Below are 57,671 nucleotides of genomic sequence, written 5' to 3' on the forward strand. Positions count from 1 at the left end.
GATGCCGCGGCCCTGCTGTTGCCCATTGATTGGCCCGAACCCTTCGGCCTGGTGGTGATCGAGGCGTTCGCCTGCGGCACCCCCGTCATCGCCTGGGACAATGGCGCCATGCCGGAGATCATCGACCAGGGCGTCACCGGCTTTGTCGTCACCTCAATTGAGGAGGCGGTGGACGCGGTCGCGCGGGCCCGGACGCTGGATCGCGCCCGTATCCGACAGGTGTTCGAACGACGCTTTTCCGCCACGGCCATGGCCCGCACCTATGTGGCCGCCTACGAGGTCCTGATGAGGGACGGCAGCGCGACCGGCGCCCGCGCCGTGGCCCACACATCGCTTTGACCCCGTCCGGCACCTCGCGAGAATCCCATGGCAGTCCTTGATGAACGACAGCTGGACCCGGCGATCGGTCTGGCCGGCCCTGACGGCAGTGGTCCGCGGGAAACCTTTCGCCTGTTCGCGCTGAAGCATGGCGACTGCTTCGTCGTGGCCGACGCCCATGGCGACATCCAGGGACAGGGCGACGGCCTGTTCGTGGATGACACCCGTATCCTGTCCCGCTACCAGTTGCGCATCGCGGACAAGGAACCCTCGCTGCTGGGCGCCTCGCTCAGCGAGGACAACATCCTGTTCACCGCCAACAGCACCAATGTGCCCATGCCCGCCGCCGGTGGCGGCATGACCCTGTGGGGCGTCATCCATATCGAGCGCACGCGCATTCTCTGGCAGAACCGGATGTATGAGCGGGTGACCCTGTCCAATTTCGGCGGCAGCGACATCGTGGTACCGCTGGCCTTCATCTTCGCCGCGGATTTCCGCGACATGTTCGAGGTTCGGGGATCCACCCGCCCGCTACGCGGCCGTACGCATGAGGCCCAGCTCTCGGGCGATGGCGTGACGCTCAGCTATGAGGGGCTGGACCATGTGACGCGCCAGTCCAACCTGTCCTTTTCCCAGGCGCCCGACCGCTTGCAGGGCGATCGCGCCGTTTTCAACGTCACCTTGCCCACCCGAGGGCGGCATGTCCTGTACATCGAGGTGGGGACGGAGCGCACCGCCACGCCCAGCCGGGTGCGGTTCCGTGCCGCCGCCGTGCGGGCCCGGCTGGAGATGCGCACCAAGCGTCGGCGTGGCGCCAGCGTCTACAGCTCCGGCCGGGTGTTCAACGACTGGCTGGCGCGGGCCCAGGCCGATACCGCCCTGTTGACGACGGAACTGGCGACGGGGCCCTATCCCTATGCCGGCATTCCCTGGTTCTCCACCGCCTTCGGCCGCGACGGCATCATCTCGGCCTTGCAGATGATGTGGCTGAACCCCCGGTTGGCCAGGGGGGTCCTGGCCTTTCTCGCCACCCACCAGGCGACGGAGACGGCCCCCTTCAGTGATGCCCAGCCGGGCAAAATCCTGCACGAGACGCGCAAGGGGGAAATGGCGGTGCTGCGCGAGCTGCCCTTCGGCCGCTACTACGGCAGTGTCGATACCACCCCACTCTACATCTACTTGGCGTCGGTCTATGCCGACCGTACCGGCGACATGGCCTTCATCGACCAGTTGTGGCCGTCCCTTTGCGCCGCGGCGGCGTGGATGGAGGGGGCGGGGGACCAGAACGGCGACGGATTCGTCGACTATCAGCGCGCGGAGGAATCGGGCTTGGCCAACCAGGGTTGGAAGGACAGCTTCGACAGCATCCAGCATGCCGACGGTAGCCTGCCCGAGGGGCCCATCGCGCTTGTCGAGGTCCAGGGCTATGTCTATGCCGCCTATTGCGGCCTGGCGCGCCTGGCCACCCGCCGGGGAGAGGACGCGCAGGCCACCTATTGGCAGCAGCGGGCCGAGGCCCTGCGCCAGGCGGTGGAAACCCATTTCTGGATGGAGGACATGGGCTTCTACGCCCTGGCGCTGGATGGCAGGGGCCGGCCCTGCCGCGTGCGCGCCTCCAACGTCGGGCATCTGCTGTTCGTGGGCCTGCCCTCGCCGGAACGGGCGCAGCGGGTGGCCGACCAGTTGCTGGCCGGATCCTTCCACACCGGTTGGGGCATCCGCACGCTGGCGGATACCGAGGCCTGCTTCAATCCCATGTCCTACCACAACGGGTCTGTCTGGCCGCACGACACCGCGATTTGCGCCGCCGGTCTGGCCCGCTACGGCGTGCGCGCCGGCGTGGTGAGGCTGATGAGCGACACGTTCGAGGCGGCGGTGCGTTTCGGCATGCGCCTGCCAGAGCTGTTCTGTGGATTCCCGCGGGAACAGGGGGAAACGCCCATCGCCTATCCAGTGGCCTGTGTGCCCCAGGCCTGGGCGGCCGGCGCCGTTTTCATGCTGCTGCAAGCCTGCCTGGGCATCGAGGTGGATGGCTGGCGGGGCGAAATCCATGTCAACCGGCCCAAGTTGCCCATCGGTATCGATCAGCTGACGGTCCGCCGGGTGACGGTGGGGGAACACACCGTGGACCTTTCCTTCCAACGCGTCGGCGGGCAGGTCATCGCCTCCATCGCCGACCATGAGGAGGGGCTGGTGCCCCTGATCGTTCGCTCGTGACCGGCGGGGGCTGCTTGCGCGGGCCTAAGCGTTTTTGCTGTTCTGGCTTTATCCCCGGCGCCTTTTTTGGAACACAATCTCGACTCTAGAATTAATATAAGAATATTGAAGCGTTAACCAGTAGAAATGGCCGATACGCCTATATCCGTTCGGCCCGCGCGATATATGACCGGATATTCGTGATCATAATACCAGGTCATAACCTTCTTAACCGCTAGGTATGGGTGCATCACCATGATGGACATCGATTTGGGTGCGTTGCTGACGCAGGAGCCCGCCGCCGTCTACCTGGTGGGGGCCAGCCTACTCTTATCCGTTGCCGCACTTATCCTTTCCACCGCCCTGCTGCTGCGCTGGAGCCGCAGCCGGCCCCCGGCGATGGACGAGGCCACCATTCCCACGTATGAGGAAACCCGCCGTCAGGTGAGGGCGGCCCAGGCCCCGGCGGCTGAGCCCCCCGTGGCCGGCGCGCGCGCGGCCCATGTCGCCCGGCGCGCGTTGCGCTCCTCCTCTCCGGGCGAGGGCATCGCCACGGACCGTTTGGGGACCTGGACGCCGGACATGTTGCGCCACCTGCTGAAGACGGAACTGCCAGGCGCGCAGGTCATCGTTGTGTCCAACCGGGAACCCTTCATCCACGACCTGGAGGAAGGGGGCGGGGTCAAGCTGCGCGCGCCGGCCGGGGGGCTGGTGGCGGCCCTGGATCCCGTGATGCGCGCCTGTTCCGGCACCTGGATCGCCCATGGCAGCGGGTCTGCCGACCGCCTGACGGTGGATGGGGACGACCGCATCGCCGTGCCACCCGACAATCCGTCCTACACCCTGCGCCGCGTTTGGCTCAGCGAGGCGGAGGAGAAGCACTATTATTACGGCTTTTCCAATGATGGCCTTTGGCCACTGTGCCATGTCGCCTTCACCCGGCCCAGCTTCAACGCCGACGACTGGGCGGCTTATGAGGCCGTGAACCGCCGCTTCGCCGACGTGGTGGTGGAGGAGGCGCGGGACGAGCGGCCGGTGGTCCTGATCCAGGATTATCACTTCGCCCTGCTGCCCCGGATGATCCGGGAGCGGCTGCCGGACGCCGGCATCATCACCTTCTGGCACATTCCCTGGCCCAACGCCGAGATCTTCGGCATCTGCCCCTGGCGGGAACGGATCCTGGACGGCCTGTTGGGCAGTTCGGTGGTGGGATTCCACACCCAGTACTACTGCAACAACTTCATCGAGACGGTGGACCGCTTCCTGGAAAGCCGGATCGAGCGCGATGCCGCCGCCGTCACCTTTGGTGGCCACACCACCCACGTCCACGCCCATCCCATCTCCATCGAATGGCCGCCGGCGTCGCTTTCCCGCCAGCCGCCCGTGGCTGCCTGCCGCCGTGCCATCTTCGAGCGCTTCAACCTGCCCACGCATGTGAAGCTGTGCGTCGGGGTGGAGCGGTTCGACTACACCAAGGGCATCATCGACCGCTTCCGTGCCGTGGAGGAACTGTTCAAGCGTCAGCCAGAATGGATCGGCCGCCTGGTGATGCTGCAGGTGGCGGCCCCCAGCCGCACGGCGCTGCCGGCGTACCAGCAATGCCAGCGGGAATGCCTGGACTATGTGGATGAATTGAACGCCCGCTATGGTCGCGACGGCTATCAGCCCATCCACATGCTCAATGAGTCCTATGGCAAGGATGAGGTCTACGGCCTGCTGCGCGCCGCCGACCTGTGCATGGTCACCAGCCTGCACGACGGCATGAACCTGGTGGCCAAGGAATTCGTCGCGGCGCGGGAGGATGAGCAGGGCGTGCTGGTGCTCAGCAGCTTCGCCGGGGCTTCCAAGGAACTTCCCGAAAGCATCATCATCAACCCCTACGACACCTCCGGGATGGCCGACGCGCTGCTGCGCGGCCTGACCATGTCGCCTGAGGAACAGCGCGAGCGGATGCGCCGCATGCGCGAGACGGTGCGCGAAAACAACATCTACCGCTGGGCGGGCAACATGCTGCTGGACGGCGCCCGCCTCCGCAAACGCCACCATACCGCCCATGTCACGGCCAAGCTGGCCAAGCAGCAGTCCGGGCGCCACGGCCTGGGCCGCAACGTGGTGCGCCTGGTCGGCATGGGGAAGGGAAAGAACGTTGAGCCCAGCCATTACTGACAGCCCGCCCCCAACCGCCCCGGCGCCGGCCGCCGGCGACGGTTGGGCCCTGTTCCTGGATATCGACGGCACGCTGCTGGAACACCACAGGGACCCGACCGGGGTGGTGGTGGACCAGGACCTGCGGGACCTGCTGACCCGCCTGGATCGCCGCTTGGGTGGGGCGGTGGCGGTGATCAGCGGTCGCTCGCTGGCGTCCATCGACACTTTGTTCCAGCCCATGCGGTTGCGCGCCGGCGGCCTGTTCGGCATCGAGATGCGCCTGTCGCCGGCGGATCCGGCGGTCGCCGCACCGGAACCGCCGGCCCTGGCCGCCCTCGCGGCGCGCGCGCACGCGGAATTCGGCCATGTCCGGAGCATCGTCATCGAGCGCAAGGGGCCGGTGCTGGCCATCCATACCGGGCCGGCGCCCGGCACGCTGGACGAGGTCACCCGGTTGGCCAAGGCGGCGCTACCCGGCCTGCCCCCGGGCTATCGCATCGTGGAGGGCAATGTCGGGGTGGAACTGATGCCGGCCCAGGCACTGAAGGGCGACGCCGTGGGCCGCTTCATGGCGACGGAGCCTTTCAAGGGGCGCCGGCCCATCTTCATTGGCGACGACGTGCCCGACGAACACGCGTTTGAGAGCGTCCATAGGCTGGGTGGGGTCGCCGTCAAGGTGGGCCGGCCAGAGCAGGCGACGGCCGCCCCATACGCCCTGGCCGATGTCGCCGCCGTCCGCGCCTGGCTGGGCGACCCCCAGTTTCCGCTGCTGGACAGATTGGCGCGACAGGAGGGAAGGCCGCTGCCGGCGACGGAGACGCCGCCTCGTCTTTCGCGTATGGCGGGGCTTATGTGATCCAATGCACGACTTGACGGTCGCCAGGTGCCGCGCCACCGTCTGATGCTCGCCCAGGTTTAGCGGCCGTCCGGCGCGCATACCTCGGCGGTCCCTGCGGCGGAGGGCGGCTTCATGACCATTTCGGATTGGCTGCTGGACCCGTCCGGCCTGACGCCGCACGGCTTTTGCCTCAGTTGGCTGCCGGGTCTCATCTGGCTGCATGCCGGGTCGGATGCCATCATCGGCTTGTCCTATTTCTCCATCCCCCTGACCCTGGCCTGGTTCGTGCGCCGACGCGACGATCTGGCCTACCGCTGGGTGGGGCATCTGTTCGTGGCCTTCATCCTGGCCTGCGGTCTGACCCACATCCTTTCCATCATGACGCTCTGGGTGCCGGCCTATGGGGCGGAGGGCGTGGTAAAGGGGATGACGGCGCTGCTGTCCGTGGCCACCGCCGCCATGCTGTGGCCCCTGGTGCCGCGGGTTCTCGCCCTGCCCACTCCAGCGCAGCTGAGCCGCCTGAATGCCCAACTGAGCCGCACGATTGAAGAGCAGGAACGGACCGCCGCCTTGTTGCGCGACAGCGAGGCCAAGGTGCTGGCCGCCAATTCCGACCTGGAGCGCAGGGTGGCCGAGCGCACGGCGGAACTGAGCGCCGCCAATACCCGGCTGACGGCCGCGCTCGCCGAACGGGCGGCGGCGCTGGACGCGCTGGCCAGCAGCGAGGCGGAGTACCGCGCCAGCTTTGAGGCGGCCGCCGTGGGCAAGGTGCAGGTCAATCCGCAAACGGGACGGCTGCTGCGGGTGAACACCGCCTTTGCCGGCATGCTGGGCTATGACCCGGCCGAACTGGCCACGCGGGTGGATTGGTCGTCCCTGCTGTGGGCGGAGGATCGCACGGCCGAGGGCCTGGAATTCGCGCGCCTGCTGTCGGGCGAGATCAGCGTCTATGTGCGCGAACTACGGTTCCGGCGCCGGAACGGGTCGCCTGTCTGGGGCCGCGTGTCCGCCACCCTGGTGCGCAAGGCCGGCGCCCGTCTGCCGCCCCTGATGCTGGCGGTGGTCGAAGATATCGACACCATGCACAAAACCGCCCTGGCCCTGAGGGAAAGCGAGACCCGCCTGCGTCTGGCGGCGGAGGGCGCCAAGCTGGGCATCTGGGAAATGGACTTGGCCCGGGGCCTGTGTTGGGTGGACCGGCGCACGGCGGAGGTGACGGGCGGCACCCTGCCGGCGGAAACCTGGTTCCCCATGGCCGGCCCCGAATACGCCGCCTGGGCCGATTGGATCCACCCCGACGACCGGGAGGAGCGGGCGGGGGGCTTGCGCCTCTTGCAGACGGGGGCGGCGGAACTGGTCCAGGTGCAGTACCGCGTACGCCGGGCCGACGGGGATCCGGGTGGGGAGCTGGACACGGGCGGGGGATCGGATCAGTGGATCTGGTTTTCCCACCGCAGTGCCATCGTGGCGCGCGACCCCGTCACCTGGACGCCCACCCGCGCCACCAGCGTGCTGATCGACGTGACCGAGAGGGCAACGGCGGAGGCGGCGCTGCGCGAGGCCAAGGCGGATCTGGAAGTCGTGGTGGCAGAACGCACCGCGGCGTTGAAGCAGCGCGACCTGCTTCTGCGCGAGGTCTATCATCGGGTGAAGAACAATCTGCAAGTGATTGATGGATTGGTCATGATGCAGGCCGCGCAGTTGACGGACCCGAACGCGCGTCAGGCTCTGATGGGGTTGCGCAGCCGTGTGTATGCCCTGGGGCTGGTGCATCAGCAGTTGATGGCCTCCCCCGACCTACAGACCTTCGATATCGCACCTTTCCTGGATGAACTCGCCACCAACATCCTGCAGGCGGGGGCGGACGAGGGGGTGACGCTGGATATCGACGTCTGCCCGCTGACGGTCAATTTGGATTTCGCCATTCCGCTGGGCTTGCTGGTGACCGAACTGATTACCAATTCGCTGAAACATGCCTTCCCCAACGGGACCGGGACCATTACGCTGCGTATGCGGCCGCAGGGGGAGGGCGGCGTCCTTGTGGTGGTGGCGGACGACGGCGTCCCCTCACTGTCGAACGGACACGGGCCGGCGATGGCGGAGGAACCGGGCGGCTATAGACGCGGCCTGGGCGGCACCCTGGTCAAGGGACTGGTGGCACAGCTGGATGGAACAATAGCGATGCGGTTTGATAAAGGGACCCGGGCCGACATCCTGCTGCCCACACCGATGGTGGCGTCATGAATGCCCTGGAAGATTGCGTCCTGGTGGTGGATGACGAATTTCTGATCGCCGAAACCCTCAGCATCCAGATCCGTGATATGGGCCTCAAAGTGTGCGGCACCGCCGCCACCGCTGCCGAGGCCATCGCCCTGGCCCAGGCCAACCGGCCCCGCCTGGTGCTGATGGACATGCGGCTGAAGGGGGCCGGCGACGGCGTGGATGCCGCGCTGGCCATCCACGAACTCGTTGGTTCCAAGGTCATTTTCATCACCGCATCCCGCGAGCCGGCGACGCTGGAGCGGATCAGGACCGATCACCCCGCCGCCATCCTGTACAAGCCGCTGTTTGGCCGCCAGTTGCATACCGTGGTGCGGGAGGTGCTGGCCGCCGCCGATCAGGACTGCGCCTGATCATCGACCCGGCCCACCAGCCCGGCCGACAGGGGCACCAGCAGCATCAACCCGCTCAACAGGGTGAAGGCGGCCGGTAGGCCCAATCCCCGGGCGATGAAACCGATCAGCGCCGGCCCGCCCAGCATGCCGGCATAGCCGGTCGCCGTCATCCCGGCCACGGCCAGCGCCGGCGGCATCACCCGCTGGCGTCCGGCGGCGCTGAACAACACCGGCACCAGATTGGCCGCCCCGGCGCCGATCAGCAGGAAGCTGGAGAAGGCCAGGGGCGTCCAGGGGGACAGCAGCAGCACGGCCAGCCCGGCGATCGTCGCGACGCCCCCCCACAGCAGGACCCGCCGACCGCCCAGCATCGCCACCACGCGATCGCCGGTCAGGCGCCCGGTGGTCATGGCCAAGGAAAACAGGGTGTAGCCCAGGCCCGCCTGGGTGGGGGCGACGCCGCGCTGGTCGGTCATCAGCAGGGCGCCCCAGTCGAGCAGGGCACCCTCGGTCATGAAGGTGACCAGGGCCAGGATCCCCAGCATGATGACGATGCCGCGCGGTCGCACGAACAGGGGGGCCCGTTCCCCCTCCGCCGCGCGGGTGCGGAGCAGGCGGGGGGAGGCCAGCGCCAGCAGGACCAGGACCAGGGCCGCGCCCAACCAGGCGGCGGCCCAGGGCGCCAGGCCTGAGGCCAGCAGCAGTGTCATGCCGCCGGACCCGGCGAAGCCGCCGACGCTGAACAGCCCGTGGAAGCCGGACATCAGCGGCCGGTCGGCATCCCTTTCCACTTCCGTCGCATGCACGTTCATGGCGACGTCGAGGGTGCCCAGCGACGCCCCGAAGACCAGCAGCGCCGCCGCCATGCCCATCAGGGTGTCGACCGTCGCCAGCGCCGGCAAGGCCAATGCCATGCCCAGGCCGCCCACCAGGATGACGGGCCGCGTGCCGTAGCGGTTGCTTAAGGGCGCCGTCGCGGGCATGGCCACCACCGACCCGATGCCCAGGCAGAGCAGCAGCAGGCCCAAGGCCGCATCGTCCACGCCCAGGCGCGCCTTGGCGTAGGGCACCAGCGGGGCCCAGCAGGACAGGCTGAAGCCGGCGGCCAGGAAAGCCAGCCGGGTGGCCAGCCGCGAGGCCGGGCTGTTGGTGGAAAGGGAGAGGACGGTCATGTCTCTACGGGCTGGAAAGAAGCGTCTGGCCGCTGTCGACACGGCCCCATGCCATCGCCAGGGCCTCCCGGGCCGTCGACAAGTTCAGTTCCATACCCTTGCAACGCCTGCCCTCTTGGCCCCGAGACCGTCTGTTGCGCCAGCGATCCATTTGCCGGACAGGTTACAAGATATCTTCCAAATCAATTTTAACAATAGCTGAGGGGCTTCTAGGATCGGCGGTGACGTACCCCAGAGTGCGCACTAGGGAAGAAAACGGAGAAGTAGGCGATGCCTCAGTCCTCAGCGCGCGATGATCGCGCCCCTCAAAACCGGGCTGGGCGGCCCATCCTCGTCCTCGGCGGCGGCATCGGTGGCATGTCCTTCGCCATCAGCGCGCGCCGGGCCGGCTGGCCCGTGCATGTGGTGGAGGCCGACCCCAACTGGCGTGTCTATGGCGCCGGCATCACCGTGACGGGCCCCACCTATCGCGCCTTCCGCACCCTCGGGATCCTGGGGGATCTGAAGGCCCAGGGCTATCATGTCACCCAGGGCGGACGTCTCTGCACCCCCGATGGCACGCCCGTGGCCGACCTGCAGGACAAGCCCATCCAGCCCGACCTGCCGGTTTCCGGGGGCATCATGCGCCCCGATCTGCACACGGTGCTGGCCCGCCTGACGCGGGAAGCCGGGGTCACCGTCAGCCTGGGCCTGACCGCCACCGAATGGACCGATCATGGCGACCGGGTGGAGGCGCGGTTCAGCGACGGCAGCAGCGGCACCTATGACTTCGTGGTGGCGGCCGACGGCGCCTTTTCCAAGGCGCGGCAATTCCTGTTCCCCGCCGCGCCCAAGCCCGCCTATACCGGCCAGTATTGCTGGCGCGTGGTGGCCAAGCGCCCGCCCGAGATCGACCGCTCCCACTTCTTCGTGGGCGCGCCCGTGACCTGTGGCCTGGTGCCGGTGTCGCAGGACCTCATGTATATGTGGCTGCTGGAAAACGTCCCGGCCATGCATTGGGTGGATGAGGCCACGGCCTACAAGCGCTTGGCCGAACTGCTGGCGCCGTTCGGCGGCCCGGTGGCGGCGGTGCGCGAGAGCCTGGGCCCCGACAGCCTGGTCAATGTCCGCCCCCTGGAGGCCGTACTGCTGCCCAAGGAAAGCTGGTTCAAGGGCCGCAGCATCCTGATCGGCGACGCGTCCCACGCCACCACGCCGCACCTGGCGTCCGGCGCCGGCATCGCCGTGGAGGACGCCCTGGTCCTGGCGGAGGAATTGCAGCGCCATGACGACGTGCCCGCCGCGTTCCAGGCCTTCACCGACCGGCGTTTCGAACGCTGCCGGCTGGTGGTGGAAAGCAGCGTCGCCATCGGCAAGGCGCAGCAGGACCATGTATCGCCCGAGACCATGGGCGGCATGATGGCCAGGGCGCAGGCGGCCCTGCTGGCCGACATTTGATCCGCCCCATCCCTAGGAAATCAGAACCATGACCAGTGACTCTGGCTTGCCCCCCGTCCGCCGTGTGGTGACGGGGCACGACGCCGACGCCCGCGCCATCTTCAAGTCGGACGATGAGTTTCCGACCAAGCGCATCCCTTCCGGTGATGCCGCGTTCACGCTGATCTGGACCACGCCCACGGTTCCCGCCGACAACAACGATGAGACCGACGGCCGCCTGCGCGACGCCGGCCTCACCCTGAACCACGGGTCCGTCATCCGGGTGGTGGATATGCTGCCGGGCGGCACCTCCCCCATGCATCGCACCAACAGCATCGACTACGGCATCGTCCTGTCGGGCGAGGTGGAACTGGAGCTGGACGACGGCGCGAAGAAGACCGTGGGCGCCGGTGGCATCATCATCCAGCGTGGCACCATCCATCTGTGGCGCAACCCCAGCGCCGACACGCCCTGCCGTATCGTCTTCATCCTGATCGAGGCGCCGCCCTATCTGCACGACGGCCAGCCCCTGGCCGAAGACAAGCCGGAGCATAAGTGACGGGGCGCCACGGGCCATGGCCCGTGGCGCTTTCTCTAGGACGCGGGTGGACTGGAAACCGGGCAAGCCAAACCACCGGCTGGTGGCGCCCGGCCTTTGAGGATGAACAAGAATGTATGAGCCGTTTCCCGGAAACTACGTCTGGAACCTGTCCACCAACCTGGCGCTGATGTGCGGCGGCAATATCGGTGAGATCGACGCCGCCTGCCGCCCCATCCGGGAGGCGGCGGCGCGGGGGGAGGACGCCGGCACCGCCCGCTTTTTCGACAGCTGGCTGGCCGTGGCCCAGCAGGTGGAAAAAAACGCCGAGGCGGACGAGGCCGCCGGCCGCCTGCTGTCGGCGGCGGAGAAGTACGGCCGCGCCTCCACCTACTACCTGACGGCGGAGCGTATGCAGGCCCGCGACCACGCCCCGCGCAAGCAGGCGTACCGCAAGGGCCTGGACCTGTTCGCCAAGCGCGTCCGGCTGGGCCGCGAGAATTGCGAATTCGTGGAAATCCCCTACGAGGGCGCCAGCTACACGGGCCTCTTCATCAAGGCCCCCCCGGGGCCTGACGGCCGCCCGGCGCCCTGCCTGGTCAGCTGCAACGGCCTGGACAGCATGAAGGAGCAGATCTACTACGCCGGCAACGCCCAGGCCTTCCTGAAGCGCGGCGTGTCCACCCTGCTGATCGATCAGCCCGGCACGGGCGAGGCGCTGCGCCTGCGGGGCTTGCCTGGTGTCCACGACAGTGAGCGGTGGGCCTCGGCGGCGCTGGAGTATCTGCTGACCCGGGATGACGTCGACCCGCGGCGCATCGGCATGTTCGGCCTGTCGCTGGGCGGCTACTACGCCCCGCGGGCGGCGGCGATGGAACCGCGCTTCGCGCTGTGCGCCGTCATGGGGGCCAACCACAACTGGGGCGAAATGCAGAAGCGCCGCCGCCAGCGGGAGGGGGAGAACCCCGTGCCCCACTACTGGGACCATGTCATGTGGGTGTTCGGCAAGCCGGACATCGACAGCTTCATGGCGTGGGCGCCCGCCATGTGCCTGGACGGCGTGGTGGAGAAGATCCGGGTGCCCTTCCTGGTCACCCATGGCGAGGGGGATCGCCAGATCCCGCTGGAATACGCCCACCAGTCCTACGACCAGGCGGTGAACAGCCCCAACCGCCACCTGCATGTGTTCCGCGCCACGGATTTCGAGGTGGAGCATTGCGGCGCCGACAACGGCACCATCTCGCGCGACTATATCGCCGACTGGGTGGCGGAGACCTTCGGCTGCTCCGTCGGCTGATGCGGGGACGGGAAAGGGCGCCGGCTCCCGTCGGGCCGGCGCCCTTTCGCCTACTTGCCCATGTGGGGCCGGAACAGGCGAAATCGTTCCGTTATCAGAACGATGACCAGGGCGCCAATACCGCAACCCAGGAAGCCACCGATCAGGGGCAGGGTGGTGCCGTCGAAATGCTGGCTGATGACAAAGCCGACGAGGGCGCCCACCACGGTGCTGATGAAGCCCTGGACGGAGGCCGCGGTGCCGGCGATGGCGCCCAGCGGTTCCATGGCCATGGCGCCGAAGTTGCTTGCCGCCAGGCCGAAGCAGAACATGGTCAGCGCCTGCAGCGTGGTGAAGGTCACCAACTCCTCGCCGTGCCGGGCCACCGCCGTGTGGATGCCGGCGAACACGATGAAGCCCAGCAAGGCGGTGTGCGACATCCGCCGCGTTCCCACCCGGATGACCAGGCGCGCGTTCAGCAGGGCGGATACAGCCAGCGCCATGCCGGTCAGGGCGAAGATCAGCGGGAACAGGGCCGGCGCCTTGAACACGGTGTCAAAGATGGGCGGCAGGCTGTTGATGTAGGCGAACACGGCGCTCATCATCAGGGTCTGCGCCAGCATGTAGCCCACCGCCTGCCGCTCCGTCACCGTCTGGCGGGCGGCGGCCAGGATGCTCTTCACGTTAATCGGCCGGCGGTATTCCGGGTGCAGCGTTTCCGGCAGGCGGCGCCATAGCCAGACCAGCACCAGCAGGGCATAGACCGCCAGGCAGGCGAAGATGGCGTGCCAGGGGGCCACCAGCATGATCAGCTGTCCCAGGCTGGGCGCCAGGATGGGCACGGCCAGCAGGATGATGAAGGCCAGCGACATGACCCGCGCCATCTGCCGCCCGCCGTAGCAATCCCGAACCACCGAGACGACGACGATGCGGGTGGAGGCCACGGCCACGCCTTGGGCCACGCGGGCCGCCAGCAGCAGCCCGAAACTGGGGGCCAGCGCCGCCGCCAGGTTGCCCAGGGCATAGAAGGCGATACCCCACAGCAGTACGGGCCGCCGGCCGAAACGGTCGGAGATGGGGCCGTAGATGATCTGCGCCCCGCCGAATCCCAGCAGAAAGGCGGTGACGATCCATTGCCAGCGCGTCTCCTCCGTCACGCCCAGCGAGCGGCCGATTTCGCCCAGGGCGGGCAGCATGGAATCGGTGCCAAGCGCGTTCATCGCCATCATGGAAGAGACCATGAGGACGAATTCGGTGAAGCCGATGCCGTGATGGGGGGCGTTCCTGGGAACGTCCGGGGCGACGGCGTTGGGGGCCAACTGCATGGATCACTCCAGTGGGGCGCCGGCCGCGACCCTCGTCCCCCTGCCGGGGAGTTGGGTGATCGGGCTGGTCTTGTCGTTGAAACAGGCCGCCGGGCCAAGGGGATGGGTGAGGGAAAGCAAAACGGGAAAGCGGCCCCGGGGGTTCCCTTTATACCCAAGGGCATGGCATGCCGCCCATTGATTTCCCGAATGTGTCCATTCCTGAAGCCGTGATCGCTCAAACGCTTCCGGCATGGCGCCAGCCTTTGCCCGGGGGGAGACCTGGCGCCGGGGACTTACGCCGTCGTTGACGCGTTGGCGGCACCCGCGTTAAAGCCCAGGGCATGACCGACCAGACACCCCCTCCGGCCAGCGCCCCCCAGATCGAGACCCTGTTCGCCACCCGGCTGTACCGGGCGGAACTGGACGACATGCTGCCCCTTAACGAGGAGATGGCGGCCTGCTGCCTGACGGCGGCGGAGGATGACGGGGCGGGACAGCGTTGGTCGGACAAGCACGGTTACACCGGTTATACCAGCTACGCTTCGCTGGACGATCTGATTTGGCGTTTCCCCATCCTGAAGAAGCTGAAGGCCCAGCTGGACCGTCACGCCAAGGCCTTCGCCAAGGTGCAGGAATGGGACCTGGGCGCCCGCAAGCTGGAATTGGATTCGCTGTGGATCAATGTCCTGGATCCGGGCGGCTTCCACGGCTCCCACATCCATCCCAACAGTGTGATCAGTGGCACGTATTATGTTCGGGTGCCACCGGGCGCCTCGGTCCTCAAGTTCGAGGATCCGCGTCTGCCCTTCATGATGGCCGCCCCACCGCGCAAGGCGAAGGCTGACCGTGCCGTGCAACCGACCATCAGCCTGACGCCGCGGGCCGGCACCTTGCTGATGTGGGAAAGCTGGCTGCGGCATGAGGTGGCGCTGAACCGCGCGGATGAGGAACGCCTTTCCCTCAGCTTCAACTACGCCTGGCGATGACGCCGCGCTGGATCGCCGACCTGAACACGGCGCCACGGGCCAGCGTCCGGCTGTTCTTCTTCCCCTTCGCCGGTGGCGGCTCGGCCGCCTACCGGCCCTGGGCGACGGCGTTGCCGCCGAGGGTGCAGGCCAGCGCCGTCCTGCTGCCGGGGCGGGAAAGCCGGCTGCGCGAAGTCGCTCACAGCCGGCTGGAGGATCTGCTTGATCCCCTGCTGGCGGGATTGGCGCCGGCGTTGGACCGGCCGTACGCCTTTTTCGGTCATTCCATGGGGGCGACCATCGCCTATGAGGCCGCCCGACGGCTGGAAGCTGGGGGCGGGGGACCCGGTCACCTGTTCGTCTCCGGCCGCCAGGCGCCGGGGCGGCCCCGGTTGGCGCCGCCCATCCATGACTTGCCGCCGCCACTGTTCATCGCCGCCCTGCGCCGCTTGAACGGCACGCCGGCCGCCATCCTGGAGGATGCCGACCTGATGGCCATGCTGCTGCCCCTGCTGCGCGCGGACTTCGCCTTGTCGGAGACGTACCGGCCTCAGCCTGGCACCCGGCTGCGGGCGCCCGTCACCGCGTTCGGCGGCCAGTCCGATCCGATGGTGCCGGCCGATGATGTCGCCGCTTGGGAACAGGTCACCGATGGCGCCTTCACCATGGCGTTGCATGAGGGCGACCACTTCTTCCTCATGCCGCACCGTGACGCCATCGTCGCGCGTATCCTGGCCGATCTGGCGCCGTACGGGGCTTGATCCGGCGGTTGTCGACCATCCTCAGCGGCAGGTGAAGTTCGCCGCCTCGTCGGTGGAGCCTGTGCCGGTCCAATGGGCCACGGTGGGGTAGGGGCACAGGGGCCTGGTGCGCAACACAGGTGACGTGGGGTCGCGGTCGTCGGCGTGTTTGGCGGCCACCAGCCGGTCGGGTGCCTTGCCCTGTTCCACCCAGGTCCGCAGCGCCGTGACGGCGTCGAAATGGTTGGGGCCCGGGCCACCGAAGCAGTGGCCCATGCCGGGTGCCATGAACAGGCGGAAATAGTCGCCCAGCCGCACCCGCGCCTGGGCCGGGTCCTTGGTGCCGGCCACGGCGTGGTAATACTCGATGGGGTAGGTCTGGGCGTTCAGCTGGTCGGCCCAGCCCTGGCTCATGATCAGTTTGCCACCGCGGGCGTGGAAAGCCGACAGGTCCGGCGTGACCGCGGTGATGATGGGGCCGACCTTGCCGTCGGTCAGCGCCACGTCATGGTCGAAATCGAAGCCCTGCCAGCGCCACGTCAGGTCGTCGTAAACCATGTTCTGGAACAGGGGGATGACATAGGCCTCCAGCAGCTTGCCCTGCTGCAGGTCCCAGCCCCATTCGCTGCCCCGCGCCAGGCCGGGATAGATCGCCTCGCCCGTGCGCGGGTTGCGCGGACCGGCATAGAGCGCCTGCACGGCGGTGACCTGCGGCGGTGTCAGGCAGGCGGCGGTGTCGGTCCCGGGCGCGCATTGCAGGGCGGCGGGATCGAAGTGGCAGGCGCGCGGATCCTCGACCACGCCATCCTTGACGCCATCGGCGGCATCGCAGGCGGCCAGCACCGCCTGGTGCAGCAGTGTCAGCTTTTCCGGCGGCAGGGTGCTGGCGGGGTCCAGCAGCGTCGCCCGCGAACTCCACAGGAAGCTCATCATCAGGCGGGTGTAGTTCATGCCCGGCGCGCCGGCGTGGATGCCGTCATAGTCGTCGGGGAAATACTCCGCCTCCGCCATCGCCTGGGCGCCACCGGTGGAGCAGCCCTCGAAATAGGCGCGGGTGGCGCCGGTGCCGTAGCGGGCGCGGATGATGGCCTTGGCCGCCACCGTCATGCGGTGGATGGAGTTGTGGCCCCAATTGGCCAACTGCACCGGGTCATGCATCCAGTCCAGGCGGGTGCCGGGCTTGCCCTCCGCCGGGCCATGGCCGGTATCGGTGCCGGCCACGGCGAAGCCGGCCTGAAGCGCCGGCCCCATGGTGTAATAGCTGACGGCGCCGGCGAAGCCGCCGTTACCCACCCCTTGAAGGCGACCGTTCCACCCCGCCTGGGGCAGCCACATCTCCACCTTCACATTGGTTTCCGCCAGCGCCACCACGCGGCAGAAGGCCGGCAGATCGGGGAAGGTGACGGTGCCGTCCGGCGCCTTGTAAGGACCCGCCGGGACGATGTCGGCCGACAGGATGCGCGCTTCGGGCAGGGTAAGTCCGGTGAGGCCGGCGCAGTCGGCGGCATGCGCCGTGGTGGCGGGCAGTGCCCACGCTGCCATCAGGGCGCCGGCCGCCACCCCCATCCAGGTCTTCACACCCATCGCTTTCCCTCCCCGCTGCCCGCTTGCTTATCATGTCCATCGGGAATGCCACGGCCGGGGACGGGAAGGAATTAGATTAACTTTATGCGATTGATAGATTTTGATTATCGCTGGCGGCCCGCCCCTGATCGCGGTGCCCGCCGCCGGCATTCATTAAGTTTAACTATCATAAATATAGAACAAATCTATTTCCCTTATCGGCCTTCCCTCCCTCACCTTGGGCACGTGGAAGTGGCGCTGATGGGGCGTCGTGGGGAGGGGAACGAGGCATGCTGGCACTCCTGGGCTTCGGCACGGTCGTCGTCCTTTTCCTGGCCATCCTCGGCAACCGCCTATCACCCCTGGTAGCCCTGATCGCCGTGCCGGTGGCGGCGGCGCTGCTGGGTGGTTTCGGCCTGGGGACCAGCCGCTTCATCCTGGACGGGATCAAGGCCATCGCGCCGGTGGCGGGCATGTTCGTCTTCGCCATCCTCTATTTCGGCGTGGTCACCGACGCCGGCCTGCTGGACCCCATCATCGGCCGCATCCTGCGCCTGGTGGGCCACCGGCCCTGGCGCATCACCGTGGGCGCGGCCTTCCTGGCGCTGCTGATCCATCTGGACGGGTCGGGCGCCGTGACCTTCCTGGTGACCATCCCGGCCCTGCTGCCGCTGTTCGACCGGCTGGGCATGGACCGGCGCATCCTGGCCTGTGTCACCTCGCTGGCGGCGGGTGTGAACTTCCTGCCCTGGACGGGGCCCATGATCCGCGCCGCCGCCGCCCTGCACCTGCCGGTGTCCGACATTTTCCGGCCGCTGCTGCCGGTGCAGGCGGCGGGGCTGGTCTTCGTCTTCGCCACCGCCTGGTGGCTGGGCCGGCGGGAGGAGCGGCGCCTGGGCCTACCGGCGATGAATGCAGCCGGCGCCGCGCCCGTGGCCGACCGGCCGCTGAGCGCGGAGGAGCGGGCGCTGCGCCGTCCCCGTCTGTTCTGGGTGAACCTGGCGCTGACCATCACCGTCATGACGGTGATGGTCTGTGGCTGGGTGGATCCGGTGGTGATGTTCATGCTGGGCACGGTGGCCGCCCTGGTCCTGAACTACCCCGACGTGGCGGAGCAGCGCCGGCGGGTGGACGCGCATGCCAAGGCGGCGCTGATGATGGCCGGCATCCTGCTGGCCGCCGGCGCCTTCACCGGCATCATGCAGGGCAGCGGCATGCTGACGGCCATGGCCGGCGCCGCCGTCGCGGTCATGCCGCAGGGCATGGCGGGCCACCTGCCGGTGATCCTGGGCGTGCTGTCCATGCCGCTCAGCCTGTTGTTCGATCCGGATTCCTTCTATTTCGGTGTCCTGCCGGTCATCGCCTCCGTCCATGGCAGCATGGGCGGTCAGCCCGTGCACATCGCGCAGGCCGCCGTCTTGGGGCAGATGACCACCGGCTTTCCCGTCAGCCCGCTGACGCCCGCCACCTTCCTGGTGATCGGGCTGACCGGCATCGGCCTGGGCGAGCATCAGAAATTCAGCATCCCCTACCTGTTCGGCGCCACGCTGTTGATGACGGTGGTGGCGGTCGTCCTGGGGGTGCTGCCCCTTTGAACCCGACCCTGTGAGGGCCGGCGACCTGTCTTTGTGACCAGGAGGCATCCGCGTTGAAACGCGTCAGACTAGGCACCGGGGCCGGCTATTCCGGTGACCGTATCGAACCGGCGGTGGAATTGGCCGAGGCGGGGGACATCCGCTATCTGGTTTTCGAATGCCTGGCGGAGCGCACCATCGCGTTGGCGCAGTTGGCCAAGCGCCGCGACCCCGCCGCCGGCTTCGATCCATTGTTGGCCGATCGCATGGCGGCGGTGCTGCCGGCGTGCCGCCGCAATGGCATCACCATCATCACCAACATGGGTGCCGCCAACCCGCACGCCGCCAGCGCGACCGTGGCGGCGGTGGCGCGGTCCCTCGGCCTGGGACCCCTGCGCATCGCCGTCGTCACCGGCGACGACGTGACGGAGGTGGTGCGCGCCCGCCAGGATTTGACCATCGAGGAAACCGGCGCCGCCGTGGCCAGTCTGGGCGACAGCCTGGTGTCGGCCAACGCCTATCTGGGGGCCGAACCCATCCTGCGGGCACTGCGGGATGGGGCCGACGTGGTCATCACCGGCCGGGTGGCCGATCCGTCCCTGTTCCTGGCGCCGCTGATGCACGAGTTCGGCTGGGCGGCCGATGACTGGGACCGGTTGGGCAAGGGCACCTTGGTTGGCCATCTGATGGAATGCGCGGGCCAGATCAGCGGCGGCTACTTCGCCGACCCTGGCTACAAGGACGTGCCCAACCTCGCCCGGCTGGGCTTCCCCATCGCCGAGGTCACGGCGGATGGCGCCGCCACCATCACCAAAGTGGCGGGCAGCGGCGGCCTGATCTCCGGCGCCACCTGCCGGGAACAGCTGCTGTATGAGGTGCATGACCCCGCCCGCTATCTGACGCCCGACGTGGCGGCGGATTTCAGCGGCGTGACCATCGCCGAGTTTGGGCCCGATCGGGTTGGGCTGGCGGGGGCGGGCGGCGGCGCCCGCCCCGCCAGCCTGAAGGTGTCGCTGGGCCACAGCGACGGCTATATCGGTGAGGGCCAGATCTCCTACGCCGGGCCGGGGGCGCTGGCCCGCGCCCGCCTGGCCCGCGATATCGTGGCGGAGCGGTTGCGCATCATCGGCCTGCCCCTGCGCGAGGTGCGGCTGGACCTGATCGGCGTGGACGCCATCCACGGGCCGGCGCTGTCGGCGGCGGCGCCGGAACCCTATGAGGTCCGCCTACGCGTCGCCGGCCGCACCCACACGCTGAAGGATGCGGAGCGCATCGGCAACGAGGTGGAGGGGCTGTACACCAATGGCCCGGCCGCCGGCGGCGGCGCCACCAAGACCGCCAAGGAGGTCATCGCCGTGGTCTCGACCCTGATCCCCCGCGATCTGGTCAGCCCCCAGGTGCATGTGATGGAGGTTCAGTCGTGAAGCTGCGCGAACTCGCCCACTCCCGCACGGGGGACAAGGGCAACACTTCCAACATCTCCGTCATCGCCTACCGGCTGGAGGACTACGCCCGGCTGGAGGCGGCGGTGACGGTGGAGCGGGTGCGCGGCCACCTGGGCGCCCTGGTACGGGGTGAGGTGGTGCGCTACGCCCTGCCGGGGCTGGGCGCGCTGAACTTCGTCCTGACGCGCACGCTGGGCGGCGGGGTCACCCGCTCACTGGCCCTGGATGCCCATGGCAAGTGCCTTAGCTCCGCCATTCTCGACCTGGAGATCGAGACACCCGCCTGATGCCGGCCGGCATCCGGTGACGGCGGCCAGCAGGGCCTTGGTGAACTCCTCCACCGCCGGCAGCAGCGAGCTGCCGCGGCGCTTGATGATGACGATGCGGCGGACGAAGCCGACATCGTCGATGGGCCGGGTGGCGATGTCGGTGAAGCCCCGGATCTCGATGGCCGACGCCGGCAGGATGGCCAGGCCCAGACCGGCGCGCACCATGCTGACCGCCGTCGACATGTATGTGGCCTCGCAGGCCGGGGTGGCGATGGACCCGGCGGCGGCGAACGCCTCGTCCACCAGGCGGCGCACGCTGGTGTCCTTGTCCATCAGCACCAGCGGGAACTGCGAGATGACCGGCACCGTGGCCTGCGGCAGGTCGCCGGCCGCGTGGCCCTGGGGATAGACCAGAACCAGGCGGTCCTCGCACACCTCGATGGTGTCCAGGTCCGGCTCGTCCACGCCGCCCACGCCGATGCCGAAGTCCACCTCGTCATTGCGCACCATGGCCAGCACGCGTTTGCCCACCGCATCCTTCAGCACGAAGGAGACGCGCGGGTTGCGGGTGCGGAAATCGGCGATCAGGGCGGGCAGGGGGCCGGCGGCGAAGCTGGGCAGGACGGCGACGCGGATGGTGCCGCGCGGCTCTTCCGAGAATTCCCGGATGTCCGCCATGGCGCTGTCGAAATCCCTCATCAGGCGCTGGAACACCGGCAGCAGTTCCTGACCCACGCGCGTCAGCTGCACCGAGCGGGTGTTGCGGTCGAACAGCTTGAGGCCGATCTGGTCCTCCAACTGGCGGATGCGGATGGTGAGGGCGGGCTGGGAAATGTTCAGGGCGGAGGCGGCCCGGGTGAAGCCGCCAAGTCCAACCACCGCCAGGAAGGCGCGGATTTGCCTGAGATTGACATCCATATAATTTCCTTATCATACGGCCCCATTCATCACAATCCATGGCGGATGGTTGTCGTCACGGGGTCATGACAATTGCATTTATAAGAAATCCATATTAATGCATGCAAAAAACAAATTTTACAAATCTGTCTCATCTCACAATACTCCCCATGAATAGAGAAAGGCGATGCTGCCGTGGGGCGGCATAAAACGCCGAACGGGGAGGGGAAATCATGAAATCCGTAAGTCTATCCGTGTCCGGCCTGCGGGCTCATCTGCGGTCGACCGCGTCAATCGTGGCGTTTATTTCTTTCTGCGCCGGCGCTTTTCCGGCGTTGGCCCAGCAGAAGGACGCGGAGCAAACGGATGATGGCCTTACCGAGGTGGTCGTCACCGGTACCTACTTGAAGGTGAAAAGCCAGGCGGACATTCCCGATCCCACCCAGACCCTGGACCGGGATGCCATCAACCGTTCGGGCGTCAGCAATCTCAGCCAGCTGACCAACCTGACGCCGGCCAACATCGGCAGCATGGGTGGCGCGCAGGACCTGTCCAAGGGCGGCCCGGAGAACCACGGTTCGCGCTCCGCCAACCTGCGTGGCCTGGGGCCGTCCTCGACCCTGGTGCTGCTGAACGGTCGCCGCACCGCCGCCACCGACACCGACGGCAACCTGAATCCCTATGTCAACCTGAACACCCTGGTGCCGCTGATCGAGATCCAGCGGGTGGAAACGGTGCTGGACGGCGCGTCGGCGCTATATGGGTCCGACGCCATCGCCGGCGTCATGAACTTCATCACCGACGACCATTTCAACGGGGTGGCCGCCGGTGGGCAGTACACCTTCGTCGACGGCGCGCCGAAATATCTGGCGGAGGGCATGTACGGCGGCGGTAGCGACCGCTTCCACGTCGTGGGCTCGTTCAGTTACGAACACCAGAAGAACCTGCAGAATTCCCAGCGCCGGGTGACCAATTTCTACAGCCCGTCGGGCACGTCGCAGCCGGGCAACTTCATCCTGTCAGCGGCCCCGCACACCGCCGGCGGCGGCGACGTCATCATCGACAACGGCGTCAACGGCGCCATCAACTATACCCAGTTGTACAACAGCACGGTGGCGGCCCGCGTGGCCGGCGGGGCCAGCCCCACGGCCACCGCCACCAAGAACGTGCAGGTGGCGGACCCCAGCTGTGACGTGCCCGGCACCGGCGGCGTGTTCGTGGGCAGCAGCTTCCCGCTGGGCGCGTGCCAGTTCAGCTACCAGGCCATGAACCCCATCCAGCCGGCCTACAAGCAGGTGCTGTCCCACATGTCGGGCACTTATGACGTGACCGACACCCAGCAGATCTTCTTCGAAGGCCGCTACTACGTCCAGGATTCCGACCGCTACGGCGTGGCCAGCACGCCCATCACCCGGGGCAGCATCGTCGTGCCCGCCAGCAACCCGGGCAATCCGTTTGGGGTGCCGGTCACCTTCCTGGGGCGTGTCATGGGTGTGAACGGCCCCTATGACGACGACAAGACCAACCTGACCGGCACGCACCTGGTGCTGGGCGGCAAAGGAAAGCTGTGGGGGGATTGGGAATATTCGCTGGACGGCGTCTATTCGCGCGAGCAGCAGGTCTACGATGTCAAGGAAACCGACCTCGTATCGCTGCAAAACGCCGTCAACGGTTATGGCGGCGCCGGTTGCCCTGTATCCTTCAATGGTACCGCCAGCTTCGCCCCCGGGACCAACGGCTGTTCCTATTTCAGCCCCTTCGGCAAGGACCAGAAGGTCAACAGCCAGGCGGTCATCGACCAGTTCTTCACCTACACCACCTCGCGCACCGTGTCGGAATACATGATCGCGGAAGGGGTGGTGACGGGGAAGCTGTTCGACCTGCCGGGGGGCACCAGCGCGCTGGCCGTGGGCGGCCAGTTCCGCAACGAATACCGTTCCATCCTCTATGACGCCTTCCGGGTCAGCGGCCGCACCGCCTATCTGCCGCCGGGCGTGTCGGGCTCCGGCACCCGCCAGATCGGCAGCGGCTTCGCCGAACTGGGCCTGCCCCTGCTGAAGGACCTCTATATCGATAGCGCCATCCGCTATGAGGATTACGGCCCCTTCGACAGTGTGGATCCCAAGATCGGCGTCAACTGGCACGCCACGCCGGAACTGACCCTGCGGGCGGCGGCCAGCACGGCCTTCCGTGCACCGGCCCTGGCGCAGTCGGTGGGCAGTGCCGCCACCAGCGGCACCTCCAACCTTTACGACCCGCTGGTGGCCGGCGACAAGGGCACCTTCCGCAACGTCAACACCGTGCCCAACAACAAGCTGCAGCCGGAAACCTCCACCAACTACGATTTGGGCATCACCTGGACACCCGTCCGGCATGGCGAGGTGTCGGTCGATTACTGGAACTATGACTTCAAGAAAAAGATCGCGCTGCAGAACGCGCAGGCCGTGATCAATGCCGATCCCACCGGACCGGCGGTCATCCGCGACGCCAGCGGCACGCTGGTGGGCGTCAATGTCGGCTATTTCAATGCGGGTGCGGTCAAGACCGACGGTGTCGACGTCACCGCCTCCTACACCTGGGACCTGGACGACCACCAGCTGACCTTGCGCAGCACGCTGGCCTACATCCACAGCTATGAGATCCAGAACAGCCCCGGCACGCCGGTCTATGAGGTGGTGGGCCACCGCAACGCCAACAACTTCGCCCCGGTGACGCCGCGGTGGCGGGACAACACCTACCTCACCTGGGAACACGGGCCCCATACCGCCACCGTGACCATGCGCTACACCTCTGGGGTCGCGGATGATTACGGCGTCAACCTGGGGGCGGCCACCACCGCCACCGTGGGCGCCTGGGTGGTGTGGGACGCTCAGTACGCCTACCAGGCGACCGAGGCCGTGCGCGTCAGCGTGGGGGCGGTCAACCTGTTCGACCGCGATCCCCCTGGCGCCAAGTTCACGGGATACCTGCCCAGCCTGGAGGATGCGCTGGGCCGGCAGGTTTACATCCGGCTGGACACCCGGTTCTAAGGCCCGCTCACGTCGGCGAAACCGCCTTGCACGTGGCTCCTGTCGGGGCAAGGCGGCGTCGCCGTGGCGACCGGGTTGGCGACGCTGGGGCCTGGGTCGTGCGCCAGCCTGTCCATCCCGGTTCAGGCGAGACGCATGGACAACTCCACATCGTCCGCGAAAGGTATGGATAGATAGCCGCTGGCGGGGTCGCGCACCCGGGCCAGATAGTCGGGGCTGTGGTCGGCGTTGTCGGCGACGATGAAGGCGCTGGGCCGCAGGCGGCTTTCCACCAGGGCCAGGATGTCGGGATAGAGCCCCTTGGCACCGTCCAGCAGCAGCAGGTCGATGTTGTCGGGCAGGTCGGCGGCCAGTGTCCTCAGCGCGTCCCCCTCGCGGATTTCCACCAGGTCGATCAGGCCGCCGGCCGTCAGGTTGGCGCGCGCCCGCGCCACCTTGGACGGCTCGAACTCCGTCGTGATCAGGCGGCCGCCACCATTGTCGCGCAAGGCCGCCGCCAGGTGCAGGGTGGAGATGGCGAAGGAGGTGCCAAACTCCACGATCGTTCGTGCCCCGGCGCCGCGCGCCAGCATGTAAAGCAATGCGCCGGTCCCGCGTGAGACGGCCAGCGGCATGTCCTTCAGCTGGCTGTAGAAATCCAGATAGTCGGTTTTGCTGCGCATCAGGCGCTGCTGCTCCGCTGGCGATAGGGCGGCAGCGGCCGGGAGGGCGGCCGGAGAGGTGGCGTCGGCCTCCGCGAACAGGCGATCCAGCAGGTCGGCCAACGGGGCGGTGGTCAGGGTGCTCATGAAGGGCCTCGATCTTGAACGGGAACGCGGTCTTGCGTTCGGTTCAAAATACGACTAATCCATCGTGTTCCCTATTCGCATTGCCCGGCCGCCCTGTGACCGACCGTCGTCCCCCGCAGATCTCCTCGCGAAAGCAGCCCAAACAGGCCCGCTCGGCGGGGCTTGTCGCCACCATCCTGGAGGCGGCGGCTCAGGTTCTGGCGACGGAGGGCGTGCCGCGCTTCACCACCGCGCGGGTGGCGGAAAAGGCGGGGGTCAGCGTGGGCTCGCTGTATCAGTATTTCCCCAACAAGGCGGCGATCCTCTTCCGGCTGCAAAGCGACGAATGGCGCCAGACCACCGGCCTGCTGCGCGACATCCTGGCCGACACGCGCCAGCCGCCGCTGGATCGGCTGCGCACCCTGGTCCATGCCTTCGTCCGGTCGGAATGTGAGGAGGCGGCCATGCGAGGGGCGCTTGACGCTGCGGCCCCTCTCTACCGCGACGCGCCCGAGGCCCAAGAGATCAGGGCCGCTGGTGATGGGATCGTCGCGGCCTTCATGGCGGAGGTGCTGCCCCAATCAACCGGGGCGGCGCGCGCCCTGGCTGGGGACCTGATGAAGACGACGCTGGCCGCCGTGGGCAAGGAATTCTCCGAAAGGCCCCGGACGCCGGGGGAAATCGCCGCCTATGCCGACGCCATGGCCGACATGTTCTGCGCCTACCTCGGCCATCTTCAGGCCGACGGGCGGGTCAGCGGACGGCCGCCAGATGCCGCCGGAAGCGCCACAGGCTGAGGCAGAAAAACAGAGTGCCCATGCCGGCCACGGCGGCGAAAGGGCGCCAGACCAGGGTGATGTCGGCCCCGCGATAGAGGATGGCTTGGGCGAAGGCGACGAACTGGGTGGCGGGGGAGAACTGCATGATCCGCTGCAGCACCACCGGCATGCTTTCCAAGGGCGTGTTGCCGCCGGACAGCAGGTTCAGCGGCAGGACGATCAGGATGAACAGCAGGCCCAGTTGCGGCATGGAGCGGGCCACCGTGGCCAGGAAAATGCCGAGGGCCGTGGAGAAGAACAGATAGACGGCGGTGCCGGCCATGAACAGCGGTATCGACCCCGCGAGGTGGATGCCCAGCGCCCAGCGGATGATCACGGCCATGGACAGCCCGGTCATGCCCAGGACCACCAAGCCATTGGCCAGCACCTTGGCGCCCATGATCTCCAGCGGGCGCACCGGCATGACCAGCAGATGCTCCAGCGTGCCGTGCTCGCGCTCCCGGATCACGGCGGCGCCGGTCAGCAACACCGACAGCATGGTGACGTTGAACAGGATGGCCATCACGCCGGTGAAGCGTGTCGTCTCCAAGGTCTGGTTGAAGGCGAAGCGCAGCTGGGCGCTGACCGCGTCCGGCGTGGTGGATGTCTTGTCGCGGGCCAGGAAGCGCGTGACCTCGTCGCTCAACACCGACTGGATCTGGGCGGCGCCGATGCCGGCCTGCATCATGGCCGTGGCGTCCACCAGGATTTGCAGTTCCGCCCCCCGCCCGGCCAACAGGTCGGACTGGAAGTCGGGCGGCACGTCCAGCACGAAGGTGTAGCGGGCGTCGGCCATCGCCTGGTCCACCGCGGCCTTGCCGATCAGGGCGGGGGCCTGGAAGTCGGGCCCACGGAAGGCGGAGCGGAAGCGCAGCGACAGCGGCGACTGATCCTCATCCACGATGGCGATGGAGGCGTTGCGCAGTTCGTGGCTGATGCCGGTGGCCTGCAGGTAGATCATGCCGGTGAAGGCGTACAGCACGAAGAACAGCATGAAGTGGTCGCGCAGCAGGCCCGCCAGTTCCTTGCGCGCCAGGGTCAGCAGGTTGCGAAAGAGGGCCATGGGCTCAGGTCTCCTGCTTGCGCAGCAGCACGGCTGCCGTCAGCACCAGGACGGGGAAGAAGATCGCCAGCGACAGGATGAAGGGCGTCAGTTCCGCCAGCGACAAGCCCTTGGTGAAGGCGCCCACGACGGTCTTCACGAAATAGGTCGTGGGGAAAATGGCGCCCAGCAGGTAGGGCATCCCCGACAAGGTCGAAACCGGTTGCATCATGCCGGAGAACTGGATGGCGGGCAGCATGGTGACGATGGCCGTGCCGAAGACGGCGGCCGTCTGCGTGTTGACGAAGCAGGACACCAGCAGGCCCAGCGCGGTGGTGGCCATGACATAGGCCAGCGCCCCCAGGCTCAGCCCCACCAGGCTGCCTTTCAGCGGCACATGAAAGATGACCAGCGCCATCACCACCATGACCGCGTAGTTGAAGAAAGCGATGGCGATATAGGGCGCCTGCTTGCCCAGCAGGAATTCCAGTCGCGAGACCGGCGTCACGTACAGGTTGGTGATGGACCCCAGTTCCTTCTCCCGCACCACCCCCAATGCCGTCAGGATGGACGGGATGAACACCAGCAGCAGGCCGATGACGCAGGGGACCATGGCGTCGACGGACCGGAAGGCCTGATTGTAACGGAAACGGGGCACCAGGGTCAGGCCGGGGGCGGAGGTCACGCCGGCTTCCGTCGCCAAATCCTCCTGCAGCCGGGTAAACAATCCGGCGACATAGCCCTGGATGGTCTCGGCGCGGAACGGCATGGCGCCATCGATTTGCACCGCGATCTCCGCCGGCGCGCCCTTTTTCACGTCCCGGCCGAAGTCGGGGGGGATGTCCACCACCAGGGCGACGTCGTTGGCCTGCAGGCGCCGCAAGGCCTGGGCGGCATCGGTGGCCGGCGGCGTCTCCTGGAAATAGCGGGAACTGGAGAACGCCTCCACCACCGTGCGCGACAGGGGGGTATGGTCGCGGTCCAGCACGGTGTAGCGCAGGTTCTCCACATCGAAATTGATGCCGTAGCCGAAGACCAGCATCAGCAGCAGGGTGCCCAGCAGGGCGACCGTCAGCCGCACCGGATCGCGCCTCAGCTCCAACCCCTCGCGCAGGGCATAGGCGGACAGGCGTCGCAGGGAAAAGCCTTCCGTCGCCGTGGCTGACGGCTCGGTCGCCGGTACCGTCACCGACACCGGTCCGGGCGCCGCTTCCTCCGGCGCGTTCTCGCGCATGTAGGCGACGAAGGCATCGTCCAGGTTGGCGGCGTTCTTGGCCCGGCGCAATTCGTCGGGGGCACCGACCGCCAGCACGCGCCCCGCCTGCATGAAGGCCACGCGATCGCAGCGCGCGGCCTCGTTCATGTAGTGGGTGGAGACGAAGATGGTGACGCCCTGGTCCCGCGACAGGGCGGTCAGCTGCTGCCAGAAGGCGTCGCGGGCGACGGGATCGACGCCCGAGGTCGGCTCATCCAGGATCAGCACTTCCGGCTTGTGCAGCACCGACACCGCCAGCGACAGGCGCTGGCGCACACCCAGCGGCAGGCTGTCGGCCAGTGAGGACAGATAGGGCGCCAAGCCGAAATCGCCCACCACCTCGGCCACGCGGTCGCGGGCGGATGCCCCCGTCAGGCCGAACAGGGTGGCATGCAGGTCCAGGTTCTGCGTCACCGACAAATCGCCGTAGAGCGAGAAGGACTGCGCCATGTAACCGACCCGCCGGCGGGTGGCCAGGTCGCCCGGGTCCACCGCCTGCCCGAACAGCAGGGGCGTGCCGGCGCTGGCCGGCAGCAGGCCGGTCAGCATCTTCATCGTGGTGGTCTTGCCACAGCCGTTGGAACCCAGGAAGCCGAAGATCTCCCCCTTGGGGATGGCGAAGCTGACCCGGTCCACGGCCACGAAGTCACCGAACCGGCGTGTCAGATCCCGCGCCTCGATGGCGATGGGGCGGCCGGTCGGCAGGGGGGCGACGGGGACGGTCTGGCCCGGCCCGCGCCGGTCCGCCGGCAGCAGGGCGACGAACGCGGCCTCCAGGTCCGCCGTGCCGGTGCGGGCCTTCAGCTCATCCGGGGAGCCGTCGGCCAGGATGTGGCCACCGTCCATCATCACCGCCCGGTCGAAGCGCTGGGCCTCATCCATGTAGGATGTCGCCACCAGCAGCGTCATGCCCGGTCGGTCGGCGCGGATGCTGTCGATCAGGTCCCAGAACTGGCGGCGCGACAGGGGGTCGACGCCCGTGGTCGGCTCATCCAGGATCAGCAGGTCGGGGTCGTGGATCAGGGCGCAGCACAGGCCCAGCTTCTGCCGCATGCCGCCGGACAGCTTGCCCGCCGGCCGGTCTGGGAAGGGGGCGAGGCCGGTGGCCGCCAGCAGATGATCGATCCGCCGCCGCCGCTCCGCCGTGCCCTGGCCGAACAGCTTGCCGAAAAATTCCAGGTTCTCCCGCACCGACAGGTCGGGATAGAGGTTACGGCCCAGGCCCTGGGGCATGAAGGCCACCCGGGGTTGCAGGCGTCGCCGGTCACGGCGTAGCGCCATGTCGCCGCCCAGCACCTCCAGCTTGCCGTCCTGCAGGCGCTTGGCGCCGGCGATCAGGCCCAGCAATGTGGATTTGCCAACGCCATCGGGGCCGATCAAGGCCAGCGTCGCGCCCGCCGGCACCGTCAGGTCCACGGCGGCCAGTGCCGGTGTGCGGCCGTAGCGGTGGCTCACGCCGCTGACCCGCACCGCCGATGGGGCTGGCGCCGTCATCGCGCCGCCGCGGGGGCCGCCGCCGCGGCCGCCGTTGTCGTCAGCCGCGATTGCAGCCAGGCGGGCCAGACGGCTTGCGCGTCCAGGCGGACATAGGCCGTGCCGCTGACACCCGTCTTCACCTGTTCGATATGGCTGGTCACCAGGGCCTGCGGGATGCGGGCCTTCACCCGGAACATCATGCGGTCCCGTTCCGCCCGGGTCTCAACCTGCTTGGGCGTGAACTGGGCCTTGGGCGCCACGAAGCTGACGGAGGCCGGGATGGCCAGGCCGGGCAGGGCGTCCAGCAACAGCCGCACGTCGGCGCCCAGCGCCACGCGGTTGGCGTACTCGGTCGGCAGGAAGAAGGTCATGTAGACGTCGGACAGATCCAGCAGGGTGGCGACCTTGCCACCGGCGCCCAGCATCTCCCCGGGCTGGGCCAGCTTATACAGGATGCGGCCCGTCACCGGCGCCTTGAGGATGCCGTCGTCCGCCAGGTCGCGCAATCGGTCGGCATCGGCCTCCGCCGCGCGGATGTTCTCCTCGGCGGCGCTCAGGCCGCTCTTGGCGGACTGCAATGCCGCCGCGGCGGTTTTCTGCTGGTTGCGGTTGGTGTCTATCCGTTGTTGCGAGACGTTGCCGCGCGAGAACAGCTCTGTCGCCCGCTGCATCTCCCTGTTGGCGAGGTCCAGCTCGCTGCGCCGCTGCACCACCAGGCTGGTGGCCTGGTCCCGGGTCTTCTGCGCCTGGGCCAGGGCGGCGACGGCGGCGCGGTACTGGGACTGCACGTCACGGACATCCAGGCGCGCCAGCACGGCGCCCGCTTGGACCAACTGGCCTTCCTCGAACTCGATGGACAGGACGCGCGCGGCGTATTTCGCAGCGATGTCCACCTCCTGCGCCTCGATACGGCCGTCGGCGGAGGCGAAGCCCGCCGGCAGGACGGGGCCGCGTGAGCGGAGCCAGTACAGGTATCCGCCGCCGCCGGCACCGGCCAGGAGGATGAGCACCAGAAGGAACCTTAGGAAACGCATGGTCCGTGTGCTCCTTAATGGCCCTCGGCGGGCGCCGAGGGGTCGCTTGATGGTTTCAGAAGTGCCGCGATTTGATGCAGTAGGGCCAGGCGACGGGCGTCGTCGCCATGGCGCAGGGTCTCGCTCAGCTCCAGCACGGTGGCGGCATACAGATTGTGCCAATCTTCGTCCGGCACGGAGGCAAGGCGCGGCTGGGCGGCTGGAACCAGCACGCCCTTGCCCGCCCGCAGCACGATGGTCTCATCCAGTGACGGTTGGTGGATGGGAACGGTTGGGCCGGTGGCGGCCAAGGCGTCCGCGAGCGCCGCGCGGGGGGCCGTTTCCCCGTGCAACAGGGCGATACCGCCCCGGATGGGGCCGCGCGCCGCCAGCCAGGCCAGCAGCGCCGCCTGGTCGGCATGCCCGGAATAGCTGTCCAGGGTGCGGATGCGGGCCCGCACCTCGATCTCTTCGCCGTGGATGCGGACCGGGCTGACGCCCTGGGTCAGCAGGCGACCCAGGGTGCCGGGCGCCTGATAGCCCACGAACAGCACCGTGGCGTTGCGTTGCCACAGGTGGTTCTTCAGATGGTGGCGGATGCGGCCGGCGTCGCACATGCCGCTGGCCGCCATGATGATGGCGCCGCCGCTCAGGCGGTTCAGGCGCTTGCTGCCCTCGACCTCGCTGATGGGATGGAAGTAGGGCCGGTCGAACGGGTTGGCGACGGCGGCCTGGTTGATGTCCGGCAGGTGTTGGCGGAAGACGTCCGTCACGTTCACCGCCAGGGGGCTGTCCAGGAAGATGTCGGTGCGCGGCAGCGCGCCCTGGTCGACCAGGCGGTCCAGGTCGTACAGCAGCTCCTGCGTCCGCTCCACGGCGAACACCGGGATCAGCAGCACGCCGCCGGTCTTGAGGGCCGCGGCCACCTCGACGCCCAGCTGGCGCCGCCGCTCGTCATTGTCGACCGGCGGCCGGATCGTGCCGCCGTAGGTCGATTCACAGAATACCCAGTCCACGTCCGACGGCCCCTCGGGCGCGCCGTGGAAGGGTTTGTCCCCGGGGCCCAGATCGCCCGAGAACAGCAGAGTCTGTTCGCCGTCGTCCCCCGCCACCTTGACCTCGACGGAGGCGGAGCCCAGCAGGTGGCCGGCATCCCAGAAGCGGACCTTGACGCCCGGCATGACGTCGACCCAGACGCCGTAATCCGCCGGTTCCAGTTGCTCCAGGCAGGCCTCGGCATCTTTGCGGGTATAGATCGGTTGCACCTCCGGCCGCCCGCGCTGGCGGTTGCGGTGGTTCAGGTGCAGAACCTCGCTTTCCTGGATGAAGCCGCTGTCGGGCAGCATGAAGGTCAGCAGGTCACGGGTGCCGCTGGTGCAGTGGATACGGCCCCTGAAGCCTTGGCGGCACAGCTTGGGCACCAGGCCGGTATGGTCGATATGGGCATGCGTCAGCACCAGGGCCGCCGGCTCACGGGGATCGAAGGGGAAGTCGCGATAGTTCAGTTCCTTGACCGTTTTGGGCCCCTGGAACAGGCCGCAGTCGATCAGCAGCGCCCCGCCGTCGTGGCGGATCAGGGTGCAGGAGCCGGTGACGGTGCCGGCGGCGCCGTGGAAGGTGACGGTGGGGGTCATGGGAACAGGCCTTCGAGGAGGTAGGCGGGGGCTCAGGCGGTCGCGGCGGGCGGATCCGGCACCTTCAGGCCGTGGGCCAGCAGCCCGCGCCAGACGCCCGCCGCGTCATCGGCGAAGCTGAACAACTCCAGGTCGGAGGATGAGATCATGCCGGTCTTGGCCAGGACGTTGAAATCCAGCACCCGCGTCCAATAGGCCCTGTCCATCAGCACAACGGGGATCGGCGGTGACTTGTTGGTCTGACGCAGGGTCAGGATCTCGAACATCTCGTCCAGGGTGCCGAAGCCGCCGGGGAAGATCACCAAGCCCGCCGCGCGCATCGCGAAATGCAGCTTGCGCATGGCGAAGTAATGGAACTGGAAGGTCAGTTCCGGCGTGGTGTAGGGGTTGGGCTCCTGCTCATGCGGCAGGGCGATGTTGAAGCCGATGCTGGGGGCGCCCGCCTCCCAGGCGCCGCGGTTCACGGCCGCCATCAACCCGCCGCCGCCGCCCGTGGCGATGACGTTGTCGCGATAGCCACCGGGCACGCCATCCAGGGCGCCGCCGCGCTGCGATGCCAGCCGGCCGAAGGCTTGGGCCTCGGCGTACCACCGGTCTGAACCGGGGAATTCGGCGGCGCGGGCGGCCTCTTCCGCCGTCGCCGCCACCGTCGCGTCCGCCGGGCGCACCCGGGCGCTGCCAAAGGTGACCAGGGTGGAGCGGACGCCCCAGGCGCGCAACCCTTCCTCCGCCTTCTCATACTCCAACAGCAGACGGGCGCCCCGCATGCCGTCGCTCAGCAGGAAATCCCGGTCCAGGGCCGGCAGTCGATAGGCCGGTGATGTCATTTGCGCCCGGTTGCGGGGTGCTGAAGCATCGCGGGACATGGTGGTGGGGCGTCCTTGCCATGGCTGCAGGATGGTCGCCGTGCTGTTCGCCCGGCCAATCATCCGTTCATGAGCCAACCATTCACCATCCCGGCCATTGGCAAAATGATCCACCTCAATCCCCGGCCGTGATATCGGGGAGTGCGGCGTAACATGTTGAGCTTGCTAGGTGTGGCGGCTTCCCAGCGCCGCCAGGATGGCCCGGCCGCGCGGGCTGGTGAACAGCCCTTCCACCGGCGGTTCCAGGCGGCGGCGCCAGTTCGGCCGCTCCCGGTCCGTGCCCGGCAGGTTCACGGCTTCCGCTTCGCCGGCCAAGTCGTCGGCCTGTGCCAGCAAGAGGACGGCGGGGGCGGTCGAGACGTAGGCGTGGATGGCCGCGGCCACCGTGTCGGTCAGCGCGCCGTCCAGATCAATGGGGGCGGGGTCCAGTCCGCCGGCGGTGATCAGCTGGTCCAGCAGCACGCGCTTCTCTTCCCGCCGCGCGGTGCGGGCGGCTGCCTCCGCCGTGTCATCCAGCAGACCCAGGCCCCGCTTTTCCGCGATGTCGGCCCCCGCCCACCAGCCCACCAGGGTGGGCAGGTCGTGGGTGGAGACGCAGGCCGCCGACCGTGGCGGCCAATGGGCCGGATCGCGGAAGCGGGCGCCCTCACGCTCGAACCACAGCACCCGGTAGGACAGGATGTCGGCCTGGCCCAGGCGCTCGCGGAAGCCATCGGGCACCGTGCCCAGATCCTCCCCCACCACCGCGACGCCGGCGCGATGGGATTCCAGCAGGGCGCGGGCCAGCAGCAGCTCGAACGGCGCCTGGACATAGGCGCCGTCCCGCCCCTCCGCCCCCTTCGGCACCCAGAACAGCCGGCGCAACCCCATGACATGGTCGATGCGCAGCAGTCCGGCATGGCGCATGTTGGCGGCCAGCAACTGGGCGAGGGCCGCGCCAGCATCCGCCGTCTGCGCCAGCGGGATGGGCGGCGGCAGGTTCCACACCTGCCCCTGGGCGGAGAACAGGTCCGGCGGCGCGCCGATGGAGGCCGCGAGCGCGAAGGCGCCGGGCGTCCCCCAGGTTTCCGCGCCATCCGGTGCGGCGCCCACCGCCAGGTCGCGGTAAAAACCCAATTTGAGGCCGCCCTCCCGTGCCGCGCGGTCGGCCGCCGCCAGCTGCCGGTCGGCCAGCCATTGCAGCCAGCCGTGGAACTCCGCGTCCGGCACCGGGGTGGCGGCCTCCGGATCGCGGGCGGCCTCGGGCCAGGTGGCCCACGGGCCGGCATGGCGGTCCGCCAGCGCCTCGAACCGGGCGAAGCGCGCCAGGGCGCGGCCGCCGGCCTCCCGGAAGGCCTGGAACGCCGCCACCGCCGGGTGGCCGGGCCGGCGCCGGGCCAGGTCGGCGAAACCGGCATGCGCGGCCGCCAGCACCTGCCGCTTCAGCGCCCACACGGCCGGGTAGTCGACGGCGCGACAGCCGCGCAGCCGGGCCAATGTCGCCGCCTCGCCCGTCAGCAGCCGGGCCGCCACCCCGTCCGGGTCGGCATCCCCCAGCGCCGACAGGTCGATGTAAATGGGGTCCAGGAAACGCCGGTCAGAGGGGTGGTAGGGGCTGGCCCGCTCCCGGTCGCCGCCGAACAGGGCATGCAGCGGGTTGATGCCGATGGTGGCGGCCCCCTCCGCCCCGGCCAGCGCGCCCAGGCGGCCCAGGGTGGTGAAGTCGCCGACGCCCTGGTCGCCATCCTGGCGGCGCAGGGTGTAGAGGTGGGCGCCGATGCCGAAGGTCCGCGCGCCGGGTAGCAGGGCTGGCGGGCTATAGGCCTGGGGCGGCGCCACCACCAGCATGGCCGTGATCTCCGGCCGGTCCGCCAGGCGCAGGCCGTGCAGGCCGGGGGGCAGGGCGGGCAGGGTGATTTCCATCGCCACGCCGTGTCGTCCATCGGGGGCGATGACGGCCTGCCGTCGCCCATCCAGTCGGGTTCGCAAGGACCGAACAGGCCCATCTTCCGGCGCCAGCACCAGGTCGAGGGTGTCACCGCGGGGAGCGGGCACCCACAGGCGCAGGGGCTGGCCGGCGGTACCCACCACCGCGCGGGGCAGCGGCCGGCGCGGCCCCTCCTCGGACAGGCGGGCCAGACCGTCGTTCACGGCGCCGGCCGTATCGGCCTCCAGGCCCATGGCGCCCAGCAGTGCCCGCTTGCTCTGGTCGCTCACGGGATGGTGGCCGCCCATCTCATCCCACCAGTCGGGGGCGATGCCGGCCGCCTGGGCATAGCGGTCCAGCAGGGTGGCGTCAGGTGGCGTCTGACGGCGGCCGGCATCGGCGGCCCCCTCCACCAGCACCAGGACGCCACGCGGGGGGATAAGGGTGGGGCCGTCGCCGGTCGCGGCCGCTTCCCCGTCTTCCCGGCTGCTGTCCAAGGCGACGTGCCAGCTGTGGCCGGGGCGGTTCCAGAGTGCCGTCAGGGCGCGCGCCTCCCAGTTCCGGTTCAGGATGACGGCCACACGGTCAGGCCGGCCGTCCCCGCCGCTGGCGGCGAACACCGCCACCAGCAGGCCGGCGGCGCCGTCGTTCCAGTCCGCGTCGCCCAGGGGCTGGCCGTCGGCGCGCAGCCATTCCACGTCCGGAAGGCCCACGTCGGGCAGGCCCACGTCGGACAGGCCGGACGCGTCGGCGGTGCCCGTCAGGAAGCGGTCGGCGCGCAGGGCCGGATGGGCCTGGCGCAGGGCGATCACCCGGCGGGTGAAGGCGTACAGGCCCTGGTCCACGGCGCCGTGATCCAGCCAGTTCAGCGCGTTGTCTTGGGCATAGGCGTTGTTGTTGCCGCCCTGGCTGCGTCCGGCCTCCGTCCCCATGGCCAGCATCGGGGTGCCCCGGGCCAGCAGCAGGGTGGCGATCAGGGCGCGCTGGTCGGCCCGGCGGGCTTGCGTCACGGCGGGATCGTCGCTGGCGCCCTCCACCCCGTGGTTCCAGCTGGCGTTGTCAGTGGTGCCGTCGCGGTTCCCCTCGCCATTGGCCTCGTTATGCTTGCCTTGGTGGCTGACCAGGTCGGCCAGGGTGAAGCCGTCGTGGGCCACCACGAAATTCACGCTGCGCGACGGCCGGCGCTTGGCCGCGAACAGGTCGGACGATCCGGCCAGCCGCGTCGCCAGCGCGCCCAGCAGATGGCCGTCGCCCCGCCAGAAGCGCCGAACGTCGTCGCGGAAGCGGTCGTTCCATTCGCCCCAGGGGGCGGGGAAGCCGCCCGGCTGATAGCCGCCGGGGCCGATGTCCCATGGCTCCGCGATCAGTTTCAGCTCGCGCAGAACCGGGTCCTGGGCGACCGCGCTGAGGAAGGGCGACGCCGCGTCGAAACCCCGGTCGGTGCGGCCCAGCGTGGCCGCCAGATCGAAGCGGAAGCCGTCCAGCCCCGCCCGGTCGGCCCAGGTGCGCAGCGCGTCCAGCGCCAGGCGCAGCATCATCGGCCGGTCCACGGCCAGGGTGTTGCCGCAGCCGGTGTCGTTGTCGTAATAGCGCCGGTCGTCGCCGCGCAGGCGGTAATAGCCGGCATTGTCCAGGCCGCGCAGCGACAGCGTCGGGCCCAGTTCATCGGACTCGCCGGAATGGTTCAGCACCACGTCCAGCACCACCTCGATGCCGGCGGCCTGTAGGGCGGCCACGGCGGCCCGCACCTCCGCCCAGCCGCCGGGGGCCAGGCGCGGATCGGGCGCGCAGAAGGCGACGGGGTTGTAGCCCCAGGCGTTGGTGAGACCCAGCGGCGGCAGATGGCGCTCGTCCATCCAGGCCATGGCCGGCAGGATCTCCAGGGTGGTGACGCCCAGGTCGCGCAGATAGGCGACGCTGGCCGGGTGGCCCAGGCCGGCGAAGGTGCCGCGCGCCGCTTCCGGCACCTCAGGATGCAGGGCGGTGAAACCCTTCACCAGGCATTCATAGATGACCGTGCGGTCCCACGGGATTTGGGGCCGCGCCACCGCGCCGGGGGCGAAGGGCGCATCGACCACCGCCTTGGGCACGAAGGGCGCGCTGTCCACGGTATCGGCCGCCATGTCGGCGTCCGCGTCACCCACCGTATGGCCGAACTGTGCCGGGTGGGGCCGGAAGGGGCCGTCCAGGCGGGTGGCATAGGGGTCCACCAGCAGCTTGGCCGGGTTGAAGCGCTGGCCGGCGCGCGGCTCCCAGGGGCCATGGGCGCGCAGGCCATAGCGCTGGCCCGCCTGGACACCCTGGATGAAGCCGTGGAAGACGTCGCCCGTTCGCTCCGTCAAGCGGATGCGGGCGGTCTCGACCGCCGGGTCGCCATCGAACAGGCAGACCTCGATGGCGGTGGCCGTCCCGGATCGCACCGCCACATTGACGCCGTCGGCCGCCAGCGTGGCGCCCAGGGGCTCAGGCTGGCCAGGACCGTCGGCGGGGCGGTATCGCGGCTGGGTCACGCTGCGGCCACTCCCGCCAGCTCGCGGTAAAGGGCGGCGTAATGGCGTGCCGGGTTGGTCCAGGACACGTCGGTCGCCATGGCGTTGCGCCGCAGCCGCTTCCACACGGCGGCATCGGCGTGGAGGCTGGCGGCGCGTTGCAACGCGCCCTCCAGCGCCAGGGTGGTGGTGGGCTGGAAGCGCAGGCCCGTGCCCACGCCGTTGGCGATGGCCATTTCATTGGCGTCGATGATGGTGTCGGCCAAGCCGCCGACGCTGGACACCACCGGGATGGCGCCATAGCGCAGGGCGCACAGCTGGGTCAGGCCGCAGGGCTCGAAGCGGGACGGGACGATCAGCGCCTCCGCCCCCGCCTGGATCAGGTGGGCCAAGGCCTCGTCATAGCCGATGATGCAGCCGACCCGGCCGGGATGGGCGGCGGCGGCGTCACGGTATCCCCGCTCCAGCGCTGCTTCGCCAGCACCCAGCAGCACCAGCTGCGCGCCGGTGGCCAGCAGGGTGGGCAACGCCTCCAGCAGCAGATCCAGGCCCTTCTGCCACGACAGGCGGCTGACCACCCCGAAGACCAGCGCGCCGGGGTCGTCAGTCAGGCCGAAGCGTTGTTGCAGCGCCGCCTTGGAGAGCGCCCGGCCTTTGGGCTGCCTGGCGGAATAGGGGGCGGGCAACAGCGGGTCGTGGGCGGGGTCCCAGACCGTGGTGTCGATCCCGTTGATGATGCCGGACAGCCGGTTGGCCCGGGCCCGCAGCAAGCCGTCCAGGCCCATCCCGGCCTCCGGCCCCCGGATCTCCTGGGCGTAGGTGGGCGAGACGGTGGTCAGGCGGTCGGCCAGTTGCAGGCCGGCCTTCAGATAGCCGACGGCGCCGTAGTACTCGACGCCGTCCATGCCGAAGGAATGGGACGGCAGACCCAAGTTGTGCAGCAGCGTGGCGTCGAATTGACCCTGGAAGGCCAGGTTATGCACGGTGATGACGGTACCCGGCCGGGGGCCGCCCTCATAGTGCAGGTAGGCCGGCGCCAGGCCCGCCTGCCAGTCATGGGCGTGGACCACGTCCGGGCGGGGCAGGCTGGTCCGGCCCAGGCCGATCTCGGCGGCGGCCCGCGACAAGGCGGCGAAGCGCAGGGGATTGTCCGGCCAGTCGCGGCCGTCCGGGCCGACATAGGGGTTGCCCGGCCGGTCGAACAGATGGGGGGCGTCCACGACCACCAGGTCCAGGCCCCGCGCCGTTCCGGCCAGCAGCCGTGCTGGGCCGCCGAACAGCTCGTCGAAGCTGTGCACTGGCGTCACGTCGGCCAAGGCCGCCAGGACCGATGGGTAGCCCGGCACCAGGGTGCGCACGGCCACGTCTTCGGCCGCCAGCGCCCCCGGCAGGGCGCCGACCACATCCGCCAACCCCCCGGTCTTGATCAGGGGAAACACCTCCGAGGCGACCGAGAGGACGGCGATCGTCATCCGTTTCAATCCTTCAATCTGTCGATCATGGCCTGGGTGATCAGGCAGACGCCGCTGGCGCAGCGGCGGAAGCGCGCCGCGTCCAGTTCCGGATCCTCGCCCACCACCAGGCCGTTGGGAATGCGCACGCCCCGGTCCACCACCACGTTGGTCAGGCGGGCCGACCGGGCGACATCGACATAGGGCAGCAGCACGGCGTTTTCCACCGAGGAGAACGAGTTGATCCGCACGCCGGTGAACAGCAAGGCCCGCTTCAGCGACGCGCCGGAGACGATGCAGCCACCCGACACCAGGGAAGAAATGGCCTGGCCGCGCCGGCCCTCCTCGTCATGCACGAACTTGGCCGGCGGGGTGATCTCGCTGTAGGTCCAGATGGGCCAGTTCTGGTCATACAGATCCAGTCCCGGCACCAGGTCCGTCAGGTCCAGGTTGGCCTCGGCATAGGCGTCGACCGTGCCCACGTCGCGCCAGTACGGCTCCGCCTCGGCGGTGGACCGCACGCAGGAGCGTGAGAAATGGTGGGCTACCGCCTTCCCGTGCTTGACGATGTAGGGGATGATGTCCTTGCCGAAGTCGCGGCTGGACCCCGGCTCGGCCGCGTCGCGGCACAGCTGTTCGGCCAGGAACCTCGTCTCAAAGACATAAATGCCCATGGAGGCCAGGCAGCGGTCGTCGCTGCCCGGCATGGTGGGCGGATCCTTGGGCTTTTCCACAAATGAGAGGACACGATTGTCCGCGTCCACGTGCATGACGCCGAAGCCGGTGGCCTCCTGCTTGGAAACCTCAAGGCAGCCGATGGTGACGTCGGCGCCGGAGTCGACGTGCTGCTGCAGCATCAACTCATAGTCCATCTTGTAGATGTGGTCGCCGGCCAGGATGACCATGTATTTGGGGTCGTAGTCCTCGATGATGTCCAGGTTCTGGTACACGGCGTCGGCCGTGCCCTCATACCACAGATCCTCCGACACGCGTTGCGACGCCGGCAGGATGTCGAAGCTCTCATTGCGCTCCGGTCGGAAGAAGTTCCAACCCCGCTGCAGATGGCGGATCAGGCTGTGGGCCTTGTACTGCGTGGCGACGCCGATGCGGCGGATGCCTGAATTCAGGGCGTTGGACAGGGCGAAGTCGATGATGCGCGACTTGCCGCCGAAGTAGACGGCGGGCTTGGCCCGGCGGTCGGTCAGTTCCATCAGGCGCGATCCGCGCCCCCCGGCCAGCACATAGGCCATGGCGTGGCGGGCCAGCGGCGCCTTGACGATCGACCGGGCGCTGTCGGCCCTGGTGGCGGGGAATTGGGCGTTGGTCATGGTGTCACCTCCCGGTACAGCGGGTCTCGCGCCCGCCTCATATTGTCATTCCGCATCCAGGCCAAGCAGTCAGGCGCCCCGTACGTCAAACAGTCCAACCGTCCCCCCTGTTTCCATGCGTCCCTATTTTCGGCTCAATCCCGGGCGGTTCATTGTCCAGGATCAAGTGTCAGCCATACGGTTGCTAGCGGCGGCAGGGTCAGCGCGGCGGAGGCCGGCAGGCCGTGCAGCGCCGCCGCGTCCGCCGTCACCACCCCCCCATTGCCCAGCCCCGATCCGCCATAGATCCAGGCGTCGGTGTTCAGGATCTCCACCCAACGCCCGGCCACGGGCAGGCCGACGCGGTAGCCGTGGCGCGGTACGGGGGTGAGGTTGCAGAGGACGGCCACTGGTGGCGCGCCGTCATCGCCGAAGCGCAGGAAGGCGAACACCGACTGCTCATTGTCGTCGGCCACGACCCAGCGGAAGCCCGCCGCCTCGCAATCGGCCTCGTGCAGCGCGCCGCGCTGGCGGTAGTGCCGGTTCAGGTCGCGCACCAGGGTGCGCAGACCCTCATGCCGTGGATCGGCCAGCAGGTGCCAGTCCAGCGACCGCTCGAAATTCCATTCCCCGCGCTGGCCGAACTCCTGCCCCATGAACAGCAGCTTCTTGCCCGGGTGGCCCCACATGAAGGCGTAATAGGCGCGAGTGGTCGCGAACTTCTGCCAATCGTCACCCGGCATCTTCTCCAGGACGGAGCACTTGCCGTAGACCACCTCGTCATGGCTGATCGGCAGCACGAAATTTTCCGAAAAAGCGTACAGCAGGCCGAAGGTCATCCGGTCGTGATGCCATTTGCGGTGGACGGGATCGGTCGACACATAGTCCAGCGTGTCGTGCATCCAGCCCATGTTCCATTTGAAGCCGAATCCCAGGCCGCCGGCATAGGCCGGCTGCGACACGCCCGGCCAGGAGGTGGACTCCTCCGCCACGGTCATGGTGCCGGGATGCTCGCCATAAACCAGCGTGTTGACCGTCTGCAGGAAGTCCACGGCTTCGAGGTTCTCATTGCCGCCTTCCCGGTTGGGGATCCACTCCCCGGCTTTGCGGGAGTAATCGAGATAGAGCATGGAGGCGACGGCATCCACGCGCAGCCCGTCGACGTGATAGCGGTCCATCCAGTACAGCGCGTTGGCCGCCAGATAGTTCGCCACCTCGCGCCGGCCGAAATTGTAGATCGCCGTCTTCCAGTCGGGGTGGAAGCCCTGGCGCGGGTCCTCGTGCTCATACAGCGCGGTGCCGTCGAAACGGGCCAGACCGTGCACATCGGTGGGGAAATGGGCGGGCACCCAGTCCAGGATGATGCCCAGTCCGGCGCGATGGGCGCGGTCCACCAGGCGGGCGAAGCCATCGGGCCGGCCGAAGCGGGCGGTGGGCGCGAACAGGCCGATGGGTTGATAGCCCCAGGAGGGGTCGAAGGGGAATTCCGAGATGGGCAGGAATTCCAGATGGGTGAAGCCCATGTCGACGGCGTAGGGCACCAACTGGTCGGCCAGTTCGTCCCAGGTCAGATAGCGGCCGTCTTGCCCCCGCCGCCAGGAGCCCAAATGCACCTCATAAATGGCGATGGGACAGCGGCGGGCATTCGCCGTCCGCCAGAACGCGCGGTGCGCCTCATCCCCCCAGGGAAAATTGTCGGTGCGCGCGACGACGGAGGCGGTGGAGGGGCGCAATTCGCTGGCGAAGCCGAAGGGGTCGGCCTTCAGCGGCAGGACCTGGTCGTCAGGCCCCACGATCTCATATTTGTAGACCGCCCCTTCACCCAGGCCGGGGGCGAAGATCTCCCAGACACCGCTGTCCACGCGCCGGCGCATCTGGTGGCGCCGCCCATCCCAGCCATTGAAGTCGCCGACGACGGAGACGCGGCGCGCGTTGGGCGCCCAGACGGCGAAGTGCACGCCGTCCGCCCCCTCATGCGCCTTCAGGTGGGCGCCCAGCTTTTCGTACAGGCGCTTATGGGTGCCCTCGACCAGCAGATAATCGTCGGTGGGCCCCAGGACCGGGCCGAAGGCGTAGGGGTCGTCGAATTCCCACGTCCCGCCGTCATTGGCGCAGCGCAGGCGGTAGCGGAAGCGCTTCTTGCGGCGGGGCACCCGGCCTTCGAACACGCCGGCATCGTGCACGCGGGTGAGGGGGGCGATGGTGGCGCCATCCGGCGCCACCGCCTCCACGCTTTGCGCCCCCGGGACGAAGGCGCGGATGACCAGTCCCGCCGCGCCGTCATGCAGGCCCAGGATGGCGAAGGGATCGTCATGGCGGGCGGCCAGCAGCGCCTCGACATCGCCCTGCCGCGCCGTCCAGCCCGTCGTCCCCTTCGTCTTCGCCATCAGGCCCCCTTGGTCGGTCTTCTTCTTGTCGAACGCGCGTCACTTCAGGGTTTGGCGACGATCGGCACGTTCCAGATATCCGTCGCGTATTCCGCGATGGCTCGATCGGAGGAGAAGAACCCCATGCGCGCGGTGTTGATGATGGCGGAACGCCACCACGCGGCACGGTCGTGCCATCGCGCGTCGACTAACCTTTGGGTGGCATAATAGGCGTCGAAGTCTGCGGCCACCATGAAATAATCATGGTACTTCAAGGTGTTCACCAGGTCGCCAAAACGACCCGGCTCCCCCGGCGAGAACACGCCGGACCCCAGCGCGTCCAGCACCTCCTCCAGCATGGGCGAGGCGGCGATAACGTCCGCCATGTCAATGCCCTTGCGCCGCCGCGCGTCCACCTCGTCTGTCGTCAGGCCGAAGATGAAGATGTTGTCGTCGCCGACATGGTCCCTGATCTCGACATTGGCGCCGTCCAGCGTGCCGATGGTCAGCGAGCCGTTCAGGGCCAGCTTCATGTTGCCGGTGCCAGACGCCTCCATGCCGGCGGTGGAGATCTGCTCCGACAGGTCGGCGGCGGGGATGATGGCTTCCGCCAGGCTGACGTTGTAGTTGGGCAGGAACACCACCTTCAGCAGGCCGCGCACGGCCGGGTCGCGGTTGACCAGCCGGGCCACGTCGTTGGCCAGCTTGATGATCAGCTTGGCCTGGTGATAGCTGGCGGCGGCCTTGCCGGCGAAGATCTTGACCCGCGGCACCCAGTTGCCGCCGGGGTTGGCGCGGATAGCGTCGTACAGCGCCACGATCTCCAGGATGTTCAGCAGCTGGCGCTTGTATTCATGGATACGCTTGATCTGGACGTCGAACATGGCGTCCGGGCTGACCGTCACCTCCAGCCGTTGGCGGATGATCTTGGCCAGTTCCACCTTCTTGGCCCGGCGGATGGTCTGGAAGCGGTCGACTACCCCGGCGTCGTCGGCGTAATGCTCGAACCGGGCCAGGGCGTTCGGGTCATCCATGACCTGGGCGCCACAGCAATCGACCAACAGCTTGGTCAGGCCGGGGTTGGCCTCGAACAGCCAGCGGCGGAAGGTGATGCCGTTGGTCTTGTTGACGATGCGGTCGGGGTAGAAGCGGTCCAGGTGGTTGAACACCGTGCGCTTCACCAGGTCGGAATGCAGGGCCGACACGCCGTTGATCTTGTGCGAGCCGATGAAGGCCAGATGGCCCATGCGCACCCGCCGGCCGTGGCTTTCGTCGATCAGTGACAGGGCCGACAGCATGCCGCCATCGTGCTCGCCGCGCGACCGCACCAGTTCCAGATGCAGGGCGTTGATCAGGTAGATGATCTGCATATGGCGGGGCAGCAATCGTTCCATAAGCGGAACGGGCCAGCTTTCCAGCGCCTCCGGCAGCAGGGTGTGGTTGGTGTAGGAGAAGACGGCGGTGGTGATGTCCCAGGCGTCGTCCCAGCCAAACTCCTCCTGGTCCAGCAGGATGCGCATCATCTCGACGATGGCGATGGTCGGATGGGTGTCATTCAGCTGGACGGCGACCTTGTCGGGCAGGGTGCGCAGGTCGCCATGGTGCTGCTTGTGGCGGCGGATGATGTCCTGCAGCGAGGCCGCGACGAAGAAATATTCCTGGCGCAGGCGCAACTCCAGGCCGGCCGGTGTGGCGTCGCTGGGATACAGGACCTTGGAAATGGCTTCCAGCCGCACGCGGGCCGCCAGCGCGCCGACATGGTCGCCCTGGTTGAAGGCGTCCAGGCGCAGGGCGTCCGGCGCCCGGGCGGACCACAGGCGCAGGGTGTTCACATGGGCGGCGCGCCAGCCGGTGACGGGCGTGTCGAAGGCGATGGCGTCCACCGTCTCCTCCGGCTTCCACACGTGGCGCGTCTCGTCCTCACTGACCTCGATGGTGTCGACCGTGCCGCCGAAGCCCACGGAATAATCCACCTCCGGCCGTTCGAACTCCCACGGGTTGCCGAAGGTCAGCCAGTTTTCCGGATATTCGCGCTGCCAACCATCCTTGATCGCCTGGCGGAACAGGCCGTGATCATAGCGGATGCCGTAGCCATGGGCGGCGACCTGCAGCGTCGCCATGCTTTCCATGAAGCAGGCGGCCAGGCGGCCAAGGCCACCGTTGCCCAGGGCCGCGTCCGGCTCGATCTTGCGCAATTCGTCCAGATCCACGCCCAGGCCGGCCAACGCCTCGCGCACCGGTTCCGTCAGGCCGGTTTCCATCAGGGCGTCGATCAGCAGGCGGCCGATGAGGAATTCCAGCGACAGGTAATAGACGCGTTTGCGCTTGGATTCGTATGTCTTGCGGGTGGACGACATCCAGCGCTCGACGATGCGGTCGCGCACGGCCAGCGTCGTGGCCAGGAACCAGTCGCGCTTGCTGGCCACCTCGGGGTTCTTGCCCACGGCATAGGTCAGCTTGGCCAGGATGGCCGCGCGCATGACATCGCCATCCACCTCTTCAGGCAAGGCCGGTGGCGGGGGCAGGGGGCGGATGGCGTCGGGTTCGCGGGAAGGTTCAGAAATAGCGGGCGGGGCGCCGGTCTCAGTCACGCTGCCTATCCTTTCCACTCGAGAAGACCTCTTACCCTCAGCTTTGCATGATTGCTGCAACGCGGCAATCAAGAGAGGGGTATATAACCGCTCAATCGCCGACGGGTTCCAAGATGGCGGCGGTTCCGCAACTTTAATTCGCGGCCAGCTAATCCTGTAGCGTGGTGGTCAATCGTCGCGCAAACCCGGTGCCGCAGGGGACGTTCCTCGCGCGGTTCAGGGCGATGCGGCGGGCGTCATCCAGACACCGCCGCGCAGGCCGATTCGCCGCGCAGGGCCAAAACAAAAAGGGGACAGGCCTGAGCCCATCCCCTTTTTTTAACGAAGTGCGTCCGTTTGAACCGGGGCGCGCCGCGCGACCGGTCAACCCTTGGCCTTGAAGGCGCGCAGCTGCTTGTTGAACTCGTTAGCGATGCTCTGCATCTGGTCGACGGCGGCGTTGTACTTGGCGGAGCCGGCGGCCTTGTCGTTTTCCAGGCACTTCAGGAAGTCCTGCATGTCGGCCATGTAGCCCTTCACCGAGGTGTTGGCGCTGGTCATCTGCTCGGTCGTGGCAGCGGCGCCATCCGGGATGGCCGGCGGGTTGGCGTGCGTGCTGCACTCAGCCAGCGCGGGGCCGGCGACAAAAAGGGAAACTGTGGCCAGAATGCCAAGAAACTTCGCGTTCATCGTGATCTCTCTTCTCTGCTGCCCCGGTGGTCCGTCATTCTGTGCGGCGCAAAACAGGGGGGTGGAACCAGATGCCCCAGAGTGCGCTTGTGACGACGGCCGCTTGTTTACGGGCGGTTTATTAGCAAAACCTTGCCAAGGTGAAAACAAGTCCCGCATGCATCGTTGGGCTGCGCTGCACGCGGGGTTCTGGTACCGGTGGGGCGTATAGTTGAATAGGCCGCAACCCGATCGGCGCGCTCCGATGATTTCCGACACGCCCCGCCTTTTGTTCTGGTTGTTCTAGGGAACTGCAATGCATTTTAGGAAAATTGCCCTGGCGATGGTTTGTTTTTTTCTGACAAGCACTTACGCGCTGGCGGCGGATGGGCTGTGCGCTGCACTGCAGCATGCGGTGCGGGCCGCGGCGCCCGGTTCCGGCCCCCGGTTCGTGACCAGTTATCCGGGGAACGCCCACCCGGCCCTGGCGCACAGCGCCTTCACCTACGACAACGCCCTGGCAGCCATCGCCCTGGTGGCTTGCGGCCATACCGAGGACGCACGCCTGGTTGGCGATGCCTTGGCCCTGGCCGCAGAGGCGGATCGCACCTTCAAGGACGGCCGGGTCCGGAACGCGTATCGCGCTGGTCCGGCCGCCGATCCGCCGCTGCCGCCTGGTTGGTGGGACGACAAGGCGGGACAATGGGCGGAGGATCCTTATCAGGACGGTAGCGCCACGGGGAATGTTGTCTGGGCGGCGTTGGCGTTGCTGACCCTACACGAGGCCACGGGGGAGGCGCGCTATCGCGACCGCGCGGCAGGCCTCATGCGCTGGGTGGCGGATTTGATGGCGGACCCCGCCCAACCGGGCGGCTATATCGGTGGGTTCGACGGCTTCGACCCTGCCCAGCATCGCCTCAATTACAAGGCGACGGAGCATAATATCGATGCCGTGGCGGCCTTCACCTGGCTGGCCCGCCTGACGGGCGACGCCGCCTGGACGCGTCAGGGGGCTCTGGCGCGTGGGCTGGTCGCGGCCGCCTGGGATGGATCGGAGGGACGCTTTCGTATCGGCACCGGGCCGGATGGACGCACCTGGGCGTCCGGCGCCGCCCTGGACATCCAGCTGTGGCCACACCTGGCCATCGCGGACGCGCCTGCCGACTGGCGGCGATCCTTGGCCTGGGTTGAGGCGCGGCACGCCGTCGGCGGTGGCTTCGACTTTAATGATGATCGGGATGGCGTCTGGATCGAGGGGACGGCGCAGGCGGCGCTCACTTACAGGATGCTGGGGCAGGAGGCCAAGGCGGCGGCGGCGTTGGCCACTGTGCTGGCGGCTGGCGGGCCTGACGGCTTGCTCTACGCCACGGGGGCGGGCACGGTCACGACCGGGCTGGCGGTGGGGCCGGCGTCCAGCACGGATGATTTCCGCTACTACCACCAGCCGCATGTGGGCGCCACGGCGTGGGCGGTCCTGGCGCAGGTCGGCTGGAACCCGTTCACCGGGCGGCGGATAGGGGGGCGGTAACGCCCCCCAAACGTTCATTGCCGGCGGACGAGGGCGGCCCCCATCAGCACAACGCCCAGAATCAGGGCGGCTGGCCCAACAAAGGGAGGGATGACGTGGGTGCTTTCTTCCTTGGCCGTCACCTTGAGGTCGCCGATCTTAGCCAGTTCCTTGGTGTCCTTGGTGGTGAAAATCGGCACGGCCAGGGCGAGAACGCCCAGAATCACGATCACGGCGCCGGAAATCAGTAGTCCATTCTTGGAAGTCATTTTCCTCTCCAACATCATGTCATATCTGTTCCCGATCGGCTTAAATTCGCCGCCGAATCCGATGACTTGATCATCATCGCATTGCGGACATTCGTCACGGATACTTTGGTCGTACGTCGGTAACTGAGCCCATTGGGAGCTATTTTTATTACTTTACCTATGGGTTAGATGAATTCCGTGTACGCGCTTTTGAATCGCCTTAAGGTCATCGGCGAAGCGGCGTACGCCCCACAGGCCGATGTAAGGCCAGCGGCCTATGAACTTCGTCGTCATACGGTGCGGCATGCGGCTGGGGGTTGCCGGGTCCGTCGCGCCCCAGTATCACTGCCCGGCTGCCATGGCCGGATTTGCATTTGACCCGGCTGGAGTTGTATTTTCGGTCGCCGTGCGGTCTTAGCGGACGGTGCCCAGTCTTAGGGGAGTTTGTCGCGTGAAGATATTGGTGACGGGGGCGGCCGGTTTTATTGGGTCCGCGGTGTGCCGCTTGCTGGTGGCTGAAGGTCAGGATGACCTTGTGTGCGTGGACAAGCTGACCTATGCGGCCAGCCTGGAATCCATCGGCGAAGTTCTGTCCAGCGGCCATGCTGTGCTGGAGAAGGCGGACGTCGCCGATGTCGACGCCATGCGCGACATCTTTCAGCGTCATCAGCCCGATGCCGTCATGCACCTGGCGGCGGAAAGCCATGTGGACCGCTCGATCGACGGATCCGGCATTTTCATCCGCACCAACATCAACGGCACCCATGTGATGCTGGAGACGGCGCGCGAGTATTGGCAGGCGCTACCGGCGGCACGCAAGGAGGCCTTCCGCTTCCACCACATCTCCACCGATGAGGTCTACGGCTCGCTGGGTGAGGATGGGCTGTTCCGCGAGGACACGGCCTATTCGCCCAACTCCCCCTATTCCGCTAGCAAGGCGGCGTCCGACCATCTGGTCAACGCCTGGTACCATACCTATGGCCTGCCGACGCTGCTCAGCAACTGCTCCAACAATTACGGGCCGTTCCATTTCCCGGAAAAGCTGATCCCGCTGATGATCCTGAACGGGATGGATGGCAAGAAGCTGCCGGTTTACGGCAAGGGCGACAACATCCGTGATTGGCTGTTCGTGGAGGATCACGCCCGCGCGCTGGTGCTGATCGTGCGCAAGGGCGTGCCGGGTGAGCGCTACAACGTCGGCGGCAACGCCGAGCGGCGGAACCTTGAGGTGGTGGAGACCATCTGCGACCTGCTGGACGAACGTCTGCCCGGCGCCACCAAGCGCCGCGACCTGATCACTTTCGTGACCGACCGCCCTGGCCACGACCAGCGCTATGCCATCGACGCCTCCAAGATCAAGCGCGAGCTGGGCTGGGAACCGACGGTGACCTTCGAGGAGGGCATCCGCCGCACGGTGGACTGGTACCTGGCCAACCGCTGGTGGTGGGAGCCCATACGGGAGGGCAAGTATTCCGGCCAACGCCTCGGCGCCGCCGCTCCCACCGCCGCCACGGTTGGTTGAGAAATCGCCATGACTGGGACTGAGGGGAATGTCCGGGTGTTGCTGCTGGGCGGGGCTGGCCAGGTGGGCCTGGCCTTCCAGCGGGTGGCGCCGGCCGATTGGCTTGTCACGGCGCCAGGCCGGGACGCGCTGGACATCGCAGATGATGGTGCCGTCCAGGCGGCGGTATCCGCGGCTGATCTGGTGGTGAACTGCGCGGCCTACACGGCGGTCGACAAGGCCGAAACCGAGGTCGATGCCGCCTACGCCGCCAACCGCGACGGCCCGGCGGCCCTGGCTCGGGCCTGTGCCACAGGGGGCACGCCCCTGCTTCACCTGTCGACCGACTATGTCTTCGACGGTAGCAAGATCGGCGCCTATGTGGAGACCGACCCTGTCGCTCCCGTCAGCGTCTATGGCGCGTCCAAGGAGGCGGGTGAGCAGGCGGTGCGTGCGGCCCTGCCGGCCCATGTCATCCTGCGCACGGCATGGGTCTATGGCCCTGATCGCGCCAATTTCCTGAAGACCATGCTGCGTTTGGGCGCGGAGCGGGAAGAGCTGCGGGTGGTGGCGGACCAGCATGGTTGTCCCACGGCGGCGGCGGACATCGCCGACGCCCTGGTGGCGGTGGGCGCCCAAGTTCTGGGCGGCCGGCGTGACAGCTTCGGCACCTACCATTTATGCGGCACGGGCGCCACCACCTGGCATGGCTTCGCGGCGGAGATTTTCGCCCAGGCCCAGGCGCGCGGGGCCCGCGTGCCGCGGCTGGTCGCGATCGACACCGCCGATTACCCGACCCCGGCCCGGCGCCCGGCCAATTCGGTGCTGGATTGCAGCCTGCTGGAACGGGTTTTCGACTGGCGCGCGCCGGCCTGGCAGGACAGCCTAGCCCGCAGCCTGGACGGGCTGCTGCCCGCGTGACGCTTGCCATTTTGCACCAAGGCTTTCCCGCAACCCGATACGTTTAAGGCTATTGACATGAAGGGCATCATTCTCGCGGGCGGTTCCGGCACCCGTTTACATCCGCTGACCAAAAGTGTCAGCAAGCAGCTGTTGCCCATCTACGATAAACCCATGATCTACTACCCGCTGTCGGTGCTGATGCTGGCCGGCATCCGCGACATCCTGGTGATCAGCACGCCGCACCATCTGCCGCTGTTCCAGGACCTGCTGGGCGATGGCGCGCCTTGGGGCATCAACCTGTCCTACGCGCAGCAGGCCGCCCCCAACGGCCTGGCCGAGGCCTTCATCATCGGCCGTGATTTCATAGGCAACGAGCCCTGCGCGCTGGTGCTGGGTGACAACATCTTCTACGGCCAGGGGCTCAGCGCCCAGGCGCAAAAGGCGACCCAAGTCCACAAGGGCGCCACCGTCTTCGCCTATTGGGTGGAAGACCCGCATCGCTATGGCGTGGTGGAGTTCGACGAGCAGGGCCGCGCCATCAGCATCGTGGAAAAGCCAACCGACCCGAGGTCCAACTGGGCGGTCACGGGCCTCTATTTCTATGACAACCGGGTGGTGGACATCGCCCGGGAGATCAAGCCCTCCCCCCGCGGCGAGCTGGAAATCACCGACGTCAACAACGTCTATCTGCAGCAGGGCAATCTGCAGGTGGAGCGACTGGGCCGCGGTACGGCCTGGCTGGACACCGGCACCCACGATTCCCTGCTGGAAGCGGCTGAATTCGTGCGCACCATCGAACACCGTCAGGGCCTGAAGATCGGCTGTCCCGAGGAAATCGCCCTGGAACAGGGCTTCGTCGATGAGGAGGCCGTCTTGGCCCAGGCCAAGGCCTATAAGAACAGTCCTTACGGCCAGTACCTGCAGCGTATGGTCGCCCGCCGCCGCGCCGCCCATTTCTAAAGCGGACCGCGATGGCGGAATCACGCCCGCGCGTGAAGCTCCTCGCGCACAGATTACGCCATGGCCGGCTGGGGTTTTGTCTACGCCCGGTCGGCCATCGTCCGTCTAGCAGGCGCGCCCTTGATAAAAAAAGCCGCCGGGAGCATTCCTGCGGCTTTTTTTGTGCGAGCAGGTCGCGCAAAGGCGGGATCGACTACCAGCGTCATTCCCCAGGCTGAATGGCGGCGTGTGCCGGGCCCGTCGCGGACCAGCCGTAAGGTCAAGGATGGATCAAGCCCATCTGGATGGCCTTGGCCACGGCGTGGATCTTTGAATAGCAGCCCAGCTTTTCCAGCGCGTTCTGCAGGTGGAACGTGACCGTGCGGCCCGATACGCCGATGATGTCCCCGGTTTCCTCCACCGTCTTGCCACGGCTGGCCCATACCAGGGCCTCCTGCTCCCGCTGGGTCAACACCGGTGGTGGGGCGGCGGTTGTCAGGCGCATGCTGACCACCCGCTCGTGAAGATAGAGGGCGCTGAGGCGCAGCCAGGACGGCGCCGAGTCTGGAGTGATCAGGCCCTCCGGCCTCTGCGTCCAGAACAGGCTGACCACCGCCGAGGCCAGCCGGCCTTGCGGGTCCACCGTGTGGGTTGGGATGACATAGCCCTGGGTATAGCCATGATCGGCCGCTGTCGCCATGACGGCGATGGCGCGGCGGGCATCCTGCTTGGCGCGGCCCCGGTTTGGAAAATCCAGCTTGGCGGTCGCTTGCTGGCTGGCATGGAATTCCGGAACATCCGCCCAGGTCAGTGGGGCCGCCTGGCGCTTGGCCATGACCATCAGCGGATCATGGCTCATATACCCTTCGGACAGGTAGGTATGGAGAAAATCTTCGCGCACCGTCGTGCGCACGAACAGGTCCGGCTCCCCTGGGGCGGGGCCCGGCCGGCTGTCGATATAGCTGACGGCGGCATACCCGAGGTCACGCGCCAGCTGACTGAACGTATTGAATAATTCTTCGGGTTCATCAGGCTGGCTCAACCGGCTGAGGGCATCGTCCAGAAGCATGAGGGTATCCAGCGTGGGCGTGTACGTATGGGGAGGGGGCACCACTTTCGCGTCAACGGCGCCTAACCCTGTATGAGTCTACAGTTATGTAACTCTAATTCTGCCGCTTTGATAAGGACCGCCATCACACCCCCGGGACGGCCGTTTCGCGAAAACGGCGGGGGCCCCTGTCACGGAGCACGGACATGACGGTTCTGACCAGCAATCGCCTTCCTTTTCCCGTTCTGGCCGCCGTGCATCAGGCCACGGCGCCGCGGTCCCTGGTGCCGCGCAGCGTGCGGGTGGGCACCCGTCGCACATCCATGCGGCTGGAAGCGCAGTTCTGGACCGGGCTGGACCTGTTGGCCCGCCAGGAGGGCTGCCAGATCCCCGAATTGCTGGAGGTTATCGACCGTTCACGCGATGCGGAGACCAGCCTGTCCAGTGCTGTGCGGGTGGTGGTGGTCAGTTATTTCCAGTGGCTGGCGTCGGTGGAGACACTGGCGACCCCCGTCCATACGCCGCAGCAGAATTTGAGCCAGGCGTTCTTCTAAGGCGGGGCCTATTTCCGCCCGGTTTCGTCGCGTTGATCTGATCCAGGTCAAAGCGCGGACGTGCGGGGAACGGTTATCTGGGAAAACCTTTTCCAGGAGATCGGCCCTATGCCTGCTGTATCCATCGTTCCCCCCGCGTCCCTATCGCCGCTGGACCGTGTTCGCCGCACCACCACGCTGCTGGTGTTGACCTTGCTGGCCGGGCAGGTCTTCGTTCTCCTGGGTGCACAGCTGGTGGTCCTGGGCGGGTTCGATTGGCGCCAGCCGGCGGCGACCTTGGTGGTCGTTCTGGCGGCGGCGGTGGCTTGGCAGGCCTTGCCGGCGGCGGCGGGCCGCGTGGTTTTGGCCGGTTGTTTGCCTCTGGCCGGCGCCCTGTCCATCTGGGCGTTCGCCGGCAACCCATGGCAGACGGGCATGCAGATCTACGTCTATATCCTGGTGGCCGTTTCCGCCGGCTTCTGCGATGGGCGGACGCTGGCGGCCTCCGCCGGGGCGGTGGCCTTGTTCTTCATCATTGGTGGCCTCGCGGTGCCCGAGGCGGCTGGCGTCCGGGGCGGCGAATATCTGCGCATCCTCATGTATGTCTGGCTGGTGGTGTTCGAGGGGGCCCTGATGGCTTGGCTCGCCCAGACCATGGCCGGGTCCTTCCAACGCTCGGATTCGGCGCTGGCCGATGCCCGCCAGGCGCACGAGGAATTGGCCAGGGCCACCGCCGCCCGCGAAGCCCTGGCGGCCCAGTCCCGGGACGAGCGCAACCGTCTGATGCTGGCCTTGGCCCAGCGTCTGGAAGGTGACGTGGGCGGGCTGGCGGGAGAGGTGGCGGGTGCCGCCACCAATGCCCGCAGCTGTGCCGACGACCTGCGCGTGCTGGTGCGGCGGGGGTCCGACAACGCCGGGGCTATCGCCGCGTCCGGTGGCGATGCGCTGGACAGCGCGTCCCAGGTGGCGGACGCGGCCTCGCAACTGTCGGAAGCCATCGCCGAGATCAGCACCCAGGTCAGCCGTTCCTCCGGCGTCACACGGGAAGCGGCGGAACGGGCGCGTTCGGCCCAGGCCATCATCGGCGGCCTGTCAGAGGCGGCGTCCAGCATCGGCACGGTGTTGGCCACCATCAGCGAGATCGCGGAACGCACCAATCTTCTGGCCCTGAACGCCACCATCGAGGCGGCGCGGGCTGGCCTGGCTGGCAAGGGCTTCGCCGTCGTGGCGTCGGAGGTGAAGAACCTGGCGGGCCAGACGGCCCTGGCGACGTCGGAGGTCGCGCAGAAGGTGGCCGCCATCCGCGACAATACCCATGACGCGGCTGACGCCATCGAATCCATCGCCACCGTCATCTTCGACGTGGACGCCGCCACCTCCGCCATCGCTGCGGCGGTGGAGGAACAGGACGCCGCCACCAAGGAGATCGCGCGCAGCGCCGCCGAGGCGGTGCAGAGCGCCGGCGCCGCCGCCCGGGGCTGTGAGGAAACCTTGTCCGCCTGGACGGACACCAATGGCTCGGCCGACGGTATCGCCAACCTGTCCAAGCTGCTGTCCGGCCGGGTGGAGAAGCTGCAGGCCGTGGTGGACGGGGTGGTGAAGGAAATCCGTACCGACGCGGCATGACCTGCGAGAAAAGGCGACAGGGGCGGCGCTTGCGGGACCGCCCCTGTCTTTCACGATGACGACGTTTCAGCCGGCGTAGACCAGGGTAGGCAGCCAGGTGGCCAAGCCTGGCACGAAACACAGCGCCAGGATGGACACCAGCATCAGGCCGACGAAGGGCAGGACCCCCATCACCACATCGCGCAAGGGGATGTCCGGCGCGATGTTCTTGATGACGAAGATGTTCAGGCCCACTGGCGGGTGGATCAGCCCCATCTCCATCACGATGGACATGATGATGCCGAACCAGATGAGGTCGAAGCCGGCGGCCCTCAAGGGGGGCAGGATGATGGGCGCCGTCATCAGGATGATGCTGACGGGCGGCAGGAAAAAGCCCAGCACCACCACCAGCACCAGGATGGCCGCCAGCAGCAGCCATTTCGACAGGTGCATGCCCACGATCCACTCCGCCGCGCCCTGGCTGATGTGCAGGTAGCTCATCACGTAGGAGTAGAGCAGCGACATGCCGATGATCATCATCAGCATGGTCGACTCCCGCAGGGTCGACATCAGGATGGGCCCCACCTGCGCCGGCCGCCAGACGCGGTAGATGCCGCCCACCATGGCCAGCGCCAACACGGCGCCCAGCCCTGCCGTCTCCGATGGCGTGGCGATGCCGCCATAGAGCGCGAACATGACGCCAATCAGCAGGATGACGAAGGGTAGTACGCGCGGAATGGCGGCGAAACGCTCGCGCGCCGTGAAGGTGTCGGTGCGCAGCAGCTCCGACCAGTCGCCGCCTTGGGCGTAGGCCGCTGCCGCCGTCGCCTTTTCCTGGCGATAGCGCACGACGGCATAGACGGCGAACAGCACCACCATGAAGATGCCCGGCCCGATGCCGGCCAGGAACAGCCGGCCCAGCGACTGTTCCGCCGCCACGGCGTACAGGATCAGGGTGATGGACGGCGGCAGCAGGATGCCCAGCGTGCCGCCGGCGGCGATGATGCCGGCGGCGAACCCGGGGGAGTAGCCGCGGCGGCGCATCTCGGGGATGCCCGCACTGCCGATGGCCGAACAGGTGGCGGGGCTGCTGCCGGCCATGGCGGCGAACAGGGCGCAGGCGAAGACGTTGGCCACGCCTAAACCGCCTGGCACCCGCCCCATCCAGACATGCAGGGCCGAATAGAGGTCCGCGCCGGCCCGGGACCGGCCGATGGCCGCCCCCTTCAGGATGAACAGGGGAATGGTCAGCATGGTGATGCTGGCCATTTCCTCATAGACGTTCTGGGTGACGGTATCCAGCGACGCGGCCGGCATGAAGAAGTACATGAAGACCACCGCCACGCTGCCCAGCGCGAAGGCGATGGGCAGGCCGGCGAACAGGGCCACCAGGGTGGCACCACCATAGAGCAAGCCGATCTCAACCGTGCCCATGGCCGCGTCCTTCCATAGAATGCCCCGCCGGGTTGTCCGCGGCTTGGGGCGCCAGCAGTTGCAGCGCGATCTGCAGGGTCAGAAGGGTCATGCCCAGCGACATCGCGGAGTAAGGGATCCACAAGGGCGGCGCCCAGGAGGAGAAGGTGGCATATCCCTCGGTCCAAGCCTCCTGGCACAGCACCCAGGACTTCCAGGCGAAGAAGCCGCAGAACAGGAGGGAGATCAGGTCCGCCACCCGGCGGCGCGCCCGCTCCACGCGCGCGGGCAGCAGGCCGCCCACCGCCTCGATGGCGACATGGCCGCGGCGGGATTGGACGTAGGCCGCCGACAGGAAGGTGGCACCCACCAGCAGGAAGATGGCGGTCTCATCCTGCCAGTCGGCCGCCTGGCGCAGGAAATAGCGCACCATGGCCTCTTCCGTCATGACGATGCCGGCCGCCACCACCGCCACCGCCGCGACGGTGGCGATGACGCGGTTGGTCCAATCCAGGGCCTTGCCCGCCAGGCGGATGGGGCCCGCCGTTCCCTTCGGCCTCTTGGTTTCCAGCCCGGCAGCCCTCATGCCACATCCTCGGCCAGCTTCAGCAGCTTCGCCCCTTCCGGATAGCGCTCGCCGAAGTCCTTCCAGGCGGTGTCGCGGGCGATGGCGCGCCACTCGTCCATCACCTTGTCATCCATGTCCACGACCTTGACGCCAGCCTTGGCGTAAATCTCGGCCACGCGCTGGTCGTCCTTCTTGGCCTCTTCCAGGCCGAAGGGTTCCAGGGATTCGCCCACCGTCGTCAGCGCCTTTTGCTGGGCCGCGGGCAGGCTGTCGAACACCATCTTCGACATCATCAGCGGCTCCAGCATGTACCAGAAGCTCTTCTGCCGGGCGGCGGTCAGGCTCTTGCTCTGCTCCTCCAGCTTGAAGGAGATCAGGCTGGTGGAACTGGTGACGGCGGCGTCCAGCGCGCCGGTCTGCATGCCGGCGTAGATCTCATTGGATGGGATGGAGGAAACAGCGGCGCCGGCGGCTTTGAACATCATGTCCATCTCCCGCGATCCGCCCCGGATCTTGATGCCCTTGACGTCCGCCGGATGCACCACCGGGGTGCCGCGCGCGGCCACGCCACCCGCCTGCCACACCCAGGTCAGGATCTTAACGCCCTTGTCCTCCAGGGCCTTGGTCAGCGCCTCCCCGATGGGCTTCTTCTTCCAGGCCAGCCCCTGCTCATAGGTGGTCACCAGGCAGGGCATCAGGCCCAGGTTCATTTCCGGGATTTCGCCGCCGCCGTAAGGCATGGGATAGAGGGTGAAGTCCAAGGCGCCCTTCCGCAGGGCCTGCAGTTGCGCCACCGTCTTCATGAGGGAGGAGGCGGGATAAATCTCGAACTTCAGGGCCCCCTTGGTCTCCGCCTCCACTTGCGCCGCGAACTTGCGGCACAGCCGGTCGCGGAAGTCGCCCTCCGTCAATGTGCCGCCGGGGAACTGGTGGGAGATCTTGAGGGTGGTCTGCGCCTGGGCCAGGCCGGGGAAGAGGCCGCCGGCGCTGAGCACGGTGCCGCCCATGGTCAGGGCGATGGGGCTGGCCGCCATGCCGCCCAGCAGGCCGCGGCGCGACAGGGTGGAGGTAAGGGGGGCGGGGGATGTCCGTTCGGTCGACATGGGTGCGTGTTCCTCACCATGGCAGGCGCCGGGCTTCTGCGTTCCGGCGGTCGGGTTGGGCCTGAAGCGTCAGTTTCAAGGATCGGGGGCCGGTGCGGCCGGCAAGGGGCTGCACCCTATGGATGAAGGGCGACGGCCGCGCGTCTGGGCGGCCAGGCTGTGTTCTTCCCTGTTCTCGCGATTGCTCAATGAATGCTGCAACAGCGAAATATGTTTTATTTGCAGGAACTTGACGTGGGAAGCATGTCAGAGCGACCTGGGGGCGTCAATCATTGAAACGCAAGACTGGCTGTCTTGCATGCACGAAAACCGATAGTGTATGCGTAATGAAAGGGAGAGACGTGCCATGGCCGAAACCCGATCCGAAC

The 57,671-nt window shown here is 67.8% G+C and carries 44 protein-coding genes (2 of these 44 cut by a window edge); 23 read left to right on the plus strand and 21 right to left on the minus strand.

The genetic code is table 11. The annotated features are described in order from the left end of the window. From FHS74_RS05700 to FHS74_RS05725, 6 genes are all read left to right on the plus strand, one after another. Positions 1-339, plus strand: the 3' end of a protein-coding gene (locus tag FHS74_RS05700; protein ID WP_184798387.1) for a glycosyltransferase family 4 protein. The gene continues 747 nt to the left of window position 1, outside the view; 339 of the gene's 1,086 nt are visible here — the last part of the coding sequence; the start codon falls outside the window, past its left edge; its stop codon occupies positions 337-339. A gap of 27 nt (positions 340-366) precedes the next feature. After that, the gene (locus FHS74_RS05705) at positions 367-2,535 is read left to right on the plus strand and encodes an amylo-alpha-1,6-glucosidase (RefSeq protein ID WP_184798389.1); all 2,169 of its coding nucleotides are present in this window, start codon (positions 367-369) and stop codon (positions 2,533-2,535) included. 234 nt (positions 2,536-2,769) lie between these two features. After that, on the plus strand, positions 2,770-4,680 hold the full coding sequence (locus FHS74_RS05710; RefSeq protein ID WP_184798391.1) for an alpha,alpha-trehalose-phosphate synthase (UDP-forming): 1,911 nt from the start codon (positions 2,770-2,772) through the stop codon (positions 4,678-4,680). Further along, a complete protein-coding gene (gene otsB / locus FHS74_RS05715; RefSeq protein WP_211106140.1) occupies positions 4,661-5,518 on the plus strand; it encodes a trehalose-phosphatase in 858 nt (285 codons plus the stop codon). The genes FHS74_RS05710 and otsB overlap by 20 nt, the downstream gene beginning before the upstream one ends. A gap of 114 nt (positions 5,519-5,632) precedes the next feature. Then, entirely contained in the window at positions 5,633-7,744 is a 2,112-nt protein-coding gene (locus tag FHS74_RS05720; RefSeq protein ID WP_184798395.1) for a sensor histidine kinase, read from the plus strand. Continuing rightward, entirely contained in the window at positions 7,741-8,133 is a 393-nt protein-coding gene (locus FHS74_RS05725; RefSeq protein ID WP_184798396.1) for a response regulator, read from the plus strand. Before FHS74_RS05720 ends, FHS74_RS05725 begins: the two co-directional genes overlap by 4 nt. On the opposite strand, the gene FHS74_RS05730 is transcribed toward FHS74_RS05725, so the two are convergent. Further along, complete coding sequence (locus FHS74_RS05730) at positions 8,118-9,287, minus strand: MFS transporter (protein WP_184798398.1); 1,170 nt, start codon at positions 9,285-9,287, stop codon at positions 8,118-8,120. The genes FHS74_RS05725 and FHS74_RS05730 overlap by 16 nt on opposite strands. Before the next feature lie 270 nt (positions 9,288-9,557). On the opposite strand from FHS74_RS05730, the gene FHS74_RS05735 reads away from it, so the two are divergent. From FHS74_RS05735 to FHS74_RS05745, 3 genes are all read left to right on the plus strand, one after another. Continuing rightward, the gene (locus FHS74_RS05735) at positions 9,558-10,724 is read left to right on the plus strand and encodes an FAD-dependent monooxygenase (RefSeq protein WP_184798400.1); all 1,167 of its coding nucleotides are present in this window, start codon (positions 9,558-9,560) and stop codon (positions 10,722-10,724) included. A 28-nt stretch (positions 10,725-10,752) separates the two neighbouring features. Further along, positions 10,753-11,262 carry a cupin domain-containing protein gene (locus FHS74_RS05740; RefSeq protein WP_184798402.1) on the plus strand — a complete coding sequence of 170 codons (510 nt, stop codon included), beginning with the start codon at positions 10,753-10,755 and terminating at the stop codon, positions 11,260-11,262. Positions 11,263-11,374: 112 nt separating this feature from the next. Further along, entirely contained in the window at positions 11,375-12,538 is a 1,164-nt protein-coding gene (locus FHS74_RS05745; protein WP_184798404.1) for an alpha/beta hydrolase family protein, read from the plus strand. Between the two features lie 50 nt (positions 12,539-12,588). Here FHS74_RS05745 and FHS74_RS05750 read toward each other — a convergent pair whose 3' ends face one another. Next, a complete protein-coding gene (locus tag FHS74_RS05750) occupies positions 12,589-13,842 on the minus strand; it encodes a multidrug effflux MFS transporter (RefSeq protein ID WP_184798406.1) in 1,254 nt (417 codons plus the stop codon). 323 nt (positions 13,843-14,165) lie between these two features. Between FHS74_RS05750 and FHS74_RS05755 the strand changes: the two genes are divergently transcribed. Together FHS74_RS05755 and FHS74_RS05760 are read left to right on the plus strand one after the other, a co-directional pair. Then, positions 14,166-14,810 (plus strand): TIGR02466 family protein, encoded by a 645-nt coding sequence (locus tag FHS74_RS05755; protein WP_184798408.1) that lies wholly within the window; start codon positions 14,166-14,168, stop codon positions 14,808-14,810. Further along, on the plus strand, positions 14,807-15,550 hold the full coding sequence (locus tag FHS74_RS05760) for a thioesterase II family protein (RefSeq protein WP_184798409.1): 744 nt from the start codon (positions 14,807-14,809) through the stop codon (positions 15,548-15,550). The genes FHS74_RS05755 and FHS74_RS05760 overlap by 4 nt, the downstream gene beginning before the upstream one ends. Positions 15,551-15,571: 21 nt before the next feature. Here the strand turns inward: FHS74_RS05760 and FHS74_RS05765 are convergent, their stop codons facing one another. Then, a complete protein-coding gene (locus FHS74_RS05765; protein WP_184798411.1) occupies positions 15,572-17,113 on the minus strand; it encodes a tannase/feruloyl esterase family alpha/beta hydrolase in 1,542 nt (513 codons plus the stop codon). Between the two features lie 269 nt (positions 17,114-17,382). Here FHS74_RS05765 and FHS74_RS05770 point away from each other — a divergent pair, with 269 nt between their 5' ends. The 3 genes from FHS74_RS05770 to FHS74_RS05780 are packed head-to-tail and all read left to right on the plus strand — an operon-like array spanning position 17,383 to position 20,398. Continuing rightward, positions 17,383-18,687: a CitMHS family transporter gene (locus FHS74_RS05770; RefSeq protein ID WP_184798413.1), complete on the plus strand. Its 1,305-nt coding sequence runs from the start codon at positions 17,383-17,385 to the stop codon at positions 18,685-18,687. Positions 18,688-18,740: 53 nt separating this feature from the next. Continuing rightward, on the plus strand, positions 18,741-20,090 hold the full coding sequence (locus tag FHS74_RS05775; protein ID WP_184798415.1) for an acyclic terpene utilization AtuA family protein: 1,350 nt from the start codon (positions 18,741-18,743) through the stop codon (positions 20,088-20,090). After that, positions 20,087-20,398: an AtuA-related protein gene (locus FHS74_RS05780; protein WP_184798417.1), complete on the plus strand. Its 312-nt coding sequence runs from the start codon at positions 20,087-20,089 to the stop codon at positions 20,396-20,398. Before FHS74_RS05775 ends, FHS74_RS05780 begins: the two co-directional genes overlap by 4 nt. On the opposite strand, the gene FHS74_RS05785 is transcribed toward FHS74_RS05780, so the two are convergent. Next, positions 20,324-21,298, minus strand: a complete 975-nt coding sequence (locus FHS74_RS05785) for a LysR family transcriptional regulator (protein WP_184798419.1) — start codon at positions 21,296-21,298, stop codon at positions 20,324-20,326. The genes FHS74_RS05780 and FHS74_RS05785 overlap by 75 nt on opposite strands. Positions 21,299-21,510: 212 nt before the next feature. Between FHS74_RS05785 and FHS74_RS05790 the strand changes: the two genes are divergently transcribed. After that, entirely contained in the window at positions 21,511-24,306 is a 2,796-nt protein-coding gene (locus FHS74_RS05790; RefSeq protein WP_184798421.1) for a TonB-dependent receptor plug domain-containing protein, read from the plus strand. 122 nt (positions 24,307-24,428) lie between these two features. Here the strand turns inward: FHS74_RS05790 and FHS74_RS05795 are convergent, their stop codons facing one another. Next, positions 24,429-25,094, minus strand: a complete 666-nt coding sequence (locus FHS74_RS05795) for an O-methyltransferase (protein WP_184798423.1) — start codon at positions 25,092-25,094, stop codon at positions 24,429-24,431. Positions 25,095-25,189: 95 nt separating this feature from the next. On the opposite strand from FHS74_RS05795, the gene FHS74_RS05800 reads away from it, so the two are divergent. Continuing rightward, positions 25,190-25,870 (plus strand): TetR family transcriptional regulator, encoded by a 681-nt coding sequence (locus FHS74_RS05800; RefSeq protein ID WP_184798425.1) that lies wholly within the window; start codon positions 25,190-25,192, stop codon positions 25,868-25,870. Here the strand turns inward: FHS74_RS05800 and FHS74_RS05805 are convergent. From FHS74_RS05805 to FHS74_RS05855, 11 genes are all read right to left on the minus strand, one after another. Further along, positions 25,827-26,954, minus strand: coding sequence for an ABC transporter permease (locus FHS74_RS05805; protein WP_184798427.1), 1,128 nt, complete (start codon positions 26,952-26,954; stop codon positions 25,827-25,829). The genes FHS74_RS05800 and FHS74_RS05805 overlap by 44 nt on opposite strands. A 4-nt stretch (positions 26,955-26,958) precedes the next feature. Further along, complete coding sequence (rbbA, locus tag FHS74_RS05810) at positions 26,959-29,682, minus strand: ribosome-associated ATPase/putative transporter RbbA (RefSeq protein WP_184798429.1); 2,724 nt, start codon at positions 29,680-29,682, stop codon at positions 26,959-26,961. Continuing rightward, complete coding sequence (locus FHS74_RS05815; RefSeq protein WP_184798431.1) at positions 29,679-30,698, minus strand: HlyD family secretion protein; 1,020 nt, start codon at positions 30,696-30,698, stop codon at positions 29,679-29,681. The genes rbbA and FHS74_RS05815 overlap by 4 nt, the downstream gene beginning before the upstream one ends. Before the next feature lie 14 nt (positions 30,699-30,712). Then, positions 30,713-32,311, minus strand: a complete 1,599-nt coding sequence (locus FHS74_RS05820) for an MBL fold metallo-hydrolase (RefSeq protein ID WP_184798433.1) — start codon at positions 32,309-32,311, stop codon at positions 30,713-30,715. Positions 32,312-32,343: 32 nt separating this feature from the next. Further along, positions 32,344-33,177 carry an LOG family protein gene (locus FHS74_RS05825; protein WP_184798435.1) on the minus strand — a complete coding sequence of 278 codons (834 nt, stop codon included), beginning with the start codon at positions 33,175-33,177 and terminating at the stop codon, positions 32,344-32,346. A 165-nt stretch (positions 33,178-33,342) separates the two neighbouring features. Further along, positions 33,343-37,593 carry a glycogen debranching protein GlgX gene (gene glgX / locus FHS74_RS05830; protein ID WP_184798437.1) on the minus strand — a complete coding sequence of 1,417 codons (4,251 nt, stop codon included), beginning with the start codon at positions 37,591-37,593 and terminating at the stop codon, positions 33,343-33,345. Beyond that, a complete protein-coding gene (gene glgA, locus FHS74_RS05835; protein WP_184798439.1) occupies positions 37,590-39,044 on the minus strand; it encodes a glycogen synthase GlgA in 1,455 nt (484 codons plus the stop codon). Before glgA ends, glgX begins: the two co-directional genes overlap by 4 nt. A 5-nt stretch (positions 39,045-39,049) precedes the next feature. After that, positions 39,050-40,351 carry a glucose-1-phosphate adenylyltransferase gene (glgC, locus tag FHS74_RS05840; RefSeq protein WP_184798441.1) on the minus strand — a complete coding sequence of 434 codons (1,302 nt, stop codon included), beginning with the start codon at positions 40,349-40,351 and terminating at the stop codon, positions 39,050-39,052. 149 nt (positions 40,352-40,500) lie between these two features. Further along, positions 40,501-42,717, minus strand: coding sequence for a 1,4-alpha-glucan branching protein GlgB (gene glgB / locus FHS74_RS05845; protein WP_184798443.1), 2,217 nt, complete (start codon positions 42,715-42,717; stop codon positions 40,501-40,503). Positions 42,718-42,761: 44 nt separating this feature from the next. Continuing rightward, a complete protein-coding gene (locus FHS74_RS05850) occupies positions 42,762-45,287 on the minus strand; it encodes a glycogen/starch/alpha-glucan phosphorylase (RefSeq protein ID WP_425491262.1) in 2,526 nt (841 codons plus the stop codon). Between the two features lie 363 nt (positions 45,288-45,650). Next, a complete protein-coding gene (locus FHS74_RS05855; protein ID WP_184798445.1) occupies positions 45,651-45,956 on the minus strand; it encodes a hypothetical protein in 306 nt (101 codons plus the stop codon). A 322-nt stretch (positions 45,957-46,278) separates the two neighbouring features. On the opposite strand from FHS74_RS05855, the gene FHS74_RS05860 reads away from it, so the two are divergent. After that, positions 46,279-47,463 carry an AGE family epimerase/isomerase gene (locus tag FHS74_RS05860; RefSeq protein WP_184798447.1) on the plus strand — a complete coding sequence of 395 codons (1,185 nt, stop codon included), beginning with the start codon at positions 46,279-46,281 and terminating at the stop codon, positions 47,461-47,463. A 14-nt stretch (positions 47,464-47,477) separates the two neighbouring features. Here the strand turns inward: FHS74_RS05860 and FHS74_RS05865 are convergent, their stop codons facing one another. After that, positions 47,478-47,711: a hypothetical protein gene (locus FHS74_RS05865; protein ID WP_184798449.1), complete on the minus strand. Its 234-nt coding sequence runs from the start codon at positions 47,709-47,711 to the stop codon at positions 47,478-47,480. 430 nt (positions 47,712-48,141) lie between these two features. Between FHS74_RS05865 and rfbB the strand changes: the two genes are divergently transcribed. Genes rfbB through rfbA form a run of 3 tightly spaced genes read left to right on the plus strand, consistent with a single transcriptional unit; the run spans position 48,142 to position 51,054 of the window. Next, on the plus strand, positions 48,142-49,212 hold the full coding sequence (rfbB, locus tag FHS74_RS05870; RefSeq protein WP_184798451.1) for a dTDP-glucose 4,6-dehydratase: 1,071 nt from the start codon (positions 48,142-48,144) through the stop codon (positions 49,210-49,212). Between the two features lie 9 nt (positions 49,213-49,221). Continuing rightward, positions 49,222-50,112: a dTDP-4-dehydrorhamnose reductase gene (gene rfbD / locus FHS74_RS05875; protein WP_184798453.1), complete on the plus strand. Its 891-nt coding sequence runs from the start codon at positions 49,222-49,224 to the stop codon at positions 50,110-50,112. A gap of 57 nt (positions 50,113-50,169) precedes the next feature. Continuing rightward, positions 50,170-51,054, plus strand: coding sequence for a glucose-1-phosphate thymidylyltransferase RfbA (gene rfbA, locus FHS74_RS05880; protein WP_184798455.1), 885 nt, complete (start codon positions 50,170-50,172; stop codon positions 51,052-51,054). Between the two features lie 259 nt (positions 51,055-51,313). Here rfbA and FHS74_RS05885 read toward each other — a convergent pair whose 3' ends face one another. Then, positions 51,314-52,102, minus strand: a complete 789-nt coding sequence (locus tag FHS74_RS05885; RefSeq protein WP_184798457.1) for a helix-turn-helix transcriptional regulator — start codon at positions 52,100-52,102, stop codon at positions 51,314-51,316. Positions 52,103-52,287: 185 nt separating this feature from the next. Here FHS74_RS05885 and FHS74_RS05890 point away from each other — a divergent pair, with 185 nt between their 5' ends. Both FHS74_RS05890 and FHS74_RS30305 read left to right on the plus strand, forming a co-directional pair. Then, positions 52,288-52,635 (plus strand): ribbon-helix-helix domain-containing protein, encoded by a 348-nt coding sequence (locus tag FHS74_RS05890; protein WP_184798459.1) that lies wholly within the window; start codon positions 52,288-52,290, stop codon positions 52,633-52,635. 108 nt (positions 52,636-52,743) lie between these two features. Beyond that, complete coding sequence (locus FHS74_RS30305; protein ID WP_246462944.1) at positions 52,744-54,240, plus strand: methyl-accepting chemotaxis protein; 1,497 nt, start codon at positions 52,744-52,746, stop codon at positions 54,238-54,240. A gap of 66 nt (positions 54,241-54,306) precedes the next feature. Here FHS74_RS30305 and FHS74_RS05900 read toward each other — a convergent pair whose 3' ends face one another. From FHS74_RS05900 to dctP, 3 genes are read right to left on the minus strand one after another with little or no spacing between them, the layout of a single operon-like run. Beyond that, the gene (locus FHS74_RS05900) at positions 54,307-55,653 is read right to left on the minus strand and encodes a TRAP transporter large permease (protein ID WP_184798461.1); all 1,347 of its coding nucleotides are present in this window, start codon (positions 55,651-55,653) and stop codon (positions 54,307-54,309) included. Further along, positions 55,640-56,218 (minus strand): TRAP transporter small permease, encoded by a 579-nt coding sequence (locus tag FHS74_RS05905; protein ID WP_184798463.1) that lies wholly within the window; start codon positions 56,216-56,218, stop codon positions 55,640-55,642. The genes FHS74_RS05900 and FHS74_RS05905 overlap by 14 nt, the downstream gene beginning before the upstream one ends. Continuing rightward, on the minus strand, positions 56,215-57,303 hold the full coding sequence (dctP, locus tag FHS74_RS05910) for a TRAP transporter substrate-binding protein DctP (protein WP_211106142.1): 1,089 nt from the start codon (positions 57,301-57,303) through the stop codon (positions 56,215-56,217). Before dctP ends, FHS74_RS05905 begins: the two co-directional genes overlap by 4 nt. A gap of 346 nt (positions 57,304-57,649) precedes the next feature. Here dctP and FHS74_RS05915 point away from each other — a divergent pair, with 346 nt between their 5' ends. After that, positions 57,650-57,671, plus strand: partial view of a GntR family transcriptional regulator gene (locus FHS74_RS05915; RefSeq protein ID WP_184798465.1) — the beginning only. The gene runs 692 nt beyond the window's last position; only the first 22 of its 714 coding nucleotides appear in the window; the start codon lies at positions 57,650-57,652; its stop codon lies off the right edge, out of view.

It is taken from the genome of Nitrospirillum iridis, assembly GCF_014205765.1.
Lineage (GTDB): Bacteria > Pseudomonadota > Alphaproteobacteria > Azospirillales > Azospirillaceae > Nitrospirillum > Nitrospirillum iridis.

Bases quoted from the DNA above. Each gene is read 5' to 3' on its own strand.
- FHS74_RS05860 (WP_184798447.1), top strand. From the start codon at position 46,279: ATGGTTTGTTTTTTTCTGACAAGCACTTACGCGCTGGCGGCGGATGGG.
- FHS74_RS05825 (WP_184798435.1), bottom strand. From the start codon at position 33,177: ATGTCCCGCGATGCTTCAGCACCCCGCAACCGGGCGCAAATGACATCA.
- FHS74_RS05785 (WP_184798419.1), bottom strand. From the start codon at position 21,298: ATGGATGTCAATCTCAGGCAAATCCGCGCCTTCCTGGCGGTGGTTGGA.
- rfbD (WP_184798453.1), top strand. From the start codon at position 49,222: ATGACTGGGACTGAGGGGAATGTCCGGGTGTTGCTGCTGGGCGGGGCT.
- dctP (WP_211106142.1), bottom strand. From the start codon at position 57,303: ATGTCGACCGAACGGACATCCCCCGCCCCCCTTACCTCCACCCTGTCG.
- FHS74_RS05765 (WP_184798411.1), bottom strand. From the start codon at position 17,113: ATGGGTGTGAAGACCTGGATGGGGGTGGCGGCCGGCGCCCTGATGGCA.
- FHS74_RS05805 (WP_184798427.1), bottom strand. From the start codon at position 26,954: ATGGCCCTCTTTCGCAACCTGCTGACCCTGGCGCGCAAGGAACTGGCG.
- FHS74_RS05815 (WP_184798431.1), bottom strand. From the start codon at position 30,698: ATGCGTTTCCTAAGGTTCCTTCTGGTGCTCATCCTCCTGGCCGGTGCC.
- FHS74_RS05720 (WP_184798395.1), top strand. From the start codon at position 5,633: ATGACCATTTCGGATTGGCTGCTGGACCCGTCCGGCCTGACGCCGCAC.
- FHS74_RS05790 (WP_184798421.1), top strand. From the start codon at position 21,511: ATGAAATCCGTAAGTCTATCCGTGTCCGGCCTGCGGGCTCATCTGCGG.
- FHS74_RS05770 (WP_184798413.1), top strand. From the start codon at position 17,383: ATGCTGGCACTCCTGGGCTTCGGCACGGTCGTCGTCCTTTTCCTGGCC.
- glgA (WP_184798439.1), bottom strand. From the start codon at position 39,044: ATGACGATCGCCGTCCTCTCGGTCGCCTCGGAGGTGTTTCCCCTGATC.
- FHS74_RS05795 (WP_184798423.1), bottom strand. From the start codon at position 25,094: ATGAGCACCCTGACCACCGCCCCGTTGGCCGACCTGCTGGATCGCCTG.
- FHS74_RS05705 (WP_184798389.1), top strand. From the start codon at position 367: ATGGCAGTCCTTGATGAACGACAGCTGGACCCGGCGATCGGTCTGGCC.
- FHS74_RS05725 (WP_184798396.1), top strand. From the start codon at position 7,741: ATGAATGCCCTGGAAGATTGCGTCCTGGTGGTGGATGACGAATTTCTG.
- FHS74_RS05855 (WP_184798445.1), bottom strand. From the start codon at position 45,956: ATGAACGCGAAGTTTCTTGGCATTCTGGCCACAGTTTCCCTTTTTGTC.
- FHS74_RS05710 (WP_184798391.1), top strand. From the start codon at position 2,770: ATGATGGACATCGATTTGGGTGCGTTGCTGACGCAGGAGCCCGCCGCC.
- FHS74_RS05885 (WP_184798457.1), bottom strand. From the start codon at position 52,102: ATGCTTCTGGACGATGCCCTCAGCCGGTTGAGCCAGCCTGATGAACCC.
- FHS74_RS05905 (WP_184798463.1), bottom strand. From the start codon at position 56,218: ATGAGGGCTGCCGGGCTGGAAACCAAGAGGCCGAAGGGAACGGCGGGC.
- FHS74_RS05745 (WP_184798404.1), top strand. From the start codon at position 11,375: ATGTATGAGCCGTTTCCCGGAAACTACGTCTGGAACCTGTCCACCAAC.
- FHS74_RS05740 (WP_184798402.1), top strand. From the start codon at position 10,753: ATGACCAGTGACTCTGGCTTGCCCCCCGTCCGCCGTGTGGTGACGGGG.
- FHS74_RS05730 (WP_184798398.1), bottom strand. From the start codon at position 9,287: ATGACCGTCCTCTCCCTTTCCACCAACAGCCCGGCCTCGCGGCTGGCC.
- glgB (WP_184798443.1), bottom strand. From the start codon at position 42,717: ATGGCGAAGACGAAGGGGACGACGGGCTGGACGGCGCGGCAGGGCGAT.
- rfbA (WP_184798455.1), top strand. From the start codon at position 50,170: ATGAAGGGCATCATTCTCGCGGGCGGTTCCGGCACCCGTTTACATCCG.
- FHS74_RS30305 (WP_246462944.1), top strand. From the start codon at position 52,744: ATGCCTGCTGTATCCATCGTTCCCCCCGCGTCCCTATCGCCGCTGGAC.
- FHS74_RS05865 (WP_184798449.1), bottom strand. From the start codon at position 47,711: ATGACTTCCAAGAATGGACTACTGATTTCCGGCGCCGTGATCGTGATT.
- glgC (WP_184798441.1), bottom strand. From the start codon at position 40,351: ATGACCAACGCCCAATTCCCCGCCACCAGGGCCGACAGCGCCCGGTCG.
- FHS74_RS05755 (WP_184798408.1), top strand. From the start codon at position 14,166: ATGACCGACCAGACACCCCCTCCGGCCAGCGCCCCCCAGATCGAGACC.
- FHS74_RS05890 (WP_184798459.1), top strand. From the start codon at position 52,288: ATGACGGTTCTGACCAGCAATCGCCTTCCTTTTCCCGTTCTGGCCGCC.
- FHS74_RS05760 (WP_184798409.1), top strand. From the start codon at position 14,807: ATGACGCCGCGCTGGATCGCCGACCTGAACACGGCGCCACGGGCCAGC.
- rbbA (WP_184798429.1), bottom strand. From the start codon at position 29,682: ATGACGGCGCCAGCCCCATCGGCGGTGCGGGTCAGCGGCGTGAGCCAC.
- FHS74_RS05900 (WP_184798461.1), bottom strand. From the start codon at position 55,653: ATGGGCACGGTTGAGATCGGCTTGCTCTATGGTGGTGCCACCCTGGTG.
- FHS74_RS05735 (WP_184798400.1), top strand. From the start codon at position 9,558: ATGCCTCAGTCCTCAGCGCGCGATGATCGCGCCCCTCAAAACCGGGCT.
- FHS74_RS05820 (WP_184798433.1), bottom strand. From the start codon at position 32,311: ATGACCCCCACCGTCACCTTCCACGGCGCCGCCGGCACCGTCACCGGC.
- FHS74_RS05750 (WP_184798406.1), bottom strand. From the start codon at position 13,842: ATGCAGTTGGCCCCCAACGCCGTCGCCCCGGACGTTCCCAGGAACGCC.